The organism is uncultured Tateyamaria sp., from assembly GCF_947488715.1.
Taxonomy (GTDB): domain Bacteria; phylum Pseudomonadota; class Alphaproteobacteria; order Rhodobacterales; family Rhodobacteraceae; genus Tateyamaria.
In genome coordinates this window covers 455,204-510,025 of the sequence record NZ_CANLAG010000003.1, presented here as the reverse complement: position 1 = coordinate 510,025, position 54,822 = coordinate 455,204, and the positions used below count along the sequence as shown (strand labels likewise).

The 54,822-nt window shown below is 60.7% G+C and carries 59 protein-coding genes and 1 tRNA gene (2 of these 60 only partly in view); 22 read left to right on the top strand and 38 right to left on the bottom strand.

Annotated elements, in window-relative coordinates; genetic code table 11:
* The 3 genes from Q0936_RS10375 to Q0936_RS10365 form a co-directional block, all read right to left on the bottom strand.
* Positions 1-673, bottom strand: partial view of a DUF2235 domain-containing protein gene (locus tag Q0936_RS10375; protein WP_299298617.1) — the 5' portion only. It extends 425 nt beyond the left edge of the window; only the first 673 of its 1,098 coding nucleotides appear in the window; it begins with the start codon at positions 671-673; its stop codon lies off the left edge, out of view.
* On the bottom strand, positions 651-2,948 hold the full coding sequence (locus tag Q0936_RS10370) for a xanthine dehydrogenase family protein molybdopterin-binding subunit (RefSeq protein WP_299298614.1): 2,298 nt from the start codon (positions 2,946-2,948) through the stop codon (positions 651-653). Before Q0936_RS10370 ends, Q0936_RS10375 begins: the two co-directional genes overlap by 23 nt.
* A gap of 75 nt (positions 2,949-3,023) precedes the next feature.
* Positions 3,024-3,800, bottom strand: a complete 777-nt coding sequence (locus Q0936_RS10365) for a DUF3592 domain-containing protein (protein ID WP_299378084.1) — start codon at positions 3,798-3,800, stop codon at positions 3,024-3,026.
* Positions 3,801-3,900: 100 nt separating this feature from the next.
* Between Q0936_RS10365 and Q0936_RS10360 the strand changes: the two genes are divergently transcribed.
* Positions 3,901-7,038 (top strand): valine--tRNA ligase, encoded by a 3,138-nt coding sequence (locus Q0936_RS10360; protein ID WP_299378081.1) that lies wholly within the window; start codon positions 3,901-3,903, stop codon positions 7,036-7,038.
* Positions 7,039-7,163: 125 nt separating this feature from the next.
* On the opposite strand, the gene Q0936_RS10355 is transcribed toward Q0936_RS10360, so the two are convergent.
* Both Q0936_RS10355 and Q0936_RS10350 read right to left on the bottom strand, forming a co-directional pair.
* The gene (locus tag Q0936_RS10355) at positions 7,164-7,961 is read right to left on the bottom strand and encodes a crotonase/enoyl-CoA hydratase family protein (protein WP_299297589.1); all 798 of its coding nucleotides are present in this window, start codon (positions 7,959-7,961) and stop codon (positions 7,164-7,166) included.
* A 60-nt stretch (positions 7,962-8,021) separates the two neighbouring features.
* The gene (locus tag Q0936_RS10350) at positions 8,022-8,189 is read right to left on the bottom strand and encodes a Tat pathway signal protein (protein ID WP_299297590.1); all 168 of its coding nucleotides are present in this window, start codon (positions 8,187-8,189) and stop codon (positions 8,022-8,024) included.
* Positions 8,190-8,288: 99 nt separating this feature from the next.
* Here Q0936_RS10350 and Q0936_RS10345 point away from each other — a divergent pair, with 99 nt between their 5' ends.
* The gene (locus Q0936_RS10345; RefSeq protein ID WP_299297591.1) at positions 8,289-9,392 is read left to right on the top strand and encodes a pyridoxal phosphate-dependent aminotransferase; all 1,104 of its coding nucleotides are present in this window, start codon (positions 8,289-8,291) and stop codon (positions 9,390-9,392) included.
* A gap of 55 nt (positions 9,393-9,447) precedes the next feature.
* Positions 9,448-9,666, top strand: a complete 219-nt coding sequence (locus tag Q0936_RS10340) for a hypothetical protein (protein ID WP_299146543.1) — start codon at positions 9,448-9,450, stop codon at positions 9,664-9,666.
* A gap of 14 nt (positions 9,667-9,680) precedes the next feature.
* On the opposite strand, the gene Q0936_RS10335 is transcribed toward Q0936_RS10340, so the two are convergent.
* A complete protein-coding gene (locus Q0936_RS10335; protein WP_299297592.1) occupies positions 9,681-10,889 on the bottom strand; it encodes an aminotransferase class V-fold PLP-dependent enzyme in 1,209 nt (402 codons plus the stop codon).
* 187 nt (positions 10,890-11,076) lie between these two features.
* Here Q0936_RS10335 and Q0936_RS10330 point away from each other — a divergent pair, with 187 nt between their 5' ends.
* Complete coding sequence (locus tag Q0936_RS10330) at positions 11,077-12,915, top strand: ABC transporter ATP-binding protein (protein ID WP_299146553.1); 1,839 nt, start codon at positions 11,077-11,079, stop codon at positions 12,913-12,915.
* A 3-nt stretch (positions 12,916-12,918) separates the two neighbouring features.
* Here Q0936_RS10330 and Q0936_RS10325 read toward each other — a convergent pair whose 3' ends face one another.
* Entirely contained in the window at positions 12,919-13,590 is a 672-nt protein-coding gene (locus Q0936_RS10325; RefSeq protein WP_299297593.1) for a TIGR04283 family arsenosugar biosynthesis glycosyltransferase, read from the bottom strand.
* Between the two features lie 67 nt (positions 13,591-13,657).
* On the opposite strand from Q0936_RS10325, the gene Q0936_RS10320 reads away from it, so the two are divergent.
* Positions 13,658-14,404: a folate-binding protein gene (locus Q0936_RS10320; RefSeq protein ID WP_299297594.1), complete on the top strand. Its 747-nt coding sequence runs from the start codon at positions 13,658-13,660 to the stop codon at positions 14,402-14,404.
* A 6-nt stretch (positions 14,405-14,410) separates the two neighbouring features.
* Here the strand turns inward: Q0936_RS10320 and efp are convergent, their stop codons facing one another.
* On the bottom strand, positions 14,411-14,974 hold the full coding sequence (efp, locus tag Q0936_RS10315) for an elongation factor P (protein ID WP_299297595.1): 564 nt from the start codon (positions 14,972-14,974) through the stop codon (positions 14,411-14,413).
* 219 nt (positions 14,975-15,193) lie between these two features.
* Here efp and Q0936_RS10310 point away from each other — a divergent pair, with 219 nt between their 5' ends.
* Positions 15,194-15,514 carry a DUF6280 family protein gene (locus Q0936_RS10310; protein WP_039684470.1) on the top strand — a complete coding sequence of 107 codons (321 nt, stop codon included), beginning with the start codon at positions 15,194-15,196 and terminating at the stop codon, positions 15,512-15,514.
* Positions 15,515-15,579: 65 nt separating this feature from the next.
* Here the strand turns inward: Q0936_RS10310 and Q0936_RS10305 are convergent, their stop codons facing one another.
* The 4 genes from Q0936_RS10305 to Q0936_RS10290 form a co-directional block, all read right to left on the bottom strand.
* The gene (locus tag Q0936_RS10305; RefSeq protein WP_299297596.1) at positions 15,580-16,158 is read right to left on the bottom strand and encodes a cobalamin biosynthesis protein CobQ; all 579 of its coding nucleotides are present in this window, start codon (positions 16,156-16,158) and stop codon (positions 15,580-15,582) included.
* A 34-nt stretch (positions 16,159-16,192) separates the two neighbouring features.
* A complete protein-coding gene (locus tag Q0936_RS10300; RefSeq protein ID WP_299297597.1) occupies positions 16,193-17,173 on the bottom strand; it encodes a hypothetical protein in 981 nt (326 codons plus the stop codon).
* A gap of 74 nt (positions 17,174-17,247) precedes the next feature.
* Entirely contained in the window at positions 17,248-18,672 is a 1,425-nt protein-coding gene (locus Q0936_RS10295; RefSeq protein WP_299297598.1) for a TolC family outer membrane protein, read from the bottom strand.
* A 51-nt stretch (positions 18,673-18,723) separates the two neighbouring features.
* The gene (locus tag Q0936_RS10290; RefSeq protein ID WP_299297599.1) at positions 18,724-19,377 is read right to left on the bottom strand and encodes a protein-L-isoaspartate O-methyltransferase; all 654 of its coding nucleotides are present in this window, start codon (positions 19,375-19,377) and stop codon (positions 18,724-18,726) included.
* 363 nt (positions 19,378-19,740) lie between these two features.
* On the opposite strand from Q0936_RS10290, the gene Q0936_RS10285 reads away from it, so the two are divergent.
* Together Q0936_RS10285 and Q0936_RS10280 are read left to right on the top strand one after the other, a co-directional pair.
* Positions 19,741-19,814, top strand: a tRNA-Cys gene (locus tag Q0936_RS10285).
* Between the two features lie 637 nt (positions 19,815-20,451).
* Entirely contained in the window at positions 20,452-20,763 is a 312-nt protein-coding gene (locus Q0936_RS10280; RefSeq protein ID WP_299297600.1) for a hypothetical protein, read from the top strand.
* A 226-nt stretch (positions 20,764-20,989) separates the two neighbouring features.
* Here the strand turns inward: Q0936_RS10280 and Q0936_RS10275 are convergent, their stop codons facing one another.
* Genes Q0936_RS10275 through Q0936_RS10265 form a run of 3 tightly spaced genes read right to left on the bottom strand, consistent with a single transcriptional unit; the run spans position 20,990 to position 23,452 of the window.
* Positions 20,990-22,732, bottom strand: coding sequence for a sensor histidine kinase (locus Q0936_RS10275; protein ID WP_299297601.1), 1,743 nt, complete (start codon positions 22,730-22,732; stop codon positions 20,990-20,992).
* Positions 22,732-23,283, bottom strand: coding sequence for an RNA polymerase sigma factor (locus Q0936_RS10270; protein ID WP_299141265.1), 552 nt, complete (start codon positions 23,281-23,283; stop codon positions 22,732-22,734). Before Q0936_RS10270 ends, Q0936_RS10275 begins: the two co-directional genes overlap by 1 nt.
* Positions 23,273-23,452, bottom strand: a complete 180-nt coding sequence (locus tag Q0936_RS10265; protein ID WP_299141267.1) for a NepR family anti-sigma factor — start codon at positions 23,450-23,452, stop codon at positions 23,273-23,275. The genes Q0936_RS10270 and Q0936_RS10265 overlap by 11 nt, the downstream gene beginning before the upstream one ends.
* Before the next feature lie 90 nt (positions 23,453-23,542).
* On the opposite strand from Q0936_RS10265, the gene Q0936_RS10260 reads away from it, so the two are divergent.
* Entirely contained in the window at positions 23,543-24,352 is an 810-nt protein-coding gene (locus Q0936_RS10260; protein ID WP_299141269.1) for a response regulator, read from the top strand.
* A gap of 60 nt (positions 24,353-24,412) precedes the next feature.
* Here the strand turns inward: Q0936_RS10260 and Q0936_RS10255 are convergent, their stop codons facing one another.
* Entirely contained in the window at positions 24,413-24,913 is a 501-nt protein-coding gene (locus Q0936_RS10255; protein WP_299297602.1) for a DNA starvation/stationary phase protection protein, read from the bottom strand.
* Positions 24,914-25,134: 221 nt separating this feature from the next.
* On the bottom strand, positions 25,135-25,302 hold the full coding sequence (locus Q0936_RS10250) for a DUF1328 domain-containing protein (RefSeq protein WP_299297603.1): 168 nt from the start codon (positions 25,300-25,302) through the stop codon (positions 25,135-25,137).
* 128 nt (positions 25,303-25,430) lie between these two features.
* Between Q0936_RS10250 and Q0936_RS10245 the strand changes: the two genes are divergently transcribed.
* Entirely contained in the window at positions 25,431-25,736 is a 306-nt protein-coding gene (locus Q0936_RS10245) for a hypothetical protein (RefSeq protein WP_299297604.1), read from the top strand.
* Here Q0936_RS10245 and Q0936_RS10240 read toward each other — a convergent pair.
* Positions 25,733-26,104, bottom strand: a complete 372-nt coding sequence (locus Q0936_RS10240) for a hypothetical protein (protein WP_299297605.1) — start codon at positions 26,102-26,104, stop codon at positions 25,733-25,735. The two genes, Q0936_RS10245 and Q0936_RS10240, sit on opposite strands and share 4 nt — an antisense overlap.
* A gap of 83 nt (positions 26,105-26,187) precedes the next feature.
* Here Q0936_RS10240 and Q0936_RS10235 point away from each other — a divergent pair, with 83 nt between their 5' ends.
* The gene (locus Q0936_RS10235) at positions 26,188-26,916 is read left to right on the top strand and encodes a Crp/Fnr family transcriptional regulator (RefSeq protein WP_299297606.1); all 729 of its coding nucleotides are present in this window, start codon (positions 26,188-26,190) and stop codon (positions 26,914-26,916) included.
* A 103-nt stretch (positions 26,917-27,019) separates the two neighbouring features.
* Here the strand turns inward: Q0936_RS10235 and Q0936_RS10230 are convergent, their stop codons facing one another.
* Together Q0936_RS10230 and Q0936_RS10225 are read right to left on the bottom strand one after the other, a co-directional pair.
* Positions 27,020-27,217: a PLDc N-terminal domain-containing protein gene (locus tag Q0936_RS10230; protein WP_299297607.1), complete on the bottom strand. Its 198-nt coding sequence runs from the start codon at positions 27,215-27,217 to the stop codon at positions 27,020-27,022.
* Positions 27,218-27,238: 21 nt separating this feature from the next.
* Positions 27,239-27,448, bottom strand: a complete 210-nt coding sequence (locus tag Q0936_RS10225; protein WP_299297608.1) for a DUF2945 domain-containing protein — start codon at positions 27,446-27,448, stop codon at positions 27,239-27,241.
* Between the two features lie 205 nt (positions 27,449-27,653).
* On the opposite strand from Q0936_RS10225, the gene Q0936_RS10220 reads away from it, so the two are divergent.
* Positions 27,654-28,493, top strand: coding sequence for a formate/nitrite transporter family protein (locus tag Q0936_RS10220; protein ID WP_299297609.1), 840 nt, complete (start codon positions 27,654-27,656; stop codon positions 28,491-28,493).
* A 62-nt stretch (positions 28,494-28,555) separates the two neighbouring features.
* On the opposite strand, the gene Q0936_RS10215 is transcribed toward Q0936_RS10220, so the two are convergent.
* Both Q0936_RS10215 and Q0936_RS10210 read right to left on the bottom strand, forming a co-directional pair.
* Positions 28,556-28,705 (bottom strand): hypothetical protein, encoded by a 150-nt coding sequence (locus Q0936_RS10215; RefSeq protein ID WP_299297610.1) that lies wholly within the window; start codon positions 28,703-28,705, stop codon positions 28,556-28,558.
* An 11-nt stretch (positions 28,706-28,716) separates the two neighbouring features.
* On the bottom strand, positions 28,717-28,884 hold the full coding sequence (locus tag Q0936_RS10210) for a hypothetical protein (protein WP_299297611.1): 168 nt from the start codon (positions 28,882-28,884) through the stop codon (positions 28,717-28,719).
* Between the two features lie 177 nt (positions 28,885-29,061).
* On the opposite strand from Q0936_RS10210, the gene Q0936_RS10205 reads away from it, so the two are divergent.
* From Q0936_RS10205 to Q0936_RS10180, 6 genes are all read left to right on the top strand, one after another.
* The gene (locus Q0936_RS10205; protein ID WP_299297612.1) at positions 29,062-29,532 is read left to right on the top strand and encodes a PRC-barrel domain-containing protein; all 471 of its coding nucleotides are present in this window, start codon (positions 29,062-29,064) and stop codon (positions 29,530-29,532) included.
* Between the two features lie 267 nt (positions 29,533-29,799).
* Positions 29,800-30,231, top strand: a complete 432-nt coding sequence (locus Q0936_RS10200) for a hypothetical protein (RefSeq protein WP_299297613.1) — start codon at positions 29,800-29,802, stop codon at positions 30,229-30,231.
* Positions 30,231-30,623 (top strand): phage holin family protein, encoded by a 393-nt coding sequence (locus Q0936_RS10195; protein ID WP_299297614.1) that lies wholly within the window; start codon positions 30,231-30,233, stop codon positions 30,621-30,623. The genes Q0936_RS10200 and Q0936_RS10195 overlap by 1 nt, the downstream gene beginning before the upstream one ends.
* Positions 30,613-31,398: a hypothetical protein gene (locus tag Q0936_RS10190; protein ID WP_299297615.1), complete on the top strand. Its 786-nt coding sequence runs from the start codon at positions 30,613-30,615 to the stop codon at positions 31,396-31,398. Before Q0936_RS10195 ends, Q0936_RS10190 begins: the two co-directional genes overlap by 11 nt.
* On the top strand, positions 31,391-32,401 hold the full coding sequence (locus tag Q0936_RS10185; protein WP_299297616.1) for an AI-2E family transporter: 1,011 nt from the start codon (positions 31,391-31,393) through the stop codon (positions 32,399-32,401). The genes Q0936_RS10190 and Q0936_RS10185 overlap by 8 nt, the downstream gene beginning before the upstream one ends.
* 265 nt (positions 32,402-32,666) lie before the next feature.
* Positions 32,667-33,800: a Gfo/Idh/MocA family oxidoreductase gene (locus tag Q0936_RS10180; protein ID WP_299378077.1), complete on the top strand. Its 1,134-nt coding sequence runs from the start codon at positions 32,667-32,669 to the stop codon at positions 33,798-33,800.
* A 75-nt stretch (positions 33,801-33,875) separates the two neighbouring features.
* Here Q0936_RS10180 and Q0936_RS10175 read toward each other — a convergent pair whose 3' ends face one another.
* From Q0936_RS10175 to Q0936_RS10165, 3 genes are all read right to left on the bottom strand, one after another.
* Complete coding sequence (locus Q0936_RS10175; protein ID WP_299141302.1) at positions 33,876-34,652, bottom strand: ATP-binding cassette domain-containing protein; 777 nt, start codon at positions 34,650-34,652, stop codon at positions 33,876-33,878.
* Positions 34,653-34,666: 14 nt separating this feature from the next.
* Complete coding sequence (locus tag Q0936_RS10170) at positions 34,667-35,749, bottom strand: ABC transporter permease (RefSeq protein ID WP_299141304.1); 1,083 nt, start codon at positions 35,747-35,749, stop codon at positions 34,667-34,669.
* Positions 35,750-35,850: 101 nt separating this feature from the next.
* The gene (locus Q0936_RS10165) at positions 35,851-36,789 is read right to left on the bottom strand and encodes a sugar ABC transporter substrate-binding protein (protein ID WP_299141306.1); all 939 of its coding nucleotides are present in this window, start codon (positions 36,787-36,789) and stop codon (positions 35,851-35,853) included.
* Between the two features lie 644 nt (positions 36,790-37,433).
* On the opposite strand from Q0936_RS10165, the gene ltnD reads away from it, so the two are divergent.
* On the top strand, positions 37,434-38,333 hold the full coding sequence (gene ltnD / locus Q0936_RS10160; RefSeq protein ID WP_299297618.1) for an L-threonate dehydrogenase: 900 nt from the start codon (positions 37,434-37,436) through the stop codon (positions 38,331-38,333).
* Positions 38,330-39,076, top strand: a complete 747-nt coding sequence (locus tag Q0936_RS10155) for a TIM barrel protein (RefSeq protein ID WP_299297619.1) — start codon at positions 38,330-38,332, stop codon at positions 39,074-39,076. Before ltnD ends, Q0936_RS10155 begins: the two co-directional genes overlap by 4 nt.
* Here the strand turns inward: Q0936_RS10155 and arsJ are convergent.
* From arsJ to Q0936_RS10090, 13 genes are all read right to left on the bottom strand, one after another.
* Positions 39,045-40,313 carry an organoarsenical effux MFS transporter ArsJ gene (gene arsJ / locus Q0936_RS10150; protein WP_299297620.1) on the bottom strand — a complete coding sequence of 423 codons (1,269 nt, stop codon included), beginning with the start codon at positions 40,311-40,313 and terminating at the stop codon, positions 39,045-39,047. The genes Q0936_RS10155 and arsJ overlap by 32 nt on opposite strands.
* 24 nt (positions 40,314-40,337) lie before the next feature.
* The gene (locus tag Q0936_RS10145) at positions 40,338-41,003 is read right to left on the bottom strand and encodes a hypothetical protein (RefSeq protein ID WP_299297621.1); all 666 of its coding nucleotides are present in this window, start codon (positions 41,001-41,003) and stop codon (positions 40,338-40,340) included.
* A gap of 53 nt (positions 41,004-41,056) precedes the next feature.
* Positions 41,057-42,049: an ArsJ-associated glyceraldehyde-3-phosphate dehydrogenase gene (locus Q0936_RS10140; RefSeq protein ID WP_299297622.1), complete on the bottom strand. Its 993-nt coding sequence runs from the start codon at positions 42,047-42,049 to the stop codon at positions 41,057-41,059.
* Positions 42,046-42,876, bottom strand: a complete 831-nt coding sequence (locus Q0936_RS10135; protein ID WP_299297623.1) for a helix-turn-helix domain-containing protein — start codon at positions 42,874-42,876, stop codon at positions 42,046-42,048. Before Q0936_RS10135 ends, Q0936_RS10140 begins: the two co-directional genes overlap by 4 nt.
* Before the next feature lie 53 nt (positions 42,877-42,929).
* Entirely contained in the window at positions 42,930-44,849 is a 1,920-nt protein-coding gene (locus Q0936_RS10130) for a beta-galactosidase (RefSeq protein WP_299297624.1), read from the bottom strand.
* The gene (locus tag Q0936_RS10125) at positions 44,846-45,685 is read right to left on the bottom strand and encodes an SMP-30/gluconolactonase/LRE family protein (RefSeq protein WP_299297625.1); all 840 of its coding nucleotides are present in this window, start codon (positions 45,683-45,685) and stop codon (positions 44,846-44,848) included. Before Q0936_RS10125 ends, Q0936_RS10130 begins: the two co-directional genes overlap by 4 nt.
* Positions 45,682-46,284, bottom strand: coding sequence for a 2-dehydro-3-deoxy-6-phosphogalactonate aldolase (locus Q0936_RS10120; protein WP_299297626.1), 603 nt, complete (start codon positions 46,282-46,284; stop codon positions 45,682-45,684). The genes Q0936_RS10125 and Q0936_RS10120 overlap by 4 nt, the downstream gene beginning before the upstream one ends.
* The gene (locus Q0936_RS10115) at positions 46,281-47,171 is read right to left on the bottom strand and encodes a 2-dehydro-3-deoxygalactonokinase (RefSeq protein ID WP_299297627.1); all 891 of its coding nucleotides are present in this window, start codon (positions 47,169-47,171) and stop codon (positions 46,281-46,283) included. The genes Q0936_RS10120 and Q0936_RS10115 overlap by 4 nt, the downstream gene beginning before the upstream one ends.
* The gene (locus tag Q0936_RS10110) at positions 47,171-47,941 is read right to left on the bottom strand and encodes an SDR family oxidoreductase (protein WP_299297628.1); all 771 of its coding nucleotides are present in this window, start codon (positions 47,939-47,941) and stop codon (positions 47,171-47,173) included. Before Q0936_RS10110 ends, Q0936_RS10115 begins: the two co-directional genes overlap by 1 nt.
* Before the next feature lie 33 nt (positions 47,942-47,974).
* The gene (locus tag Q0936_RS10105; protein ID WP_299141329.1) at positions 47,975-50,059 is read right to left on the bottom strand and encodes an alpha-galactosidase; all 2,085 of its coding nucleotides are present in this window, start codon (positions 50,057-50,059) and stop codon (positions 47,975-47,977) included.
* On the bottom strand, positions 50,056-50,904 hold the full coding sequence (locus Q0936_RS10100) for a carbohydrate ABC transporter permease (RefSeq protein WP_299141331.1): 849 nt from the start codon (positions 50,902-50,904) through the stop codon (positions 50,056-50,058). The genes Q0936_RS10105 and Q0936_RS10100 overlap by 4 nt, the downstream gene beginning before the upstream one ends.
* A gap of 1 nt (position 50,905) precedes the next feature.
* Positions 50,906-51,901, bottom strand: coding sequence for a sugar ABC transporter permease (locus Q0936_RS10095; protein ID WP_299293480.1), 996 nt, complete (start codon positions 51,899-51,901; stop codon positions 50,906-50,908).
* A gap of 146 nt (positions 51,902-52,047) precedes the next feature.
* Positions 52,048-53,280: an extracellular solute-binding protein gene (locus Q0936_RS10090; protein ID WP_299293483.1), complete on the bottom strand. Its 1,233-nt coding sequence runs from the start codon at positions 53,278-53,280 to the stop codon at positions 52,048-52,050.
* A gap of 200 nt (positions 53,281-53,480) precedes the next feature.
* Here Q0936_RS10090 and Q0936_RS10085 point away from each other — a divergent pair, with 200 nt between their 5' ends.
* Together Q0936_RS10085 and ugpC are read left to right on the top strand one after the other, a co-directional pair.
* Positions 53,481-54,269, top strand: a complete 789-nt coding sequence (locus tag Q0936_RS10085) for an IclR family transcriptional regulator (protein WP_299293486.1) — start codon at positions 53,481-53,483, stop codon at positions 54,267-54,269.
* Between the two features lie 14 nt (positions 54,270-54,283).
* Positions 54,284-54,822 carry the 5' portion of a sn-glycerol-3-phosphate ABC transporter ATP-binding protein UgpC gene (gene ugpC / locus Q0936_RS10080; RefSeq protein WP_299293488.1) on the top strand. It continues 523 nt past the right edge of the window, so 539 of the gene's 1,062 nt are visible here — the first part of the coding sequence; the start codon lies at positions 54,284-54,286; the stop codon falls past the right edge of the window.

The window sequence follows — 54,822 nt, the reverse complement described above, 5'->3', positions numbered from 1 at the left end:
CCAGCGCATGAAACCCGCGCTTCACGCTTTTGCCAAGGTGGTGGTTGTGAAACGCATGACGCGGCGCACTCAGCCGCCACAAATAGGGCATGTTCAGGCCCAACGACTTCACCGTATCCCACGCTCCGATCATCTCGATCTCGACGGTGCTGTGACAGTTGTTGCGGGCAAAAATCACCGCTGCGTCACTGTCCGGCGTACACTCGTAATGACGGTAAACGTCGCGGATGTTGCGCTCGGTTGCGGCGTCGGCGCGCAAAAGCCCAACCCGGTCGATAATACCGGCGAGCGAGCGCACCGCATAAGCGCCCCGCGAATACCCAAACAGAAACACCCGGTCGCCAGGGCGATAGCGCGAAGCCAGATAACCATAGGCACGCCTGATCTGGCGATTGATGCCGCGACCAAAGATGACATCCCCGCCCCGCCGCCATTGCGACCACTGCAAGCCGGGCTCGTAGTACAGCGACACCTCGCTGGCCACGTCACCCAACAGCTTTGCTGTCAGCCCGGCATTTGTCTCGTCACCCGGCTCAAGCGTGGACATGGTGCCGTCGATGATGATCACGTGCGTTGTGCGCCCACGCCGCGGCGGGGCGACGTCGGCCAACCCTTTTCCGAACCGGCCCTGAAGCCAGCCCGCAATGGTTCTATTCAGCCGCGACAGCATCATCCTTCAACAATTCCCAAACCTTCAGCGGTGTAAATGGCATATCCGCTTGGCGCACACCACGTTCCCACATGGCATCTTGCACCGCATTGGCCACCGCCGCCAATGCTCCGACTGTCCCTGCCTCGCCACAACCCTTCATCCCCATGATGTTAGCCGTCGATGGCACAGGCTCGGAGGTAAACCCGATGTAGGGAACGTCGTCGGCTCGCGGCAAGGCGTAATCCATGAACGTTGCCGTGAGCAATTGACCGTCTTCGTCGAACTGCACATGTTCCGTCAGCGCCTGGCCGATCCCTTGCACAACGCCACCATGCACCTGCCCTTCGGCCAATACTGGGTTGATAAGATTTCCAAAATCGTCAACCACCACGTAACGGTCAACGCGGGTCACGCCCGTGTCAGGATCAATCACAACCTCCGTGATGTGGCAGCCATTGGGGAAACTGCGCGCGTCCAGCGTGGTGCGCCGTTCATGCACCAACAGGTCCTCGCGCCCCTTGTCGCGCGCCATCTCCGCCACTTCCAGCATGGTCGGCGTCATATTGGACCCTTCAATGCGGAACTGCTCATCGTCAAAGCTGATCTCTGAGGCGGCCACCCCCTCTTCCTCGCTGAGGAAGGCAACAAAAGCCTCGGTCATGGCGTCAACCGTGGCAAGCGTGGCCGTGTTCTGCGTCGTCACCGAGCGTGAGCCGCCGGTGCCACCGCCCTGTTTGATCCGGTCGCTGTCGCCCTGCACCACGTCAATCAGATCCACGGGGATGCCCGTCTGATCCGACAGGAACTGAGCATATACGGTCTCGTGACCCTGCCCGTTCGACTGCGTGCCGACATAGATGTTCACACGGCCCTCATCGGTAAATTCAACCTTCGCACTTTCCGAAGGATCGCCCAAAATGCTTTCGATATAGTAACACAGGCCAATCCCGCGCAGCCGGCCCGCCGCAGCATCTGCCGCTTTGCGCGCTGCAAACCCGGCCACGTCAGCTTCAGCCTCGGCACGGCGCAGCACCTTGTCAAAGTCGCCCACGTCATAGGTTTCATCCACCAGCGTATCGTAGGGGAATTGATCCGGTTTGATAAAGTTGATGCGGCGCAACTCCATCGGGTCCACGCCCAACTCGCGCGCCGCCCGGTCCATCGCACGCTCCAGGATATAGATCGCCTCGGGCCGCCCGGCACCGCGATAGGCATCCACTTGCGTCATGTTGGTATAGTAACCCACCGACCGTAAAAAGGCCGCAGGCATATCGTACACGCCCGTCAGTACCCGCGAAAACAGTTGGGTTTGAATGAACTGGGCAAATTGCGAGTTATACGCCCCCATGTTCGCCTCGGTCAGCACGCGGTAGCCAATGATCCGGTGGTTTTCGTCAAAGGCCAGCTCGGTCAGTGACGTCAGATCACGCCCCGCATTGTCCGACAGCATCGCCTCCGTGCGTTCCGACATCCAGCGCACCGGACGCTGCAACGCCTGCGCTGCATGGGCCACCACAAAGTACTCGGGGTACATGAACGCTTTCATCCCGAACCCGCCGCCGGTGTCAGGGTTGGTCACACGAATGGCGTCCTCAGGCATGTTCAGCGCCTTGGCCAAAACGCTCTTTGGTCCCCAAACGCCCTGCCCGTTTATCGCAACATGCAACCGCTCGCCCTCGGGCTCGGCATAACATCCGCGCGGTTCCATCGAATTCACGATGACCCGGTTGTCCGCCACGTCCAGCGACACCACACGCGCCGCCGCCTCAAATGCCGCATTGGTTGCGTCCTCGTCCCCAATCGCCCAGTCATAGACAACGTTGTCCGGCGCTTCGGCGTGGATCGGCTCGCCCCCTTTGGCGGTGTCCATCTTGGCGGGCAGGTCGTCGTAGTCGAGCATGATCAACTCGCCCGCATCGCGCGCTTGCGCTAGCGTATCCGCGACAACAACGGCCACAGGCTCGCCCACGAAACGCAACCGGTCGCGCGCCAACACGGGGCGCTCGGGATTGGCACCATCGCTGCCATCGCGGTTCTTGATAATGGACGCAGGCATGCTGACGTCCACACCCGCCGCTTCCAGATCGGCAAGCGTGTACACCGCATGGACCCCATCGGCCTCTCGCGCGTCACTGACATCCAGCGAGGTGATCGTGCCATGCGCCACGGGCGAACGGAACACGAAAGTCTGCAACGCACCCTCTGGCGCAATGTCATCCACATACCGCCCCTCCCCGGTCAGGAAACGGATATCTTCACGGCGGGTGACGGGTTGGCTCTTGCCGAACTTTTCCATGGGAAAGCTCCTGTCGCTGGAGGGGGACTGGTTGATAGCGAACCTAGCGACAACGTCACCAGTGTCCAGAGCCAGTTACGACGAAGACTTGCCAACATCCGGCACTGTTGGGGCTGAGGCGCGCGGACCGACGTCTCCGACCCACCAGGTCTTGCCACGGCTGTCGCGGAACACTTCAATTTTCGACGTTGGCCCATATTGAAAATACCGGTTCCTGGACCCCGACGGCAGGCTTTCACCCTTCGCGCCCTGGGCATCGCGCCATACCAGCACATATGTCTTCGATTCCGAATTCTTGGATCTACTGATGCGCTCATCTATGGACCAGACCGTCGCCCACTCGGCCCGACCGTATTTGCGCGCTCGGATCGCTTCGATAGCGGCACGCGCCGTCCACCAAAAGACCCCCAAAGCCGCCAGCCCAAAGGCAAGGGATAGCCAACGCATGACCTGCCCATCGCGCCATGTCTTGCCAATCGTATGCTCCATCTGACGTGGCCGACCAGCAAGATATCGAACGTCACGGAGCTGACCAGGTGTAAGTGCCTCATAGAGGTTGCGATCGACCTTCTTCTCGACACTGATTTCGCCACTCTCTGTCGCATACCGAAAGGTCACGAGGTAATCTGTTTCATTCCGATCGTTACGTCGCACACGTTTCGTGCGTCGATCCACAGACATCGCCTCAACGACCACCCCCTCGGCATCAAACGCCAGCCCACGTTTCAGTGAGTGATAGCTGCCAACGGTCGTAAAAACCGAAAACATGGCAATGCAGATGGCAAAAATAGCGCCCTTGCCCCACCACAGCCTCAAAAAACCGGGCGCAGGCCCGTTCGTGTAATCCTTCATGCGCCTGACCCTACCCAACCCCTGCCGCCACCAAAACCCCCTTCCCTTCACACCCTCACCCGGCTATCCCACGCGCCAAGCAAACAAGGGGGCCACCACCATGGCACTGGGCAAATTCAACGCAAAAGAAGCCGAAGCCCGCATCTATGCGGACTGGGAAAAGGCGGGCTGTTTCAACGCGGGCGCCAATGCACGCACCGATGCGGCAACTTACTGCGTCATGATCCCGCCCCCCAACGTCACCGGCGTCCTGCACATGGGTCACGCCTTCAACAACACCCTTCAGGATGTGCTGGTGCGCTGGCACCGCATGCGCGGCTTTGACACGCTCTGGCAGCCGGGCACGGACCACGCGGGCATCGCGACCCAAATGGTGGTCGAGCGGCGTCTGGCCGAACAGCAACAACCCAGCCGCACCGAACTGGGCCGCGAGGCGTTCACCCAGAAAATCTGGGAATGGAAGGCTGAAAGCGGCGGCACAATCGTGTCCCAACTCAAGCGCCTTGGCGCAAGCTGTGATTGGTCGCGCGAGGCCTTCACCATGTCTGGCGCGCCCGGTGCACCCGCGGGGAACGAGGGCAACTTCCACGACGCCGTGATCAAGGTGTTCGTCGAGATGTACAACAAGGGCCTGATTTACCGCGGCAAGCGGCTGGTCAACTGGGACCCGCATTTCGAGACGGCGATCTCAGACCTCGAGGTCGAGAACATCGAAGTGCCCGGCCACATGTGGCACTTCAAATACCCGCTCGCGGGCGGCGAAACCTACACCTATGTGGAAAAGGACGCCGATGGCAACGTCACCTTGACCGAGGAACGCGACTACATCTCCATCGCCACGACCCGCCCCGAAACCATGCTGGGCGACGGCGCGGTCGCGGTTCATCCGTCCGATGATCGTTACGCGCCAATCATTGGAAAACTCTGCGAAATCCCGGTGGGGCCAAAAGAGCACCGCCGCCTGATCCCGATCATCACCGACGAATACCCCGATCCCGACTTCGGCTCGGGCGCGGTCAAGATCACGGGTGCACACGACTTCAACGACTATCAGGTCGCCAAACGCGGCGGCATCCCGATGTACAACCTGATGGACACAAAGGCGAACATGCGCGCCGACGGCAAACCCTATGCCGACGAAGCCGCCGTGGCCCAAGCCATCGCCAACGGAGAGCAAGAGTTCGACGAGGCGATGATCGCCGCCATGAACCTCGTGCCGGATGAATACCGTGGCCTGACCCGCGAAGAGGCCCGCGCGCAGGTGGTTGCCGCCATCACCGCCGAAGGCAACGCGGTCATGATCCCCAACCCGGATTACGACGCCGAGGCCGAGGCGGACCCCGACCGTCGGGTGGGCAATCTGCCCACCATCCCCATGGTCGAAAACAAACCCATCATGCAACCCTTCGGCGACCGTTCCAAAGTCGTGATTGAGCCCCTGCTCACCGACCAATGGTTCGTCGACACCGACAAGATCGTCGGCCCCGCCCTCGATGCGGTGCGCAACGGCGACGTCAAAATCCTGCCCGAAAGCGGGGAGAAGGTCTATTACCACTGGCTCGAAAACATCGAACCCTGGTGCATCTCGCGCCAGCTGTGGTGGGGGCATCAGATCCCGGTTTGGTATGGGCCCAGCGTGATTACGAAGGGCGTTCGGCAAGACTCGGTTGCTCATCTCCATGAAAGTGACGCGGCAATTGAGCGCCTGCGCACTTCACACTTCGACGCATCGACACCTGTGGCGTTCTGCGCCTCCAATGCAGACGAGGCAATGGCGCTTGCTTGGGAATACTACGGACCACTTGGCTACGAATGGCAGGATGGTCTCCAACGCAGCACAGAGAAGTTCAACGTTCTAATTGCCTCCAGCAAAGAAAACGCGACACAGGACCTAGAAACGAACTTTGGGGCCATGGAAGTCGAACTCTGGCAGGATCCCGACGTCCTCGATACCTGGTTCTCCTCCGGCCTCTGGCCCATCGGCACCCTCGGCTGGCCCGAAGACACGGACGAACTCGCAAAGTATTTCCCGACGAGTGACCTCATCACCGGCCAGGACATCCTGTTCTTCTGGGTCGCCCGCATGATGATGATGCAACTCGCTGTTACCGATACCATCCCCTTCGACACCGTCTACCTCCACGGCCTCGTCCGCGACGCCAAGGGCAAGAAGATGTCGAAATCCACCGGCAACGTCGTGGACCCGCTCGACCTGATCGACGAATACGGCGCCGACGCGCTGCGCTTCGCCTCTGCTGCGATGGCAAGCCTCGGCGGCACGCTCAAACTCGACACCCAACGCATCGCAGGCTACCGCAACTTCGGCACAAAACTCTGGAACGCCGCCAGCTACGGCGAGATGCGCGGCACCTTTGACGTGCCCCATTCCGACACTGTCCCCGCGGGGACAGCCCACCCGCTCAACCGCTGGATTATTGGCGAACTGGCAAAAACCCGCGAAACCGTGGATCAGGCGCTCACCGACTACCGCTTCAAAGATGCGGCAAGCGCGCTCTATGCCTTCACCTGGAACACGTTCTGCGACTGGTATCTCGAGTTCACCAAGCCAATTTTCGACGAAGGCACCGCCGAAGAGATCGAAGAAACCAAGGCGACCTACGCCTGGGCGCTGGACCAATGCCTGATCCTGCTGCACCCCATCATGCCCTTCATCACAGAAGAGCTCTGGGGCCAAAAGGCGCGGCCCAAGAAACTGATCCACGCCGATTGGCCCACCTACTCCACTGATCTCGTGGACCCGGACGCGGATACCGAACTCAACTGGGTGATCAAACTGATCGAAGCCATCCGCTCTGCCCGCGCCCAGATGCACGTCCCAGCGGGCGCCTACGTGCCTTGCGTCGTCAAAGGGTTCGAGCCTCAGGCACGCGCCGCCTATGAACGGAACAAAGCGCTCATCCACCGCTTTGCCCGGTTGGAAAGCGTGTCTGACGTCGACGACTTCCCCAAAGGGACGGTCGCGCTGGCCATCACCGGCGGCACCTTCGGGCTGCCTCTGGCGGATGTGATTGACGTCGCCGAAGAGATTGCGCGCCTCGAAAAGACGTTGGGCAAGCTGGCCAAGGAACTGGGCGGCCTGCGTGGGCGGCTCAAGAACCCAAAATTCGCACAGAGCGCGCCGCCAGAGGTGGTTGAGGAAACCAAAGCCAACCTCGCCCTGCGCGAGGACGAAGAGGCCAAGCTGAACGAGGCATTGAGCCGCCTGAAAGAGCTTTGAAGTAACGCCGCTAGACGCACGGCCCCAAACGGCCGTGCGACATCTCCACCTGCCCTACAGGGGCCATGTGGGGCTCAGGTCGCAGCCGCCGCCCATCATGTCGTCGCCGCAAGGCGGCATTTGGATCACTTGAAGACAGGCGCGCGTTTCTGGATGGTGGCGGCGACCATCTCCATCTGGTCCGGCTTGCCGATCAGGCTGGCCTGAACCCGGCTTTCCTCCATCAGCACATCGTCGGCGCCGTGCGTCTCGGCATAGCCGATCAATGCCTTGGCTGCGCGCAATGCGGATGGCGATTTTTGCGCCAACTCACCGGCCAATGCCAATGCTGCGGCCTGTGGATCTGCGGCCACTTCCGTCACTAGACCCCAGGCCTCGGCCTGTTCAGCGGAAACCGGTGTTGCGGTATAGGTCAGCCTGCGCAGCACGTCGCTGCGCACAAGGCGGGGCAACAGCACCATGCCGCCCATATCCGGCACGATGCCCCACTTCATTTCCATCACGGCAAAGCGTGCATCGGGCGCGGCGATGCGTATATCCGCGCCCAGCGCCAACTGCATGCCAGCGCCATAGCACACGCCGTGGACAGCGGCGATTACGGGTTGCGGCACCCGTGTCCAGACCATCGCAACTTCTTGCCATTGGTTGGTTGTGCCTGCGCCGTGCGTGCGGGGCATCAACAAATCATTGGGGTCTTTGCCAATCATGGCGCCCAAACCGCCGATGTCGATGCCCGCACAAAACCCCTTGCCCTCACCAGAGATCACACAGACCCGCGCATCCGATGCCGCAACTTCGTCACCTGCGGCAATCACCGCGTCGATCATCGCCTGATCCACGGCGTTTATCTTGTCGGCACGGTTCAGCCGGACATGCGCGATATGGTTATCATAGGTGATGGTCACACGGGGGGCATCAGACATTGGTTCGGTCTCCTGTTTGTCCCACCCAAACCCATCCGGCAGGCGCGCGCCAGAAAAACGTCAGGGCACAACACGCTCAACGGCGCGCATCATACCGAGCCCCTTGTCGTACACGAGGGTCAGAATGCGCCGACCGCCACCAGTCTTTGCGGCCACGCCCGGTACAACCCGCACCGCACTAGCGGCGACGGCCGTTGCCAGAAATCCACGTCGCGTCATCTTTGCCATTTCGACACACCTCCAGTTGCGAACGGTTCTCAATATAGGCGCTGACGCGCCAAACCCCAAATCCTTGCCCCGCGCGCGCCGTCGCGTTACCCCTCTGTCATGACAGATTTTCGCCTCACACCGCTTGCCGTCAGCCTGCCCTCAACCGTGCCATTTGTCGGCCCCGAAGCACAGGAACGCGCCCGCGGCACCGCATTTGAGGCGCGCCTTGGCGCCAATGAAAACGTCTTTGGCCCGTCGCCGCGCGCGCAAGTGGCCATGGCGCAGGCTGATCAGTGGATGTATGGCGACCCCGAAAACCATGACCTGCGGCACGCTCTGGCGGCGCACCATGGCATCCCGGCTGGTCAGTTTATGGTGGGCGAAGGGATCGACGGGTTGCTCGGCTACCTTGCCCGCCTGTTTGTGGGACCAGGCGATCACGTGGTCACATCTTTGGGCGCGTACCCGACATTCAACTACCACGCGGCGGGCTTTGGCGGCACCTTGCACACCGTTCCCTATGTGGACGACCACGAAGACCCCGCATCCCTGTTTGCCAAGGCGGCAGAGGTCGATGCGAAGCTGGTCTATCTGGCCAACCCCGACAACCCGATGGGCACAGTACATGAGGGTGCGACGCTGACCCGCGCCCTGGACATGCTGCCGTCCGGCACTCTGTTGATCCTCGACGAGGCCTATGTCGAATGCGCCCCCGAAGGCACCGCACCCGACATTGATCCAAATGACCCACGGGTCGTGCGGATGCGCACGTTTTCAAAGGCTTACGGCATGGCTGGCGCACGCGTCGGCTATGCGATCGGCGCAGTTTCGTTGATCGAAGCCTTTAACAAGGTGCGCAACCATTTCGGCATGAACCGCGCCGCTCAGGCCGGTGCATTGGCCGCGTTGGAGGATCAGGCACACCTGGACAAAACCGTGCGTGACATCGCCCTCGCGCGCGACCAAATAGGCGAGATTGCCAAGGCCAATGGGCTTGTACCCTTGCCCTCCGCCACCAACTTTGTCGCCCTTGATTGCGGGCGCGACGGGGCCTTTGCCAAGGCGGTGTTGAACGGATTGATCGCGCGCGGGATTTTTGTGCGTATGCCCTTTGCCGCGCCGCAAAACCGCTGCATCCGCGTCAGTTGCGGCACTGACGCAGACCTCGCGGCCTTTGCCCGCGCCCTGCCCGGTGCGCTGGAAGACGCGCAAAGGGGCTGACAGGACAGGATGTCGCACTATAGTTGAGCGCGTTACATCTGCCTGCGAGGTCACCATGGACGATCACAACATGGGTCGCGCGCCGAACTACACCAGCGCATGTCTTGTGATGTTTGGCGTTAACATTACCTGGATACTGGTTGCGATCTGGGCAATCTGGGGCTTGATTGCAGCCGTTTTTTTGGGCCTGGGCGTCAACCACCTGATCGATCGCAGCAGGGTGTGGGCGGCGCGGCGACAGGCCGCCTCTATCCGGCGCGGCAAGAGCGTCTGAGCCCCGGCCGGGTATCACCCTTTTGCAATCACCCCTGCGGCCGCATCCAGACCACCCGGTGCATGGGGGATGTCCAGTGCGGTCAGCCCGGCCTGAATACCGCCCAGCAACCCCATGATCATGTGTCCGTTGACATGGCCCATGTGGCCCAGCCGGAAAAACCCGTGCCATGCCGGATCGCCCGGTGGTGCCATGCCCAGCCCAATGCCAAGTGTCAGTCCGAGGTTGTGTTCGACCCAGTCGCGCAGTGCCGTGCCGTGCGGCGCGCCAATGCGCAGCGCTGTTACTGCTGTGCTGCGGTGCGCGGTATCGCTCACGTTCAATTCGAGCGGCCCCTGCCCTGCCCACGTGTCGCAGGCCGCCCAAATGGCGCGGGCCAACAGGGCGTGGCGCGCCCAGACGTTTTCCAGACCCTCGGCGTGGATCATGTCGAGTGCCGCGCGCAAACCATAGAGATGATGTGTCGGCGCGGTGCCGTTCCAGTACATGAAAAACTCTTCGGGATTGGCACGGGGCTCCCAATCCCAATAGCGACTGACCCGCGGCAGAGCGGCGCGGGCGGCCTGCGCCTTGTCATTGAAAAACACGAAACACATGCCCGGCGGCACCATCAGTCCCTTTTGACAGCCCGCCACCATGACATCGACACCCCAGGCGTCCATCTCGAAGGGGTCGCAACCCAGCGATGCGATGCAATCGACCATGAGCAACGCGGGGTGTCCCACAGCGTCCAGCAGTGTGCGCAGTGCTGCGACGTCGTTGCGCACGGATGTCGATGTGTCCACGTGTACCGCCAGCACGGCTTTGATCCGGTGGTCTGCGTCTGCACGCAAGGCGTCCGCGATCTGATCCATGTCCCAGGGCGCTCGTTTGCCGAAGTCGAGGATATGCGTGTCGATCCCCAGCCCGTCGGCCATGTCGGCCCAGCCATGCCCAAAGCGCCCGGTCGCAGGCACCAGCACAGCGTCACCGGGGGCAAGCGTGTTGGCCAGTGCGGCCTCCCATGCGGCGTGGCCGTTGCCGATGTACATGGCCACGTGTCCGTCCGTGCGCGCCACCCGCTTGAGATCCGGCACCAGGCTGGCAGCAAGATCAATGAGCGCGCCCGCGTAGATATTGGGCGCGGCACGGTGCATCGCTTGCAACACCGCATCGGGCATCACCGAGGGTCCCGGAATGGCGAGATATTCGCGACCGTGGCGCGCAAGGGGCAAGGATGGCATGGCAATCTCCGAAGGGATGTTTGCCCGGCACCCTAGCGCGGCGCGGCGCGGCGTCAATCGGTGCATGCGCTTGCCCTGCCCTGAACCGCGCGGTACACCTTTGCTTCAACGGAACTCATCGGGGCGCGGCACATGTGGCCGCTTGGATCCAAGCGTGACCTCACCCAATACGCCAGACACTCCCAGCATGCCGTCAGGCCCGCTTTTGCGATGGCTTTGGACGTACTACCTGAAAAAACACTGGCGCCTGATGCTGGTCGCTGTGTTCTTTATGCTCGTCGAGGGATCGATGCTGGGCGCGCTGGCCAAACTGATGGAGCCGATGTTCGATCAAGTGTTTGTTGCTGGCAACGGCAATATGCTGATCTGGGTCGGTGCGTTTGTGGTTGGCATCTTTATCGTCCGCGCCACCTCGTCCGTTATCCAAAAGCTGATCCTGACCCGCGTTGCCCTCAAGACCAGTGCGGCGCTGCGCATGGATCTGCTAGACCGCATCATGTTGCAGGACGGCGCATTTCACCAAATCCACCCGCCGGGGTTTCTGATCCAGCGGGTGCAGGCGGATGTTGGGGCCGTGGGCGACGTGTGGCGGGCCATCATCACAGGCGCGGGGCGCGACTTGCTGGGGCTAATAGTTCTGCTGGGCGTGGCCATCAGCGTGGACCCTGTGTGGGCCTTGTTGGCCTGTATCGGCATTCCGGTTCTCGTGCTGCCTGCGGCGATGGCACAGCGCTTTGTGCGGGCCTATGCGCGCAAGTCGCGCGACCTTGGCGCCAACCTGGCCACCCGCCTGGACGAGGTGTTTCACGGCATCGTTCAGGTCAAACTGAACGCGCTGGAGCGGTATCAGGCCGCACAATACCGCACGCTGACGGAACGGTTCATCAAGACCGAGGTCAAAACCGCCTTTGGCAGCGCGGCGATCCCTGCGATGATCGACATCATATCGGGCGTCGGGTTTATGGCTGTGATCCTATATGGCGGGTCCGAGATCATCTCGGGCGAAAAGACCATTGGTCAGTTCATGACGTTCTTCACCGCCATGGGGTTTGCCTTTGATCCAATGCGCAGGCTGGGCAACATCTCGGGCCTGTGGCAAGCAGCGGCCGCGTCGATCGAGCGGGTCAAAGAGCTGCTGGATGCGCCCCTTGCCTTGACCTCGCCGGACAATCCGGAAACCGCGCCTGACGGCGTGCCAGAGATCGCGATCGAAGACGTCGCGCTGGACTATGGTGACACGCGGGTTCTGGACGGCGTGTCGCTGGTTGCAAGTCCCGGCGAGACCACAGCGTTAGTTGGCGCGTCCGGCGCGGGCAAATCCAGTATCTTTAACCTGCTGACGCGGCTGGTCGACCCACAGCAAGGTGCCGTGCGCATCGGCGGCGTCAAGACCACTGACATGTCCCTTGAGGACCTGCGCGGCCTGTATTCTGTGGTGACGCAAGAGGCGCTGCTGTTTGACGAAACGCTGCGCGAGAATGTGCTGTTGGGTCGGACGGATGTCAGCGATGCGCAACTGCAGGCCGCACTGGACGCCGCCCATGTGACAGATTTCATCGACAAGCTGCCCAACGGCATCGACAGTCATGTTGGCCCGCGCGGGTCAGCCCTATCTGGCGGGCAGCGTCAACGGGTTGTGATTGCGCGCGCTCTTTTGCGCGACACGCCTGTCCTGCTGCTGGACGAAGCCACCTCTGCACTGGATGCGCAATCGGAGAAAGTCGTGCAGACCGCGCTTGACCGGTTGTCCAAGGGGCGCACCACGCTGGTCATCGCGCACCGGCTGTCCACCATTCGCGGTGCCAACAAAATCGTGGTGATGGACCGGGGCAAAGTCATGGATTCCGGCACCCATGAGGAATTGCTGGACCGGGGTGGCATCTATGCCGACCTGTACCGGTTGCAGTTCAAGGACGGCAAGACCGTCATCGACGCCAATGTCACCATAGCCGCAGACGGTCAGGCCGCCGAAGACACGCCTGCACCCGGCCTGCTGACCCGTTTGCGGTCGCGGTTTTGGGGCTAGGCTTCACTCACGACGGTATTGCCGGGCCAGCGTGTCCACATTTACCCCAGCCAGATACTGCACCAACGTCCAAAGGTTGCGCGCGCCGCGTCTGAGCCACCCTTGCTGGCGATATTTCTCGCCGCTGGTGATCGCGATGCCGTCCAGTTGGGTCAGGTGTCCACGCAGTGCCCGCGCCATGGCGACGTCCTCCATCAGCGGGATATCGGCATAACCACCCACCCGGTCATAGAGGCTGCGCCGGATCAAAAGGCCCTGATCCCCGTAGGGCAAACCAAAGAGCCTCGCACGCAGATTGGCCCAGGCCGCCACCGCGCGCCCGCCCCTGTCAAAGCGCAGCGCGAAATACCCCGCGTCGGCCTGGCCCAGATGGGCGTCCACAGCACTGGTCCAACCGGCATCCAGAACAGTGTCAGCATGCAGGATCAGCAGCCACGTCCCACGCGCAGCGTCACACCCGCGGCGCAATTGCCCACCACGCGACGGTGGGCCAGTGACGATCTCGGCACCCCATGCGTCGGCGACGGCGCGCGTTTCGTCATCTGATCCGCCGTCGGTCACAATCAGCTCAGCGATCAAGCCGGCCTCGATCCCCTCCATCAGCGCGGACAGGCAGGTGTGCAGCCCGGATCCGGAGTTCATCGTAGGAATGACAATAGACAGTGGTGCAGGCACATCGCCCCCCTTTTGCACGTGCGGATGGCTGTTATATGAAAAGGGTTCGCAGTGAAAGGAACGCCTTGTGTCTGACCGCCATATCTTTCGCCTGACCGGCCCCGATACCCGCAGCTTTTTGCAGGGTCTGGTGACCAATGACGTCAACGGCGTCGACGAAGGGCTGGTCTATGCCGCGCTTTTGACGCCGCAGGGCAAGTACCTGGCCGACTTCTTCCTGTTCGCGCAGGACGGTGCTGTGCATCTGGACGCGCACGCATCACAGGCGGACGCGCTGCGCCAGCGATTGACCATGTACAAACTGCGTGCGGATGTTGCGATAGAGGACGCGGACCTGCATCTGCACCGTGGGCTGGACAGCACACCGTCTGACGGCATGAACGACCCGCGCCACGGTGCGCTGGGATGGCGTGCCTACCGTGCGACGCCGCAAACGGATGACACGACCGACTGGACGGCGCTGCGTGTGGCGCACAGGGTGCCTGAGACGGGGATTGAGCTGCACCCCGACACTTATATCCTTGAGGCCGGGTTCGAGGCGCTGCACGGCGTCGATTTCCGCAAAGGGTGTTACGTGGGCCAAGAGGTCACCGCACGGATGAAGCACAAGACCAGGTTGCGCAAAGGCTTGGCGACGGTTGAGGTGCACGGCGATGCGGCCACGGGCAGCGATATCACCGCTGACGGCAAACCGGTCGGCACCTTGCACAGCCGCGCAGGGAACCGGGCGATTGCCTATCTGCGCTATGACCGCGCCGACGGCCCCATGCAGGCCGACAGCGCCGATGTGCGGCGGGTCACAGCAGAGACATAACGTGCCTTAGGCGCGTTCGGAATATTCCATGGTCTCGGTGTTCACGATGATGTCTTCGTCCTGCCCGACAAAGGGCGGCACCATCACCTTTATCCCATTGTCCAGCACCGCAGGCTTGAACGAGTTGGCAGCCGTCTGACCTTTGACCACCGGTTCGGTTTCAACGATCTTGCAGGTCACTTTCTGAGGCAACGTGGCGTTGAGTGCCTCGGCGTCATAAAATTCGACCACGATCGTCATACCGTCCTGCAGGAACGGGCGGCGGTCGCCCAGAATTTCCGCAGGCAGTTCGATCTGTTCGTAGGTGTCGGTGTCCATAAACACCAGCATACCGTCGTTCTCATAGAGGAACTGCTGGTCTTTCTGCTCGAGGCGCACACGCTCGACCTTGTCGGCGCTGCGGAACCGTTCGTTCAGCTTGGAACCGTTGCGCAGGTTGCGCATTTCGACCTGTGCAAAGGCGCCCCCCTTGCCCGGTTTGACGTGGTCCACTTTGACCGCAGCCCAAAGGCCGTCGTTATGCTCCAGCACGTTTCCGGGGCGTATCTCGTTTCCGTTGATTTTAGGCATGTGTCAAAACCATGGCAAAAGGTTGATGAAAAGTTGATGCCTCCTATATCTCGGTGATGAACAGGCGGCAAGACAACCAGATACTGTGCTGCAGCCGCAGCGAGCCATGCGCAGAATGCAAGGGTGCCATGCAAAAATGGGGTATTCGAATCGAAGCGGATAGGCCATAACCAACGTCACGCCGAAAAGACAAGAGCAAGAATAAAGGAAGGACGACGAATGAAAGATTTCGTTGACGGCACAGCCTTTAATAACGAACAAGGCAACCGTGCACGTAAACTGTTTGCAGCCGTTGTGTTGGCTGCGCTGGATGATGCCATCGCTGACGATAAGAAGTATGGCAATGGACCGGAGCAAATCGCCCGCTGGGCACGTTCGCGCGATGGCCGCGAAGTGTTGAGCTGTGCGGGTATCGACCCCAATGAGCGGGTTGTCGAAGGTCTGATGGAATTTGTCGGCAAAGGTGTCCGGACATCTGTCGCGCTGAGCCGCGAAGAATCCGAGCGTCGCAACGCCGCGCAACAGGCCGAAGCCGCCTGATCACGATCAAGAGACTGCTGCTAAAGAATACGCGCCCTCTGCTGGGCGCGTTTTTTTTTTGTGGGTCAGCTGTTGGCGAAAAAGAACAGCCACTGCCGGACGATCCAGATCTCGGCAGCCATCAAGACCAGCGTGAGCGGAACAGCCCAGATCGGCACCCGCCGCACCAACAGCACAACGCCGCAACCCAGGGCCATCACCAACTCGATCGGCGCGACCCAGTTGGCGCCCTGTGCGCTGTCCCAATAGCTGACCGGGCTTTCAAACACCCAGTTGGACATCGGCCAGAAATGCGGGCGCCCATCATCGTGGTGCAGTGGAAAATCCAGACACAGATGCAGCAACGCCGCCCCCGTGAGCGCCACGGCCCAGGGTCGACGCCACCAAATCGCGACCAGACACAGAATGCCCCACAGGATGAACGAATTGTCGATGGCAAACACCGTTTGCCACGCGTCCGAAAAGTACAGTTCGTTGAAAACCCGCTGCGGTGAGATGCCCAAGATCAGCAGAGACGTGCCCGCCATCACATAAAGTGACAGATCAGGCAGAACTGCGCCGAAAAACGCAGCAAGCAGGATTTTGGTCTGTGCCGGGCGGCCAAAAACCGCCGCCCCCATCAGCAAATGCGCTGGCGTGTTCATGCCCGATCAGATGTCGCACCCGGCAATACGGCCGTCACTCCAGCTCTTGCGCGGCAAGTGCGCGATGTATCTCGCGCCGGACCAATTTGCGCACGTTGCGCGTGATCCGCTCGCCCAGAGCGCCCTGAAGCTCTTCACGGACGATGTCGCTCACGAGATCGCGCAGTGCTTCCTCGTCCAGGACATCTTCGTCAGTGGAAAAGATCTGTGCTGCTGTTTCGGCGGTGTCGTCTTCGTCCTCAGGCGGGCGGGTCTCTGCGTAGGCGGCATAGGTCGGCGGCGTCTCTTCCGCGTCTTCCCACGCCATTGCAGGGGGTTCGGTGCCCGCATAGGCATCCGCACCGGCATCATCAGGTTCGAACTGGTCGTCCCGGCCACCGATCAAAGTTTCCAGCGCTGCGATCTTGTCGCTGAGCGTCGGCGATGGCACGTCCACAGGGTCATCGCCATCCGATGCGTCATCTGTGGTTTCTGCCGTATCCGTCTCCTCGACAGCATCATGTTCGTCGGCTTGTTCCTGAAACGGTGCCTCTGCTTCGGCTTCGCGATCAGACGTATCTTCTTCCTCGATGCCCTGAGCGAACGCCTCGTCAATAGACATCTGGGACAGGTCCACAGTTTCGGGCGTGTCGTCCTGTTCCACGACATCGAATACCTGCACGTCATCGAGATCCGATACTTCCGCCGTCTCCGGCGTTTCCTCAACGACATCCATGTCAGAGACCTCTACGGCCTCTGTCTCTACGTCGTGGTCCGTATCCTGTGCGGCGTGATCATCTTGATCCGTATCAACGGCCTCGGCCTCGTGTTCCGCCTCAAAGGGCTCGGCCTCAGGCTCCATCTCAGGTTCAGGCGCGGGCACATCATCCATCACACGCAGTGACGGCGTCAGCACCAAACGGTCTGTCGCGGGGGCCGCTTCGGCCTCTGTTTCCGGGCGTTTGTCGTCGGACACCAAACGGCGGATTGACGCCAAAACGTCCTCCACCTCGGTGTTGGTCATCGGATCAGACATTTTTTGTACCACTCTCAACCTCAGCACACAGTCTACCCTGCGTGTGAGAGTCGCACAATACTGTGCTGAAAACCTTAATCGATTTGCAGGGCGCGGATGACCTTGTCCAACTGCTTGCCCTGCTTGGACCGTTTCGCGGGGCCGTCCTTGACCAGGTTATAGTAGGCTGCGGGGTCGTAGATCTGCACAGGCAGCTTGAGCCGTTCGGCGGTCAACAACCCCTGCGCTTCGAGCACGGAATAGGCCGCAATATATTGATCGGCCTGCGCAGAAATCCGGTTGGTTTCCGCATCCAGCAGGTCCTGTTCGGCGTCCAGCACGTCCAATGTGGTCCGTGCGCCCAGTGTCGCCTCTTCGCGGACACCTTGGAAAGCAACGCGCGCGGCACGAATCTGACGCTCGGAGGCAACAAGGCTCGCACGGGCCGCGATGAGATTCGAAATGGCGTCGACCACGTCTTGTTGCACATCGTGGCGGACGTTGTGCAGGTTGCCACGTGACGCATCGCGCACGGCAAGCGCCCGACGCTCGCGGGCTGACAGTTCACCACCACGGTAGATTGGGCCGCTGACGCTGACCCCCACGCTGCCAATCTCAGAACTGGTTTGGCTGTTGAACGTCTCGCTCACCGACAACGAACCCTCGAGTGAAACAGTCGGCAACATGTCGGCACCGGCTGCTGTGACCAGCAATTCGTTTGCACTGATTTGGTGGCGCGCCTGATCCATTTCGGGGTGGTTTCGGACGGCCACGGCCTGTGCGTTTGGCACATCTGTCGTGCTTTGTGGCAAACGCGGCAAGCCGGACAGGCGGCCCGGCTGGCGCCCTGTGACGCTGGCGTATTCCGCCTGCGCCTGCGCCAGATCACGTTGGGATGCGGCCAGGTTGCTGCGCGCCTGCGCAACTGCGGCTTCGGCCAGTGCCACATCGGTGCGCGTCACCTCGCCCACTTCAAACCGGTCCCGCGCCGCGCGCAGTTCTTCTTGCAAAAGGCGCAGGTTGTTCTGGCGCAGGGCCACGAACTCTTGTTGCCGTCCCACGTTGAAAAACGCGGCCGCCGCACGCAGCAATACGTTTTGCTCAATGCCCAGCAAACCGGCGCGGGTTGCCAGAACGGTTTCCTTGTTCGCTTCGATACGGGCCGCGTCCGCACCACCGTCAAACAATTGGAGCGTGGCGCTCAGACCGATGGTTGCGCTGGTTGCACCGGCGTCATTGGAAAAGCCACCCGTCGAAGCTGAAGACGCGTTCCCGAATTGACGGCTGATTTCAGCAGACCATCCAACAATCGGCCGCAAGGTCGAAAGAGCAATGGCCACGTCTTCGTCCGCGGCGCGCAGCAGGGCGCGGTTTTGATCCAGCAAGCCGCTGTGCGTGTAAGCCCCGACCATTGCATCCGCGAGTGTATCGGCCTGCGCCGCAGGTGCGCCAAGCGCCGCAATCACGCCCGCGATCCCAGCCGCGCGCCGCCATGTCAGGTTGATCCCAGTCTTTTTCATTTGCTCTACCCCCACATTGGCGCCCTGGCCTGTCGCGCCTGTTTGTCGTCTCTAGAGTTGGAACGCGTCGTGTCTTTCAAACCCTTGCAGCACCGGCGCGCCAGCGTTGAAAGACCGGCGCCACGTCAAACGCCCATCCAGTTTGTACCCGATCCGCACTTCGCCCAATGCGCCATCCATAAAGACACAGGCAATGCGGCCTCCGTCCTTGAGCTGTGCCAACAGGGCGTCCGGCACGTGGGCCACGCCCCCTTGCACGATCACCACATCATAGGGTCCGTGCTCCGCCGCGCCTTCGTGCAATGCACCGGCTTGGGTGATTACGTTGTCGATGCCCGCACTCATCAGAGCGTCCTGCGCCTCGCCAACCATGGCCTCATCGCTTTCCAGTGCGACAACCGCCTCGGCCATGTGCGCAATCACTGCCGCCGAATATCCATAAGCCACGCCGACATCGAGAACCAGCTCGTCCTGCGCGACGTCCAGCGCATCCAGCATCTTGGCCAAGGTGCGCGGATCCAGCAGGACACGGCCTGCGCCCAGATCCAGGTTTTCCCCCATATAGGCCGCTTCGCGTTGCCCGCTGGGCACAAAGTCCTCACGCTGCACAGTCAGCATGGCGTCGATGATAGGAAATTTGGTGACATCCGAAGGTCGCACTTGCGTATCAACCATCATAGTACGTCGGGCGGCGAAGTCTGTCATTGCAGCTAAACTCGTTCGTTCAGAATCCTGTTTACAGATGTGCCACATCACACACGGCGGAGCAACGCGCTTGACGTCGCACACAGGGATATTGGGTCAAGGCAGCGTTTGTGTCCATCTGCGCGACGTCGTTTGTGAGGCCTGTGACGGAGGCAAGCCGCCTAGCACGCGTCGTTTGACCCGAGAACTGGTACAAGAATATGTGCCATTTCCGCGAATAACTGCTGGACACGCTTTGCCGCAAAAACTAGTAGATCACTGTCTTGGACCGTAGGATCGCCTGACACGCAAGGCCTGGAAAAGTACCCTGTGCGCTTTTTGGATTGTTTGTTGGGCAAGTGACGGGCGAGGCACACCACGGATGGCGAGTTGGCGGAGTGGTGACGCAGCGGATTGCAAATCCGTGTACACCGGTTCGATTCCGGTACTCGCCTCCATTTTTGTCACGACATCATTACAATTGAGCGCCGAGGGACTTCCGCGCGCCTGCCGACCCATTGTCTGTCGTCGGGCCCCGTAGCAAACTAAACAACCAAACTCGAAACGGCGTAAGATAACCGCAGCAGACAGATCACTCGGCGTCAAGTCTTCGGATACTTTCACCTCTACTTTCACTGCGGCACTAAAAAGGCCGTGCGTGTGCGGTGTTGGTTTGCTCACAAACGGCAGAAGCGCAATGGTCGAAGGCACAACTGCAAATTTTTTGATGCTTGCAATTTGCACCAGTTCCGTTTTTCGTGACGTTAGGTGCTTCAATCATTTCAGAGTTGAAAATTGGCGCTGCACAGGAAGAAGTAACTGCTTCAGTTCGTATCCCCAACATTCTTAAAGTGCCTGACTGGATATCGAACGCAAAGACACAAATAAACTCAGTGGCGCTGCCGCCGATATGCGGGTCGTAGTAAAATCCGAAGAAACTGCGGGCGGAACCAAGTCAGAAACAGTGTTGCTGGCATTCATCAAGAGACGCTAATAAAAGGCACCTTCAACTACCATCTCTGGTGCGCCTAACAACCTATATGACTTTCTCTGAGTTTTGGCGCGATGCTGTGACGACCAAATTGAAAGTGAACGATGAAAAATCTTCTATTTGCTGGTGCCGTGATCGGATCCCCCGCTTTTGCCGACGATCCAATATTTTCAATGCGTTGCCTGGACGGACTGCGCACCATCAACAGTGATTTTGAAGCTTTTGAGGCGTACACTACCTACCGCAGCGGCGCGCGGGAACCATTGGAACAGCTTTTTTCCATTACAGGACAAGAGCATGGTCAGACTTTTGCATCCGATTGGCTGCTGCTCGAAGTGGAGCGGCTTTGTGCATCCCAACCTGGATTAACCATTCACGAAATTGCCGTAGAGGCAATCCGGCGGCAATTTAACTAGATTTGTACCACATCAGTTTCGCTGTTACTTTCCTCATCTCGGCCAGAAGTATTGTGCCAACCCTGCTGGTACATTTCACGCAAAAACGACCATATTGGAATGCAGCATAGTACCACTCCAACAAATGCGCGTTGATAGGATATACAGACGGTCGGTTTTCTACACCTGAATGCCATACACTAACGCACGTGTTACCCAACATTGAATAGAAAACAAACGACGCGCCCTACCCGACGCGTGCAGCTTCGCGTTCTTCGCTCACCAAGTCTGCTGGTTCCGGGTCAAAGTCCTGCACAGCAAAACGCAACACGTGCACATAGAGATGATCCGTCTCTTCCGTCTCAACCTGACCGTCCAACTGCCGACAAAAGGCAAGCATCAGCTTTGCGCCCAACCCAGTGCTCTCGATCCCACTTGGGCTGGCCACCAACGGTGTTCCGAGCGTGTTGGCGATTTCCAACGCAACCTCACCGGGGACGTCCGTGCGCATGGTGACGGTTATGCTGGCGGTGCCGTCGGGTGGTCGCCCCACGTATTTGACCGCATTGGTCAGCGCCTCGGTCACCCACATGGACAACGGCACAGCTTGGTCCGGGTACAACAAAGCCGAACTGAGGTCCGTCTCAATGGCAAGCGCCTGATCCGGCAAAATGGCTGACGTGTCCGACACAACCGCCGAAACAAGATCGCGCGCGTCCACCTGGCTTGTCTCAGGCTGGGTGTAGAGCGAGCGGTGCAACATCGCGAGACCACGCACACGCCGTTGCAAACTCGCCAGAACATCGCGCACGTCATCAGTACGCGCCGCCCGCGCCTGAAGGTTCATGATCGACGCGATCATCTGGAGGTTGTTCTTGACCCTGTGGTGCACCTCGCGCAGCAGCACTTCCTTGTCGTGCAGGTCGGTCAAACGCGCCGCTTCGGCTTCGGTGATCAACAACGCCATCCGATTGAACGCACGTTCCGCATCCTTGAACTCATTCGGCGCATTGTTCAGGCTCAGGCCTTCGGAATTGCGTTCCCCCAACGCAAATTGGCGCATCGCAGAGCGTAAATCAGCCAAATGGCGCAACACCATCCGGTCCAGCCCAAAGGACGCGACGGACATGCTGGCCACCCACATCAGCACCGCAAACAGCACAGGCGTCAGGGCCTGTTTCCACTGTTCGTTCCCGAACACCACGGACCGGGGCCAACTGCCGACAATGAAGAAACTGTCAGCCACCGTCTCGGTTACTGAAAACGCGCGCCTTTCTCCGGCGCGGTCGGTTGCAAAGAAAATGCGCCCCGCCTTGTCGCGCAGATCCGAGGGCGACATGTCGCGTGGCAGGTACTGCGCGACATCTGTTGCCCCTTTTGACAATGAAAACACAGCGCCGGATGTCGCGACGCCAAACAGGGCGACATCTTCGCTTTCCTCAAATGGAGCCGCCGACGTCACGGCCGTCCGGGGCAATGACAGCGACACGAAACCCAGCATTTCACCCGCATCGCGTACTGGCACATTGACGATCACAACGGATTGCCCGCTGACCGTCCCATCGGCGTTCACTTCGACAAATGTGTCGGATCGATCGACGGCGGCCTGCCAGGATGGAAACTCCGAAAAGTCCATGACCAGATCGTCAGAGCTGCTGCATTCGAGGACGCCGTCAATTCCAATGAAACCAGCAAAGGCATAATTCGGGTTGCTGCTTAGCAATTGGGACATGGCGGCCCGGCACGTGTCCAGATCCACAACCGGTACAATCGCGGCCAGCCCCTCTCCGGCGCCGACCGCCTGTTTGATCTTGGCGCTCTGATCGACGGCAGCTACGTTAGTCGCGTCAATCAGCGACTGCTGTATCCGGTCGCGGTTGATGTCAGCGGACCGAACCGCCTGCCCCATAGCGATGACACCCAGCGGCAGCAACGCCAAGAGGGTCAGCAAAACCAGCCTGACGCGCAGCTTGCCGAAAAACGGCAACATCACGCGATGCTCTGGTTCATCGCAACGATGCCCTGTGTCACGGCTGCGGTCACTTCCATCGGTTCATCGTCAGAGACGCCCATCAGTTCAACCAACTTGGCGCGACCACGGTTGACACGGCTCTTGATTGTGCCAACGGCAACACCGCAGGTCTGCGCAGCTTCTTCGTATGAAAAGCCGCCTGCCCCCACCAGAACCAAAGCCTCGCGCTGATCTTCGGGCAACTCTTCGAACGCAGCGGCAAAGTCGCGCATTTGCAGACGGCCATCATGGTCCGGCTTTTGCGCCAGCTTTTCGGACAACGCGCCCTCGACGTCCTCCACTTCGCGCCGGCGCTTACGGTGATGCGAATAATAGGTGTTCCGCAGGATTGTGAACAACCAGGCCCGCATGTTTGTGCCCGCCTGAAAGCTGTCGATATTGCTCCACGCTTTGACCAGCGCATCCTGCACCATGTCATCGGCCAAAGACGCATTGCGGGTCAGGCTGATGGCAAAGGCGCGCATCGGGCCAATATGGGTGACAAGCTCGTCACGAGGATCATTTGTCATGCTTGCCCTCCGAACCGGCACCATCCTGCGCGCGAAGTTGATCAAGAAGGTCCGTAAAGCGTGACGGCAACGCCTGATTGGCCACGTCATCAAAGGCGCGTTTGATATTCTTGTCGATCTCATCGGCAACACTTGATGTCTTGCCCGCTCGGTTCATTTTCTGGGTCATAAGCACAAAAACCTGCAACTATTTGGGAACTAAATGCGCCGCAGCGGCATTTGTTCCATGAAAATTGCAAAAAAACGGGAGTGACATCAAATGTCGCAGTCTAGCACGCCGAGCCTGGCAGACAAAATTGGACCCAACCTGCCCTATCTGCGCAGATATGCGCGTGCGCTCACAGGCAGTCAGTCGCGCGGTGATGCCTATGCCGCGACAGCGCTTGAGGCGATCTTGTCGGATCCAGACCTGTTTTCCGATGACGTGGCGCCCAAAACCGCTCTGTTCGCCGTGTTTCACACCATCTGGGTGTCCAGTGGGGCGCAACTTGGCAGTGATGAGGACGGGCCAGCCGCCCGTGCACAACGCCACTTGGCGACCCTCACCGCCGGCACCCGTGAGGTGCTGTTGCTGCGCACGCTCGAGGAGTTCACACCAGAGCAATCGGCCTACATCATGCAGACGGATGCGGACGAAATCGGCGCGCTGCTCGACATTGCCTATAGCGAAATGGCCAAGTCGGTCAGTGGCAAGGTGATGATTATCGAGGACGAAGCGATCATTGCGGTCGATCTGGAAAACATCGCGGCGGATCTGGGCCACCAGATCACAGGCGTCGCACGCACCGAGACGCAGGCGATTGACCTTTTTGCACGCGAGCGCCCGGACCTCATCCTGTCGGATATCCAATTGGCGGACGGCTCCAGCGGGATCGACGCGGTCAACCGGATCACGGCAGATGCAGGCGATATTCCTGTGATTTTCATCACGGCCTACCCGGAACGCCTGCTGACCGGCGAGGGTCCTGAGCCCGCCTTCCTGATCTCCAAACCCTACACCGAGGAACAGGTGCGATCCGCCATCAGCCAGGCCATGTTCTTTGCGTCCTCTGCTATCCTCAAAGCATAAAAAAAGTCCCCCGCGGCGGATGCCGCGGGGGCCACTCTTCACCCACTCACTTGTTAACCCTTAGCTAGACTTGGCCAGCGCCCGCAGCATCCACGCGGCTTTCTCGTGGAACGCGCTGCGCTCCGTTGCCATGTCTTCGGTCACCGGGTCCTTGCGACCTTCCACCATCTCGATCAGCGCGTGCAGCCGGTGCGCCAGCCGTTCGTGGTCAGCGGCCAGATCCAAAACCATGTCTTCAGTGCTCGACGGCCCGTGTCGGTCGTCAATGCGCGACCGCCCCACGATGTCGGCCATCGACGTTGGTGCCAGGTGACCCAGCGCGCGGATACGCTCTGCCAGATCGTCGGCGGCGCCGAACATGTTGCCGTAGTGCTCTTCCGTCAGGTTGTGGACCGAGTAGAACAGCGGCCCCTCGACGTTCCAGTGATAGGCGTGCGACTTGAACACCAAGCGGTATGTGTCTGCCAAAACGTCGGCGAGACCTTCGGCAATTGCGGCGGTGTCACGCACACCTGTGCTGACTTCATCTTCGGATGGGACGACGTTCAATGCGTTTGACATGATGCCTCTCCTTTTGTGTCTCTCGGTTGTAAATCTAACGCCAAGCCCCGCCGCTGGGTTCCACACGCTGTGCAACGTTTCGCGGCGAGAATGTACGTTTTGAATGAAATGGTACGCGGGCTGAGACTTGCTGTGTTCGACCCCAGTCCGCACCAACGGCGTAGTAGAACTCGTGGCAATTCAGGAAGGGAGGAATGATCAGATCATGCGCCCTGCGCGCATCAGGGACGGCCACGCAGCAACCGCACCACCAGCGTGATTGCAAACAGAATGATGAACAGCACAAACAGAATTTGTGCGACACCCGTGGACGCCGCTGCGATACCACCAAATCCAAAGACAGCGGCCACAAGAGCGATGATTAAGAAGATAACAGACCAGTAAAGCATTGTGTTTCCTTTCGTCTCGGTTCGAAGGGTCAACGCCATCTGCCGTCATTTGGTTCCCCAAAAAGGCAATGGAACAATTTCGCCGCACCACTCGTTTAACGTCCGAAGCAACCGCGAAAGGACTTACAATGTCGAACGCTCGAACCACATCCATTCTGCCGACACCCAACGGATCTGACACCAGCATCAGCGCGACCGCCGCCGAATGGGCGGACAGTGCGCGCGCCCAAGCCGACACCCTGCGCGAAACGGTTGGTGCCGTCGCTCATGACGGACGCGAAGCACTGCAAACAGCGGCGCATAGTGTTGAAAAGACGGCAAAAAGCGCCCAGGACAGTGCGCTTGCAACCGTGCGCCGCAATCCGGGCATGGCCGTCGCAGGGGCCGTGGGCCTTGGTGTGCTGGTGGGCTTTGCGCTGGCGCGGCGCGACTAAACGACCGCTAGACCCAAAGCGTGCAACGCTTCATCAAGGTCGCGCTCAACAAATGGCCGGGTCAGCATGATGACTTGGCCATCCACGAGCTTCGTCCGCGCGCCGTTCATCACAATGAGGCCAATGCCAAGCGAGATGCAGGTGCGGATAATGGCGGCTGCGTCCGGGTGCCCTTGTGGCAGCAAAACGATCACGAGGTGAATGGCGCCATCCGCACGTTCCAGAATGCGCTCTGCCTCATCAAACGCTTGTGCTATGACGGGTGTGCTCCAGCCGGACAGTGTCAGATACTCTTCGATATCCATGATTTCGACCGCATTGGTGCCAACCACCAACGCGGATTGTCGGCTTAGATCGCGAGGAGTCATTTTTCATTCCCATGGCCACAGACACCCCTCTTGCCACAGCCAGAAACGTCGCGAATTAAACTGTGACATAGAAGACGGAAAAAATGTCGACCAATTGTTCAAACTGTCCACTGCGCAAAATTGATGCGTTCCTTCCCATGTCCACCTCGGAAATTGCCTTTATGGAAAGGTTCAAAACCGGAGAGCTGGAGGCCCAACCCGGCACTGAGATCATGGCGCAGGGCCAATCCTCGACACATCTGTTCACATGCCTTCGAGGGATGGGGGTGCGTTACAAGACATTGCAAAGCGGGCGACGCCAGGTGATCGGTTTTGTCCTGCCCGGCGATTTCATCGGCTTGCAGGCCGGGGTGATGTCCGAAATGGGCCACTCGGTCGAGGCGTCGACGCGAATGCAGCTGTGTACGTTCAACCGATCGGAACTGTGGACGCTTTTCACAACCCATCCGGACCGCGCCTATGACCTCACGCGCATCGCAGCGGTCGAGGAACAATTTTTGGGCGAGGCGCTTGCCGTTGTCGGGCAACTTGACGCGCGCGCCAAAGTGGCTTGGGCGATGCACCGCTTTTTCACGCGGCTCAGCGACGTAAAGCTGGGTGCGGGCAACTCCGTCCCGCTGCCCTACCGCCAACAGGATCTCGCCGATGCGCTGGGTCTGTCGCTGGTCCATACCAACAAGACGCTGGCCAGCCTGCGCGAAGAGCAGGTCGTCACGTGGTCCCACGATCAGTTGACGGTCCACAACCTCGAACGGCTGGGCGAAATCGCACAAATCGAAGAAGACAGGTTTGCAACGCGCCCCTTGATCTAGACGAACAGCCTGTGACCAAGCCGGAGAAACGAGAAAGGCCCGCCACACTGGATGTGGCGGGCCTGTTTCCGCACCGAGGGAATGGCGCGTCGTGTGTACGGCGTTAGATGCTGGCGCGACCGCGGCCGCGCGGCCCGGCGATAAGCCATACGATAAAGCCAATCACTGGCAAGACCAGCACCAGCAAGACCCACAACACCTTGCTCCCGGTGCTGGCGCCCGAACTGACGATGGACACGATGGCCCAGATGACGAGGATGAGAAGGATAAAACCGCCAATGCCGGCAACTTCGATACCCATGATATTTCTCCTTTTGGTCGATTACGCAGCCTCGATCTCCGAGCTGCTTTTGAGGACGCAATCCCCGTCTTTCTGTTCGATCAGATAGGCGGGATTGTCGTCAGTGGCGTTTCGCGTGACCTCGGTGCCTTTGATCGTCTTGGTCACCGTGTCGGTGAATACCTGTTTGACCTGTCCAGATCCGGTGCCGTTGCCCCAGTTCCATGTGACCCGGTCGCCGATTGCGGCCATTGTGATGTCTCCGTTTGGTCTTCACGGGGTCAACGTCGCAGATGCGGATTTGTTCCCTTCATTCCCCACGGAACCTTGAAACACGCGGCTGCCCGCAACTGTCCACGCGCCCTGTGCGTCAGGCAAAATTTCCGTTGGAACCCATCCCGCGTCCCATGCGTTTCTGTCTGAATGGTGCAATCCGCACTGCAACCCGGAGACATATATGTCCGTCCACTCAGACCCATCAGACCTCATCGACCACGCCGACGAGGCAGATGCCGTCGACGAAGTGGCACCGCTGTCGCCCAAACTGATCTTTGAAGCCATCCGCCGCAATGGCGAAGAAGAGTTGGAACGTCCCAACCGGTCTCTTTGGTTTTCGGGCATCGCCGCAGGCATCCTGATATCGTTTTCCGTGCTGGGCGAGGCCCTCTTGCGCGCACGGCTTCCAGACGCGGAATGGCGTTATATCATTGAAAACATGGGGTATACGTTCGGCTTCTTGCTCGTCATCCTCGGGCGGATGCAGTTGTTTACCGAAAACACCATCACCACGGTCGCCCCTGTTCTGGTCCAACGATCGCGTGCCTGTCTGATCCGCACCGTCGAATTATGGACTATCGTGATCGCCGCCAACGTGATTGGCGCCTTTGTGGTCGCGACGTTCCTCGCCTATGCCCCTGTCCTCGCCGAAGACGTGGCTGATGCCTTTCAACAGCTCAGCGCACACGCCACAAGCATGGCACCGGGCGAAGGGTTCATGCGCGGGATTCCCGCCGGCGTCCTGATCGCCGCGCTGGTGTGGATGTTGCCCAGCGCCAAGGGCAGTGAGGTGGCGTTGATCTTTCTGTTCACCTGGCTGATTGCCTTGGGTGATTTCACGCACATCGTCGCCGGGTCCGTCGAAATGGCTTACCTGTTGGTGCAGGGTGACCTGGGTCTGGCATCAGCGCTGTTCGAATTTTTTATACCCGTTCTGGCCGGCAATGTGGTGGGCGGCACAGTCATCTTTACGGTCTTGGTCTGGGCCCAGATCATGCCCGAGGTCAAATCAAACGCATGACCCTCACACGGCAAATATCCCGCGATACACATCGGTGTCGCGGGATCTTTGCAATCTTGCGGTCAGTGATCGGGCGCGTCCTTGGCGAGCGTCGATTTCGGCGCGTCAGGGTCATCCATCCGCTGTTCGGTCGCGCGCTTGCTCATCCATGCCCATACGATCACCGCAAAGGCGGTCAGCATAAACAGAATTGGGATAATAGGGGCTTCCATGTCGCTCTCCTTTACTCGGTTGCTGCAATCGGTGCTTCGGTCAGGGCGGCGTCATCATCGGGTGCGAGTTGCGCACCAAAGACAAAAACAAGCGCGCCGACGAGGACAACCGCCATGCCGATCAACGAGGGGCGGTGATACCAGGCTTGGGCCTTAATGTTCGTGTCGGGTGCAGACATTGGGTCTCTCCTTTTCTGACGTTCACAGGCACAACCCAAACCACGGCACAATCGTTCCATTGTCGGCAAAACACCAAATAATTTTCGACCGACCGGGAACCTTTCACAGCGTCGCCCGTTTCATTCCCAAGCAGCACGCCGCTGCGCTAACACCATGATTAAAATGGAGGAAACACTATGAAACGCATTTTTGCGTCCGTCCTTGCCCTGACTGTTGCAACACCGCTGATCGCTGGTGACACAGCCAAAGCAACCAAGAACGAGACCGCGTATGGCGACAGCCCCATCGTGATGGACGAGAACTGGAAATCCGACGACTTGGCCACGTTCGACGCGCCTCAGATTGAACGCGACGGGTGGGTTATTGCACCGGCGACAGAGCTGACAACCGAAGAGTTGACGGGCATGCGCGTCTACGATGCAAACGATGAATGGATCGGCGAAATCGACAGCGTGATCGTCTCGACCGACGGCACCATCCAGGGCGCTGTTCTGGGCGTCGGCGGTTTCCTCGCCATCGGTGAAAAAGACGTGTTGGTCAGCTTTGACAGCCTCACGATCAAGCAAGAAGCCGAAGGCGACGATATGCGCGTCTACGCCGCGATGACCGAATCCCAGTTGGAAGCTTTGCCCGCATACGAGTCATAAGGCGAAACCAGGGGGCTTGGCCCGTCCGCCATGCCCCTGAGAGTGACCGGGATATCCCCATCCGGTCCAACGCAGGCGCGCTGCCACTGTCCTGGCAGCGCGCCTTTTTGTTGCCTGAGCGGCGTCAGCGGGCGGCAGAGCGCGCCGAACGAATGACGGCCAAGGGGCACACCCGCCCAATCTATTTTGGAACAAACAGCGGCATCGTTCGTTGACTATCCAACTGGGCGACACGGTCGCACCACCCATATGCAAGAGGATAGTTTCATGAGCCGTAGCGAACCGCACCTTCAGGTACAGGACGACATTGCGCATGCCGGACACCAGATTGCCGACGGTATCAAGGACACCGCATCCCGCACTGCAGACAGCGTAAAATCTGACGCCGCCGCGCATGTGTCCAAGGTCGCTGACGCCACTGAGGCTGCGCGCGATGCACTGCCCGAGAACCATATCGCCGACCCGATGTTGGATCACGCGATCAGCGCGCTTGGGCACGTTGCCGATCACCTCAAGTCATCAGATATCGAGGCGTTGGCCCGTCAGGCTGGCGACTTTACACGCCGCAACCCCGCGCTTGTTTTGGGCGGCGCGGCGCTCTTGGGCTTTGCCGCGGCCCGCTTTCTCAAGGCCGGTGCGCGGCCTGACGACGTGGCGGGCGCACATGATCCGTGGGCAAATCATCTGGAGCAGTCGTAATGCAACCCCACCCTTCGCCCCTTGCGCAAATCGAAAACGTGGCGGCGCATCTGCGCGGCCTTTTGATCAGCGAATGGCGTTTGGCCCGTGGCGAGATGGCGCAGAACCTGCGGGCGGCGCGCACCGGCTTGATCCTCGCCGCGATCGGCTTTGCCGCCACGTTCAGCGCACTCTTTGCTCTGACAGCGGCTCTGTTTCTCGGGCTCACGGCACTCGGTCTCGCCGCTTGGCTCGCCGCGCTCGCAACGGGCACAGGCCTGTTGATTGTATCGGCACTTGCCCTGTGGCTGGGTCTGAACCGCCTGTCCCCAAAGGCCATCGCACCCACACGCACGGCGGCACATGCCGCTGAAACCATACGCCTCGTCACGGAGAAAACTCATGTCTCGTAATTCAATGGACACCGCCCGCGCCGACGCTGACGGGCACCGCGAAGGTTTGACACTGGCGCTTAACGCCTTGTTGTCAAACCGCGCACCCGAAGCGGCCGGGCATGCTGCCACAACGCAACTGGCTGATCTCGCGCGCCTCGTAACCCGGCGCGCCCGCGCCAACCCGCTGAGCGTGGCCGTTGTCGGTGCTGGCATTGCGATGTTCGCCCTGCCGCAACGCCCCGCCCCCTCGCCAGAACCACAGCCGACATCGTCTGCACCGTTGAGCGGTGAGGCCAACAAACGCATCGCGCGTGCCGCCGCCCGGCACAAACAACAGGCTCGTGTTCAAGCGGACAATGTCGATGTTGGTCCAGGCCGCGCGCAGGCCCTGCGGATCAAGCTGGACGCCGGACTGGACCGCCTCAGCCCCGATGCGCGCGCCAAGGTGCGCACCGCGCGCCTGAACGCCATCGCGGCACAGGAAAAGCTTGAACGCCACAGCGCCAAACTGGCCGCCGCAGCTCAGAAAACGCACCAGGAACGGCCCATCGTCACCACCCTCGTGGCCGCCGGGATCGGCGCGTTGATCGGGGCCGCCCTGCCCGGCACACGCCGCGAGGCCGAAGTGCTGGGGGCAAAGCGTGACCAGCTGCTGCGCGACGCCGAAGCCGTTCTGCGCGACGAAATCGCGACCCTTGAGGCCCGCAGTAAATCGGCCATCGACAGCGGCATGGCCGCAGCCCGCGACGCGCTCGACAATCAGGGCAACGGGCGCGGCGCAACACATGGATGACCGAAGTCCCTTTGGTCGGGCAGACCTGCAAACGGTCTGCCTGATAGCAATCGCATCCATCGCCTGCATCGGCGCGCTCAAATTTGGCCAGGCCGTGTCGGCGCCCATCGTCTTGGGGCTGACCCTCGCCACTGTACTGACGCCCGCGATGCGCCTCATGGCACGGTTGAACCTGCCGCATGTCGTCGGCGCACTTGGCGCGCTTGTTTTTGCGGTTGTCGCACTGGCACTCATCGCCCTGTGGGCCGGACCGATTATCATGGAACTCGTCAACGTCCTGCCACGCGTCTCTGATCACCTGCGCACATGGATGTCTGACCTGACGCTTGCCCTGCGCGGCCTCGAAGCACTCGAAGGGCAGCTCGCCGAACGTGGCGAGGAGGCGATGGAAGAGGCAATGCCAACGGTCATCGATGCCCTCTGGCTCGCGCCGAACCTGATGGCACAGGCGCTGATCGCCCTTGGCACGCTGTTTTTCTGTCTGCTCACGCGCAGCGACATCTACGACTGGCTTGGCCCCAGAGCCAGACGCCGGCTGACCACCGCCGACCGCGCCGTGTCCCACTACTTTGTGACGATTGCCGCCGTGAACGCCACGCTTGGGATGGCCGTCGCCGCGGCCCTGACCGTGATGGGAGTGCCTGATCCAATGGTCTGGGGCGCCGCCGCCTTCCTGCTGAACTTTGTACTCTACCTGGGGCCCGCCATCATGGTTGTGTCCCTCTTGATCGCAGGCATGACGCATTTTTCCGGCGGTATGGTGCTGTTGCCCCCCGCCGTCTTCCTGGTCCTGAACCTGATCGAGGCGCAATTCGTCACCCCGACATTCGTCGGACGCCGCCTGTCGCTCAACCCTCTGGCCGTGTTCCTCGCCATCGTCTTTGGCCTGTGGCTCTGGGGCCCTGTTGGCGGTATCGTCGCACTGCCCATTCTGGTGTGGGCCTATGTCCTGATCACCGAGGAAAACGAAGCCCGCCGCGCACTGGAACGCCGCGCCGCCTAAATCCCTCCACTGTCCGTCTAACGCTCCTGCTCAAAACTGCATTTGCAGCTTGAGAAAGAAACCGAGTGCCGTTATCCAATTGCAACCGGTTGCAACACTTGCATGTAGCCGCTGAAAAGACACTCTGTGTCGGGACAAGGTACAGCAATGGACGCCGGCAACCGCCAAAGACTTTTGCATCGCCCCGCGTCACCCGGCATAGACAGAACCATACGCAGGTCGACGGTGAGCGCCTGCACCCCATCGGCTCTTGAAAGGACAGCAGATGAAACGACTGAATTGGGGCATGATCGGCGGCGGAGAAGGCAGCCAGATTGGGCCCGCCCACCGTCTTGGCGCACAGGCCGACGGCAACTTTGTCCTGGCGGCAGGGGCGCTCGATCACGACGCTGAAAGGGGCAAAGCCTACGCCCAGCGCCTCGGCGTTGCAGCCGACCGCGCCTATGGCAATTGGCAAGACATGCTCGAGGGTGAAAAGGGCCGCGATGACAAGGTCGATCTGGTCACAGTCGCCACGCCCAATTCCACCCATTTTGAGATCACCAAGTCCTTTCTCGAGGCCGGGTTCAACGTCTTGTGCGAAAAGCCGATGACCATGACCGTCGAAGAGGGCGAAGAGATCGTCAAGATCGCCGCCAAAACCGGTCAGGTCTGTGCCGTGAACTACTGCTATTCCGCCTATCCGATGGTGCGCGAAATGCGCAATATTGTGGCACGGGGCGACATCGGCAAAGTGCGCGTGATCGTGGTCAATTTCAGCCACGGCCACCACGGGGATGCCGCCGACGCTGACAACCCGCGCGTGCGCTGGCGCTATGATCCGGCCATGGCAGGCGTGTCCGGGCAATTTGCTGATTGCGGCATTCACGCCATGCACCTTGCCAGCTTTATCGCCGGTGACGAGGTCAAGACGCTGTCCGCCGACTTTGCCTCAACCATCTCCAGCCGCGTGCTCGAAGATGACGCCATGGTCAACTTCCGCATGGAAGGCGGCACAATCGGTCGGCTTTGGACATCGTCGGTAGCCATCGGGCGTCAACACGGGTTCGAAATACAGGTCTTTGGCGAAACCGGCGGCATGAAGTGGTGGGCCGAACAACCCGGCCAAGTCATGTACACTCCGCTGGGTGGCCGCACGCAGATCATGGAAAAAGGCGAGGCCGGGCTGTCCGACGAGGCCGGACGCCTCAGCCGCGTGGCTATTGCCCACCCCGAAGGTTTCCCCATGGCGGTGACAAACATCTACGTCGATCTCGCGGCCGCCATTCGCGGCGAAACGCATGGCGCCTACCCCACGGCCATGGACGGACTGCGATCCATGTCTGCGGTGCACCAATGCGTCGCCTCAGCCAAGGCCGATGGCGCATGGGTCGATGCCCGCCCCGCATCACTGCGCTAACATCAAAAAGGCCGGTTCCTAAGAACCGGCCTTTCTCTTTGCTGCGAGACCCCATAACCCAACCGGCTATGATGCTCAGACGGCCTCGAGGTCGTATTCAGGCTGCGTTTTTGCGCCTGTGATGTAGGCCACGATGTCCTGACCGTCCGTGTCTTCCTTGTTCAGGTTCGCCACGATACGGCCCCTGCGGAACACGACAATGCGGTCCACCAGATCCATGACTTGCCGCATGTTGTGACTGATCAGGATCAACGGCTCGCCCGCCTCTTTCAGGGTGCGGACGATGTTTTCCACCTGCGCGGTTTCCTGAACACCCAGCGCCGCGGTGGGTTCGTCCATGATCGTCAGCTTGGAATGGAATGTGGCAGTACGGGCAATGGCCACACATTGCCGCTGTCCACCTGACATGTTGCGGATCGTATTGCGGATGTTGGGAATTTTCACTGCAGTCTTTTCCAACCCATCCAGCGTCGCCTGGCGCATCCCCTTGTAGTCAAGGATACGGAATGGCCCCAACCAGTTAAAGCGCGTCATCTCGCGACCCAGAAACAGGTTGTCTGGCACATCCAGATCATCCGCCAGTGCGAGCGTCTGAAACACGGTTTCAATCCCGGCCTCACGCGCATCCAGTGGCCCGCCGAAATGCACCGGCTTGCCGTCAAAAATGATCTCGCCGCGCGTGCGCTGCTCCACCCCGGTGATCTGACGGACAAAGGTCGACTTGCCCGCCCCGTTGTCCCCCATGATGGCCACGTGTTCGCCCTTTTTCAGAGAGAAATCCGCATCCGTCAGGGCGTGCACACCGCCATAGTGTTTGGTCAGACCTTTGGTCTCAAGAATAGTATCGCTCATGGCTTGGTCCTCCCTCAACTTCGCGCCGCCGCACGTTCCTGCCGGACCTTGTCCAGCACAACTGCACCAATGATGATCGCCCCCATCGCCATCAACTGATAGAACGCGTCCAGCTTGATGTAGGTGAACCCCGACTGAATCACGCCAAACACCATGGCACCCAGAACGGTCCCGATGATGGACCCGCGCCCGCCGGTAAGACTGACCCCGCCGATCACCGCCATGGCGATGGCATAGAGCTCGTAAAAGATGCCCATGCCCGATTGCGCCGTTAGGTTCTTGGAACTAAGCACAATCGCCGCAAAAGCCGCGAGCATAGACGCGATCATATACACCATGACCTTGTGCCGTTTGACGTTGATGCCCGACATACGCGCCGCATCTTCGTTCGATCCGATGGCATAGGTGTGCTTGCCGTAGATCGTGTATTTGAGGATCAGGTGAAACAGGACAGCCAGCGCCAGAAACAGATAGACCGGCATCATCCCCTTGCCGATCACAGCAAAGCTTTCCGTGGGAAAGGACACAGGCTGACCACGGGTCCAGGCCTGCGCAATACCGCGGCAGATCAGGAACATCCCCAGTGTCGCGATGAACGGCGGAATGCGGGTGTAGGCAATCAGACTGCCGTTTATGGCCCCGATAAACGCCCCAAACGTCAAACCCACCACAACCGGCACCAACACCGGCAGATCAAAGGCCCACGCCCCGAACACGGCCTTGGGGTTCGGCCCCCCATTGACCAGCTCGGTCTGCGCAAAGGACATCACGATCATCGCCGTGGCCCCAACCAGCGGACCGGAACTCAGGTCGATCCCCCCCGAAATGATCACCTGCGTGACCCCCAGCGCGATGATCCCGATAATAGCCACCTGCAGGATGATGATCTTGAGCCGGGCTTCGTTGAAAATGCTGTCGAACCGGTCGCGGGTGTCGAACAGAAAACTCTGCCCCTTCATGTACGGCAGGATCTGCCCCGCCGCCTCGAAGGCGAAAATGATCAGGATCAACGCGAAAAAGATATTCAGCTCGTTCGGCCAGGCCCGTTTTTTTGCGTCGAACGTCAGTCCGCCGGTGCCCTGAGTTGCGTCGGCCATAGGTGCCTCTCCATCCAGCGGCTTTTGCGCCGCGTCTATGCCTTGTCGTGCAGATTGGGCGGCACTGCTGCACCGCCCAATCCATCACGTGCGTGAGTGGGTTAGTTCAGAAAGTCGGACACGTTGTCGGGCGTGACCAGCTTGAAGGGGATGAATACCGTCTTGTCGACGTCTTCGCCCTTGGCCAGCTTGATGGCTGTGTCGATTGACCCGGCGCCCTGCCCGGCCAGATCCTGGAACACGGTCACATCCATGTCGCCCGCCTGCATCGCAACCAGCGCATCCGGCGTTGCATCAACACCGCCAACCTCGACGTCATCCATCGAAATGCCCGACGACTTCATCGCCTGGATGGCACCAATCGCCATTTCGTCATTGTTGGCAAACACCGCATCAAACGGCTCGCCCGACGAAATCCAGTTGCTCATCAAATCCTGCGCCTGGTCGCGCGACCAGTTCGCCGTCTGCTTGTCGATCAGCGTGATAAAGTTGCACATGTCCATGCCCAACACGTCCTCGACGTCCTTGGACCGCTGGACTGCCGCCTGGTTGGACAACTGCCCCATCAGCATGTACGCGGTCGCGCCGCCCGACTTGCCCGCAGCCCGCAGGTTCTTGCAGATCTCGAACGCTTTCAGCGTACCGGACTCGATCTCGTTCGACGCCACAAACGCCTGCCCTTCGGGCAATGTATCCATGTTGATCGGCTGGCGGTTCACATAGACCAGCGGCACACCGGCAGAGTCCGCGGCCTGGCTCATCGCGGCAGTCGCGTTGGTATCAACCGCGTTGACGATGATCGCATCCACGCCCGAAGCGATAAAGTTGTTGATCTGGTCCAACTGACGCGCCACGTCGTCCTGCGCGTCTTCCATGATCAGATCGACACCGTCCAGCGCGTCGGCATGCGTTGTCATGCCGTTGCGCATGATCGTCAGGCCGTTGTCGTCAAAACGTGCAACCGACACGCCAATGGTCTCTGCCATGGCGGTGGTCGACATGAGGGCAGCCATGCCCGCTGTGATAAGGAACTTTTTCATTTTCTCTCCCTTTTGCGTGCCCGACGCACGCGTGTTTTTCTGTCCGACCGGCACTGGATACAGGCCTTGGTCAACACTGGCTGGCGCGTCTCCTGAGCCGATCACCCCGCCGCCTTCTGTCCGTCATCTGGACGTCCGGGCCGGGACTGAAACGCTCCCCTTGCAAGCAGCCATGCACAAAGTCTACGCCGTCTGCCTCAATTTGCAACCGGTTGCAGAATATTTTTTAGAAACGTTTAGGTTGTTGTTTTTAATGCGATTTGTGCGACATCAACGCTTGAAACGCCAAGATCGATACTGTCGCCACCTTACCCGAATTGCAGGCATTTGATGGCGCACGGCAGTGAACCGAATCTCATTGAAACGGCCCCGAACATCCGAATTTCGTGGATGCGAAATCTCGAAACGTAGTCCCAAATGCCTCTTTCTTGAGCATGCCAAGCCAGCCATTTGTTCAGGCCAAACTGTTTGAAATCGGCACTTTTGCGGCAATGCAAATCCACCCGATCCAAACCGCCCAACACCAACGACGAACCCGTTGGCGACCCCGGTCAAAACCAACCGCGCACGCGCTTCCGTCTCACGCCTTGCCCTTTGCCGATCAATGGCCATGATAGCGCAATCTGACAAATCAGGAGACGACCATGCCCCACACAACCGCAGTTATCGGCCTTGGCTCCATGGGGTACGGCATCGCACAGTCCTGCTTGGCCGCAGGGCACATCACCCACGGGTTTGACATCAACGAAACCCAGGTCCAACGCTTCCAGTCCGAAGGGGGTGCGGCGGGCGCTCTTGCCGATGTGGCAGGCGACCTTGATGCGGTCATTGTCGTCGTTCTGAACGCGGCGCAGACTGAAAACGTACTGTTTGGCGATGCCGGGCTGGTACCCTCGTTGAAACCCGGCGCGGTTGTCATGGCATGCGCGACTGTGCCCCCGGATTTCGCCCGCGAGATGGAGGCGAAGTGTCAGGCACAAGGTGTTCACTATCTCGATGCGCCGATTTCGGGCGGCTCGATCAAGGCCGCCCAAGGCGCGCTGTCCATCATGGCCGCTGGCAAACCCGAAGCTTTTGCCGCCGCAGAGGCCATCCTCGATGCGACTGCTGAAACCGTGTTCCGGCTGGGCGATCAGGCGGGGCCGGGTTCCGCGATGAAGGCGGTCAATCAACTGCTGGCAGGTGTCCACATCGCCACCATGGCCGAAGCGTTGACCTTTGGCATGACTCAGGGCGTCGCCCCCGACCAGTTTGTCGAGGTGATCAGCAAATGCGCGGGATCCTCCTGGATGCTGGAGAACCGCGCGCCACACATTGTTGCGGGTGACTATACCCCGCACAGTTCGGTCAACATCTGGCCCAAGGACCTCGGCATCGTGCTCGACATCGCGAAATCCGCCAGCTTTTCCGCCCCGGTGACAGCCGCTGCCCTGCAGCAGTTCATTGCGGCGGCGGGCATGGGGCTGGGTGGCGAAGATGACGCCGCCGTGGCCAAGGTTTACGCCCGAAACGCAGGCTTGACCCTGCCCGGAGAAGACGCATGAAGTTCTCCGCAAATCTTGGTTTTCTCTGGGCGGATCGCCCTCTGCCCGACGCAATTCACGCCGCACATGCAGCAGGGTTCGATGCGGTCGAATGTCACTGGCCCTACGACACGCCCGCCGCAGACGTGGCGGCGGCGCTGGATGCAACCGGACTGCCCATGCTGGGTCTGAACACGTCACGCGGCGATGTGGCTGGGGGCGAAAATGGCCTTGCCGCCCTGCTGGGCCGCGACGACGACGCGCGCGCCGCGATCGATCAGGCAGTTGCCTATGCTGACGTGGTAAATGCTGGCGCCATCCATGTCATGTGTGGCTTTGCAAGCGGGTCCGAGGCCCATGCGACCTTTGTCAGCAACCTGCGCTATGCCTGCGCGGCCACGTCCCGTACCATCCTGATCGAGCCGCTGAACCGACACGATGCGCCCGGCTATTTTCTGCAGACCACCGATCAGGCTCGCGCAATCATTGCCGAGGTCGCCGCCCCCAATCTCAAGCTGATGTTCGACTGCTACCACGTGGGCCGGACCGAGGGCGACATCCTCACCCGCCTCACCGATCTGCATGACATCATCGGGCATATCCAGTTCGCCTCGGTCCCCGACCGTGGCGCCCCGGATCATGGTGAGTTGGACTATGCCACGATCTTTGGGCATCTCACGGGCTGGCCCGCTCCGCTGGGTGCGGAATACAAACCCGGTGGCGATACAGACGCTACGCTGGGCTGGTTGACGCGCCACCGCTGATGCGCCCAATGCTCACCCAACTGAGCGCGATCATCACCGCAGCCGTACCAAGGCACAAAGGCAGACCGCCCAACTGATAGGTCAGCCCCGACAGAACCGTCCCGATCAGACGTCCAGCCGCGTTCGCCATATAGTAAAACCCCACGTCCATCGTGACCCGTTCGGCACTGGTGAACGCAAGGATCAAATAGGAATGCAGCGCCGAGTTGAGCGCAAAGAGCACGCCAAATACAAGCAGCCCGACAACCACCAAGGTGGTCAGCCACCATGTCGGCTGCCCCACCAGCCAGACCGCCAGCGCCAGCACTGCCGGCACAAAGACCAGCGTACCAACCCAGAACCGCGCCGAACCCGCTAACTCCTGCGCCGACCGCGCATGGCTGCGTAACAGCGTTGGCGCGCGCGCCTGTACGGCGCCGTACAGGATCACCCAAATCGCCATAAAGACCCCGATCATGAAAAACGCCGCGCGTTGCCCTTCGGGACTGCCATCGCTGAGGACGGAATAGAAATAGATCGGTATGCCCACCACAAACCACACGTCCCGCGCCCCGAACAGGAACACGCGCGCGGAACTCAGCCAATTCACACGCGGATTGCTCGACAAAACATCCCGGAACTTTGCATCTTTGCGCCCCGCAGGCAGACCAGGCGGCATCCGCACCAACACCGCCACAAGGATCACACCCAGCACCACAGCCATCCCCAGAACGCTTGGCACAAAGCCAAACAGACCCAGCGCCGCCGCCCCCAGCAGGAACCCGAACCCCTTCACCGCGTTCTTTGACCCTGTCAGCAAAGCCACCCAGCGAAACAGCCCATCGCCCTCGGGCGCGAGCAGCTTGACTGCCGACTTCGACGACATCTTGGCCAGGTCCTTGGCCACGCCCGACACGCCCTGCACGGCCATCACAAACACAACCGATGCCGCAACTGACCACGCGGGGTCCAACTGCGCCAGCGCAACCAACGCCAGAACCTGCAATCCCAACCCGGCATATAGGGTCGTGGTCAATCCAAACCGCGCCGCGATCCAACCCGCGCTCAGGTTGGTCACAACCCCCGCGATCTCATATAAAACAAAGAGATACGCCAACTGAACCGGCGAAAACCCGAGGCTGTTGAAATGCAAAAGCACCAACATCCGCAACGCCCCATCGGTCAGCATGAACGCCCAATAGGCCGCTGTGACCGCCACATAGGCGGCAAACCCCGCAGGGCGTTCCGTGACAGGCATGTCGAACCTCTTGCGCCTCAGTCGTCAGTTCTTTTGACGCCGGTAAACCGCCGTCGTGCCACGCCCCGTGCGCGTCGCGAGCGTGCGCCGCGTCACCACAAGCGTGTCACCGGTGAACCCCTCGATGTCCCAACACTGCGGGCCACCATCGGCCTGTTTGAACTCCGCCACGATGTGATGCGCAACACGCGGATGCCCCGAGCAGTTGCCTGACCGTACGTCGATAGCCACAAAAAAGTTGACCATGCCGCCAAGGTCATAGCGAAAGCCCGCCGAATTTCGGTGGATGATAAACGCATCCGTGCTGTTGTCGCGATGCCACAAACCGGCCATCCCGGCGAGGGTTGGAACAACCTGCGCCTCCGGCTTGGGCCCCAGCCCGAGACGACCCAGCGTCGCGGTATTGGCCGGCGTATCCGCGACGGTGTAAGCCATGACATCGCTGAACGCGGGCGTCCCCACGTTCGCATTCCGCACAGTCAGGGTCATCTCCAGACCGGCAGGTTCCTGCACCAGCGCCGCCGCCGACGGTTCAACCACAACGAAACCGCTGGGTTTGGTGCCGTCACTGACGCTACACTCCGCCCTAGGCGCTTCGAAGAGATTGTTCGTCTTGCACCCCAGAAACACCACATCAATGGCTTTGACCCCATTCGTCTCATAGACGATGCCCATCGGTTGCTGACCCACGGCCGCAGTTCCCCAGGCGAGCGCGGCCAAAGCCGACAATATATTCCGTAACTTCAAAGACTTTCCCCAACCATTTGCGCCACATCCACAAGACGGTGCGCGTAACCCCATTCATTGTCGTACCAGGCATAGACCTTCACCTGTGTACCGTTGACGACCATAGTCGAAGGCGCATCAACAATCGAGGAACGTGCGTCATTCACATAGTCGGTCGACACAAGCGGGCGCGTTTCATAGCCCAAAATACCCTGCAACGGCCCTTCGGACGCCGCCTTGAACATCGCGTTCACCTCTTCGGCGGTGGTTTCGCGGGCCACCTCGAACACACAATCAGTCAGCGACGCATTCAACAGCGGCACTCGCACCGCATGGCCATTCAGCTTGCCCTTGAGGTCGGGGTAAATCAGCGTGATCGCAGTCGCCGATCCCGTGGTTGTCGGGATCAATGAGTTCAACGCCGAACGCGCGCGCCGCAGATCCTTGGCCGGACGGTCCACGATGGTCTGTGTGTTGGTCACGTCATGGATCGTGGTGATCGAGCCATGTTTGATTCCCAAACCTTCGTGGATGACCTTGACCACCGGTGCCAGACAGTTGGTTGTACAGGACGCCGCCGTGACGATGGGTTGGCCGGTATAGACCTCGTTGTTGACGCCATAAACGATGTTCGCCGTATCGCCGTCCTTGACCGGCGCAGACACCACAACCTTCTTCACCCCAGCGGCGAAATAGGGGGCCAACTTGGCCTCGGTCTTGAACACGCCGGTACAGTCGATCACCACATCGACACCGTCCAGCGGCAGTTCCTCAATCTTGCTCACGCCATAGGCCGGGATGCGTGTGCCATCGATGCTTATGCTTGTCGCATCCGCCTCAAATGCAGCGTCCCAGCGGCCATGCACCGTGTCAAATTCCAACAGATGCGCGTGCATCGCCGGATCGCCCACCGCATCGTTGACAAAAGCGATGTCACATCCCCGCTCCAACAAGGGTTTCAGAGCCAGCTTCCCAATGCGGCCCAGGCCGTTCAGCGCGTATGTCGTCATGTCTCGTCTTTCGTTTGGCCGATCGCATCGACCTCGTGTTGCAGTGAGGCGCGCGTCAGGGTTTCCATCGGCAGCGCGGCAAAGGCGACGATACGGTTGCGTATCGCGCCATAAGCAGATTGAAAGGCCAGCCGCTTTTCTGCATCCGTGCCAGTGGCCTTGACCGGATCAGGCAGGCCCCAATGACCTGAAATGGGTTGGCCGTGCCAGGGCGGGCATTCCTCATTCGCGGCGGCGTCGCAGACCGTGAACACGAAATCCATGACTGGCGCGTCGGCGGCCTGGAATTCCGACAGGTGTTTGGCCCGCAATGTGGCGGTGTCCAATCCCTTTTGCCGCAGCATCTCGACGGCCATGGGGTTCAGCCGTGGTTGCGGGTTTGTACCCGCCGAAAACACGTTGAACCGGTCGCCTGCCGCATCGCGCATAATCGCCTCGGCAAAGATCGAGCGGGCGGCGTTGCCCGTGCAAATAAAGAGGACGTTCTGTTTGCCATCCCTCGCGCCGTCGGCATCGCCGGACGGGGCAACCACGCCGGGCGGACACAGATCAGGCCGCCCGTTGCAGCAATCGGCAAAGAGGTCCCCAACCAGTGCCCGCACACCGGCAAGCCGCACCGCATAGTGCCGCGATGTGCCGTCGCGCTGTTGGCCGATCAGGCCTGCGCCGGACAGCGCCGACAGATAGGCCGAGGTAGTCGAGGGCTTCAGATCCAGCACCCGCGCGATCTCTCCCGCAGGCACGGCATCCGGACATCGCCGCATCAGCAGGCGAAACACGCGCATCCGCTCGGGATGGCTCAGGATAGACAATTGGTTCAACAACATGGTCGCTCTATTTCATGGTTTTGTGAAATAGATGTGACAGTGCGCGCCCCGCCTCAGAGGCTTGTGCGTTTGACCCCTGCCGGTGGCACGATTTCACCTTGGATTTCCACGTCATGTGCCGCGTAGTTGAACCAGAACTGCTCTGTCCCCGTCGCCCGACGCCGCACGCCTTCGGGCATCTCAACGGTGGTCAGCGTTGGGGCAAGGTCGCGAATCAAGCGCATGTGGGCCGTGTCATCTCCCCAGCCGCCGACATAGATCGTGCCCGCGCCGCAGCGCACCGCGACCGGTGCGCCGTCTTCGGTCGACATGACCACATCGCCACCACCTTCGAGCTGTTCGAGATAGCCAATGACCTGACCTCCGCCCGCCACATCGAGCGGCATGTCAGGCCGCATCGACTGCACCCGTGACACGGCCAGATCACTGGCGGGCCATGCAGGTGGCAGAGGTGTAGGGATGCAGAAATGCGCATCCCGCGCGCCCGACCGCGGCCCCACAATCACCTGACCATCCGCCGCTTCCAGCGCAGTTTTCAGGTCGTCCGTCATGTGCATCAGCCCCGGCGCCAGCACGAGGTCATACCAGTCAAAATCGCGGCACGTCACCGGCACGATATCCACCGACAACCCCAGCTTGCGGCACGCCCGGTACCAGTCGAACACCAGCCCGAAATAACTCAGCCCCGCCCCATGCGGCTGCACTGCCCAGGCCGCATCGGCATCGTAGTCAAAGAGGATCGCAACGGGCGCCTGCGCCACCTCCACATCCGGCGCCCCTGCCAGCTCGGCCATCACCTGCCGGGCCTCACCAAACGCCTCGGCCTCCGCGGAATCGGGGCGCAACAGGCCCGCATGCATCTGCTCTTGCGCAAAGGGCGCCTGCCGCCAGCGGAAATAGCACACCGCCTCCGCCCCATGGGCAAAGGCTTCCCACGTCCACAACCGCACCATGCCCGGCAAGGGGGCGGGATTGTACGGCGCCCAGTTCACCGGGCCGGGCTGCTGCTCCATCACCCACCAACGACCCTCGCGCCCCACGGCACGATAGAGATCATGGTGAAAGGCCTGAAAATCCGGATCGCCCTGCCGCGCATAGGCGCGCTGATGTGCGTCACCAGCCCCCGAACGGTCCTCCAGAAACCCCAGAGGATAGGAATCCCACGACGCGATATCCAGATCCGCCCCCACCTTGAAGTGGTCAAAATCCGTGATCCGCCCCATGTAGTTATGCGCAATCGGCGCATCCGAATGGGCCCGCAGAATATCCACCTGCGCCCGGTTGAACGCCACCACCTGATCGGACGCAAACCGCCGGAACGCATGGGCATGCGCCGGGTTCACCTCCGTTACGGTCAGGTTGGGCAGGCCAATCTGATCGAAGTCGTCGTAGTCCATCGACCAGAACACATTGCCCCAGGCCGCGTTCAGCGCCGCAATATCCCCGTCATTGCCCGCCCCCGGAAACTGCGCCCGCAGCCAGTCGCGGAACGCATCGCGCGCGGCATCGGAATAGCTCAGCACCGTGTCGTGACAGCTATACTCATTGTCCGTCTGCCACGCCGCCACGTGCCCGTTGCGCCCGTACCGCTTGGCCATCGCCGTCACGATCCGGCGACATTCCTCCAGATATCCCGCATGGGAAAAACAGTAATGCCGGCGCGACCCGTAACCACGCACGCGCCCCTCTGCATCCACAGGCAACATGCCCGGATGCTTGGCCACCACCCAAGCCGGCGGCGTGGCCGTGGGCGTGCCCAGCACAACCTTCAGCCCCGCGGCCCCCAATGTCTCGATCGCGCGGTCCAGCCAACCCCACTCATAAGTGCCCTCCACCGGCTCCATCCGCTTCCACGCGAACTCACCAATGCGCACCCATGTCAGGCCCAGATCGGCCATGCGCGCCGCATCCTCGGCCCACTGCGCCTCGGGCCAGTGTTCGGGGTAATAACAAACGCCCAAGGTCCGCTTCATAGGATCACCTGATGTTCCCGCTGGCCCATCACGCCAGCCTCGATTTCAAAGGTCATGCCGCCCTGTGGCTCGTCCACCCCCTGCGCGGCAGAGGTGACAAACATCCGCGTGCCATCAAAGGCCGGACAGGTCGTCTGGCTCGCGGGCAAGGCGATGCTGCGCAGGAACGCGCCATCCGCACCATAACAGGCCACGCGCCCCACGCCCCATTGCGCGTTCCACAGGTTTCCGCCCGCATCCACCACACAGCCATCCGGGTTCAACCCGTCGGCGCGCAGGTCAATGAACGCCTCCGGCGCGCCCACGGGCCAGCCGTCTGCATCCAGCGCAACCCGCTGAATACGCCGCGAAAACGTGTCGGTGAAATAGGCCGTCCGCCCGTCAGGGGCAAAACAGATCGCGTTGGATATCGTGATCCGGTCAAAGAGCTGCCGCAACTCTCCGCGATAAAACCGATAGATCGCCCCGGCGTGCGGCTCTGCGTCCACACCCATCGTCCCGATCCAGAAACCACCTTGCGGATCGGCGCGCCCGTCATTGGACCGCGTGACCGCATTGTCCGCCTCCAGCCCGACAACCAAATCGCGCGCGCCGGTGGGAATATCAAACCGCCACAGCCCCGTGGCCGACGCCATCAACAGCGTGTCATGGTCGACCCATCCGGCGGCAGAGACATATTCGTCAAACTGCCACGCCTGCCGCGTCTCGCCCTTGGCAAAGAGCGTCTTTCCCAGAATATCGAACCAGAACAAGGCTTTGCGTTCAGGGTGCCAGATCGGCCCCTCGCCCAGCGCACAGCGCTGGTCGTCGAACACCGCCACCTGCGCGCCGGTCATTGGCCCGCGTCGTAGGCCGCGACCATGTCGGCGGCACGGCTCGCCACATCCGCCACGGACATCCCCGGCTTGAACAGCGCCGATCCGATGCCAAACCCGGTGATACCGGCGGCAAACCACTCCGCGAAATTTGCAGGCCCTACACCGCCCACGGCATAGGTCTTGGTGCCCTTGGGCAGGACCGCGCCAATGGCCTTCAGACCCTCGACACCCAAGAGGGATGCAGGAAACAGCTTCAGCCCATCCGCCCCCGCATGCAGCGCGGCAAAGCATTCGGTGGGCGTCATCACCCCCGGAAAGGACAGCATCCCCGCCTGTTTCGTGGCCACGATCACGCTGGCATTGGCATCGGGTGACACCACCATATGCGCGCCCATCTCGTGCAGGCGTTCGACGTCGCGCACATCCAGAACCGTGCCCGCGCCGATCATCGCGGCATCGCCATGGGCGTCCAGCATTTTGCCAATGCTGTCAAAGGGGTCGGGCGAGTTCAGCGGCACTTCGATCCGCATGATCCCGGCATCGACCAGCGCGTCTGCGACCGGGGCGGCCTCATCCGGGGTGATGCCCCGCAGGATGGCAATAATCTCTCGGCTCATGCGGCCTCTCCGTAAATCTGGGTGTAGGCGGCGGTCAGGCCTGCCAATGTCATTTCCTCGACGCCCGCCATGTGGGTCGGCACGCCCTGCGCCTCCAGCGCGGTGATATAGGCGCGGCTCAGCGCCTCGGCCCCGATCATCGCAACCTGCTGGCCCAGCCAATAGGGTCGCATCGCGGCCAGTTCGGCCCCGATCAGAAGGCCCGACAGACGCGCGCGCGCGGCATCGGGGTTGAGACCGGCCAGCAACCCTTCGGCCCGCAGTGAAAAGAGCGACGCGGCCAGCGCCTCTGGCCGCGACAGCGCCTGATCAACGCCCGCGTCAAAGCTCGCCTTGTCCCAGCCGCCGCCCACCGAATGGCGCAGCACCGATTGCGTGGAGAGGAGCGAGAACATCTCGCCCGTCATGGCCGTCCGAAAGCTGACGATTTCGCCCGCGCTCACATGCACCCACTTGGTATGGGTGCCCGGCAGGCAGATGACGCCGTCGAATTGCGGATAGGTGGCCAGATAGCCCGCGATCTGGGTCTCCTCGCCGCGCATGACGTCGGCGGGTCTGTCCTGTTTGACACCCGGCAGGATGCGCACGTTCAGATCGGTGTCAGGTACCTGCACGGCCTCTGCGGCACCCGGCGGGGTGCAAGGGGTGGTGGCATAAGGGGCCTCTTGCCAGCCCTGCCGCGATCCGACCATGCCGCAGGCCAGCACGGGCGCGGGCAGCACGTCACCGATCAGCGCCAGCAGCGCAGGCTGAAACCCGTCGCTGTCCAGCCCGCCCATGCCGCGCCCTGATTGCCGACGGTCCAGCACGACGCCATCACGGCCCATCAGCCACGCGCGCAGCTGCGTCGTGCCCCAGTCCACCGCGATCCACGCCACATCCGCCATCAGCCCGTCACCACCACGCCGCCGTCAATCACCATGGCCTGCCCGGTCATCATCCGGCTGGCCTCGGACGCCATGAACAACGTGGCCCCCACGATATCGCGCGGCTCAAGATGCTCCTTCAGGCACTGCCGTTCCATATGTGCCTCCAAACCCTCGGGCGTGGCCCACATGTCCAACTGCTTCTGCGTCAGTACCCAGCCCGGCGCCAGCGCGTTCACCCGGATCTTGTCAGGCCCGAACTCGCGCGCAAGGCTGCGGGTCATGCCATTGATGCCACTGTTGGCCCCGGTGTAGATCGGATAGCCCGCATTCCCCATCATATAGCTCACAGACGAGAAATTGATGATCGACCCGCCGCCCGCGGCCTGCATCCCCGGAATGACCGCCTGACAGGCAAAGAAGTACGCCTTGAAGTTCACAGCGATCATCCAATCCCAGAACGCACTGTCCACATCCAGCGTTGCATGCCGCTTGTCATTGGCCGCGTTGTTGACCAGCACCGTCACGGGCCCATGCGCCTCGGCCGCCTGATCGATGCACGCCTTCAACAGGTCGGTATCGGTGATGTCGCACTGCATGAACAACGGCCGCACGCCGTGCTTGGCCTCCATCTCGTCACAGAACGCTGTCGCATCCGACCGGCCCACAATGGCCACCTTGGCCCCCTGCTCGATGAACCCTTCGCTCAGGGCCGCACCAATTCCGGCACCGCCCCCGGTGATGAACACCGAAGCCCCCGCAAGGTCGTGGAATGTGGCAATGTCTTTCATGGCTCAACTCTCATATCGGGTCTCATATCGGGGTCAGGCAAGGTCGCCCTTGATCACCCACATCCGTTCCGGAAAACTCCACGGCAATGTCAGCCCATGGTACATCAAATACGCCCCGCTCACCACGAACGGCCCGGTCTTGAGCGCATTTTGACCGCGTGACAACTCGCCCACTTCGTCGCGGTTGATCAACTCCACCCGGTACTTGGCCTCCGGGCTCAACCGCGTCAGCCGCAAGGGGCGCGGCGCGATCTGATCGCTGGTCGCGGATTTACCCGCAAATACAACGAACTGCCCGCCGCCCTCTTCGAGATGCTGTTCCGCGTAAATCGCAGGGTCCGCACTGTCGAGCCGCAGAATATCCGCGCCATACATCCAGTCGCGGTTGCCCTTCCACCACGCAGTCACGTCCGTCAGAACCTGCGCTTCCTCGTCAGTCAACTCACGCGGGTCCATCTCGAAGCCCATGTGCCGCTGGGCTGCAACCCAGGCCCGGAACCGGATGTCCAGCGTACGGCCCGAGGTATGGCACGTGCGCGGACCCACATGGGACCCCGTCACCGCCATCGGCAGGAAGATCGACGCGTTGTGCTGAATGCGCAGCCGCTCGACCGCGTCATTGCTGTCGCTCAACCACACGCGCTGCGTCCGCTCCATGATGCCGAAATCAATCCGACCACCACCCGACGCACAGCTTTCAATCTCCACATGCGGGAACTCGCGGCGCAACCGGTCCAGCAACGCATAAGACCCCCGCGTCTGCGCCGCATCCGGCATGGGCAACACGCGGTTGTGGTCCCATTTCACATATTCAATGTCGTGCCGCCGCAGGATGTCACCGATACGGGCCACCAGAAACGACTGCACCGCAGGCAAGGCCATGTTCAGCGCCATCTGCTGACGGCCCATGATCTGATCCTCGCCCCCCAGCGCCCAATCGGGATGCGCCCGGAAGATATCCGAGTTCGGATTGATCATCTCCGGCTCGAACCAGATGCCAAAGGTCATGCCCAGCGATTTGACGTGATCGATCAGCGGCGTCAGACCATCAGGATATTTGCGCGGATCAACCTCCCAATCCGACAGGGCCTGCGTGTCATCATCCCGGTTGCCAAACCATCCGTCGTCCAGAACAAACCGCTCCGCGCCCAGCTTGGCGGCGCGCTCTGCGATGTCTTTCAACTCGTCCAGATTGTGATCGAAATAGACCGCTTCCCAACAGTTGTAATGCACCGGGCGCGGCGCATCGGGCCGGGGGAAAGTGACAATCCGGTCGCGCAAATGGCGCTGGAACGCCACCGCACAGCCGTTCAGACCGTCATCCGAGAACACAGCATAAAGCTTGCCCGTGGCAAATTTGGTCTGCGCCGTTGCTTCGACCCGCGCGGCATGGCCGAACTGAATCTGGCGACGGCCATCGGGCAATTCCTCGGCGACCATGCGGTGCCCGCCGGACCAGCCATAGTGGAATGCAAACGCCTGTCCCGAGGCATTTGACGCACCGCGCACCGGCACAATCAGACCGGGGAAATGTTCGTGTCCCGTGCGGCCTGTGCGGTTTTCGCGATAGCGTATGCCCGGCGACCAAGGGGTGCGGTTCATCTGGAATTCGCCACACCAGCGCCCTGCGAAATCAATCATCTCATCGGCCAGTTGCGGCGCCGGGAACACCGGGGCCGACAACCAATGCAGGTGCATAGGCCGGTCGGCCTCGACCTCGGCGCTGGCCTCGATGATATGCGTCGCGGGATCAATAGCGAACCGCGCGCGATAGGTCAGTGCGCGATCCTGATCCAGATAGGTCAGCACCAGAACACCATCCGCCAGGTCCGCCTGCTCCAGGCAGAACTTGGGCAGATACGGTGTGCCGTCCCCATCACGGATGATCAGACCGGGCTGACCGGGAAAGGACCGCGTCGCCTCCGGGCAAATGCTGAGTTCAGGATTCGCATCCAGCATTCCGCCCGTCACATCAAGGATATAAGCCTCATAGAGAGTCGTCAGATCTTCTTCGTCCGGCAGACGTGGTCCCCAATAGACCACCTCCGCCAGCCGCCCCCGGTCGGAACCGAGAACCAAAGTCTGACGCCCGTCATCCAGGCGCCAACATCTTATCACTTAACAGCCCCCAGGGTCAGACCGGCAATGAAGTGCCGCTGCATAAGGAAGAAACAGGCCACCGGCGGGATCGCAGCCAGCAGCGAAGCTGCGGAGACGAGGTGCCAGTTGTTAACGAACTGTCCATTCAGCGCCCGCACACCAGCCGTGATCGGCTTGGCGCTTTCGCCTTGGGTCAGCACGTTGGCCCAGAAGAAGTCGTTCCACACAAAGGTGAAGATCAGAACCGCCAAGGCGGCAATCGCAGGGCGCACCAGCGGCAGCACCACGTACCAGAAGATCTTCCACTCCGCGATGCCTTCGATCCGCGCACTTTCGATCAGGTCGAACGGCAAGGCCTTGATAAAGTTACGCATAAACAGGGTACAGAACCCGGTCTGGAACGCCGCGTGGAACAGGAACTGCCCCGCGATTGTGTCATAGAGGCCAGTTTGCACGGACATATCGCGCACCGGCACCATGAGGATCTGGAACGGGATAAAGTTGCCCGCCACGAACAGGAAGAACAGCGGCAGCGCGACCCGGAACTTGTAGATCGCCAGCGCGTATCCGGCGAGGCATGCAAGTGCTACGGAAATCATAACGGTGGGTACGGTGATCAGGACCGAGTTCCACATGTATTGCGCCGCAGCCGATTGGGTAAAGACGGCCGTGTAGTTCTCGATGATCGCGAACTCCGACGGCCAGCCGAACACGTTGCCCGAGTTGATGTCCTTGGCCGACCGGATAGAGGTCAGCAGGATGGCGAGCAGCGGCAGCAGCCAGATGATCAGCGCCACAGGCAGGAACGCTTGGTAGGCTGCGCGCGCGGTGGGCGTGGATTTTTCAATAGGACGTGGAAACATCTTACCGGCCCCCCTTCTCGTCTTGATACATGCGCCACAGGAAGTAGCTGATGAAGAACAGCATGATGCCGAACAGAACCGTCGCCACAGACGACCCGTAGCCGTAACGCTCACCGTATTCGGAGATCGCAACCTCGAACATGTAGTGCGACAGCACGTTGGTAGACCCGAACGGTCCCCCTTGGGTCATGATGGCGATCATGTCGAACGACCGCAGCGCGCCGATCACTGTCACAACCACGGCGATGAATGTCGCGGGCTTCAGCTGGGGCACAACCACGTACCACAGCATCTTCCACCCCTTCGCGCCATCCAGGCGCGCCGCTTCGATCTGGTCGGCGGCCACGTTGTTCAGACCGGTGAGGTACAGGATCATGCAATACGCAATCTGCGGCCACAGACCCGCGGCGATGATACCGTAGGTCGCCCATTCCGGGCTCGACAGGATGTCCGGCGCCGGGCGCGAGCAGGTGAAGGTCACGTTGCCAAGGATGTTCGTCGTCTCTTCGCAGAACACGGCCTTCCAGACGGTGCCGACAACGCCGAAGTCCGGGTTGTAGAACCAGCCAAAGATCAGACCCACGACAACCTGGGAGATGACGAAGGGAAAGAAGAACATCGACTTGTAGAACCGCATCCCCGTTACCGTCTGGTTCAGGAACAGCGCGATGAAGAGACCCAGAGGCACGGCCAACATATAGAGCACCAGCCAGGCGATGTTGTTGCGCAGGGACGTCCAGAAGTTCGGGTCATCCCACAGCTTGGCGTAGTTGGCAAAACCCACCCATGTCGCAGTCGAGTTGCCCTCGGCATCATACAAACCGTTCCACTCGTAGAGGCTGAGCCAGAGCGATTCAAAGATTGGGATCACAACGTAGATGGCAAAGAAGATCAGGGCGGGGATCAGAAAGATCCACGGCGCGATCGCCAGCTTGTTACGCTTCATCCAACTGGGTTGGGGTCGGGCGTCTGATTGGGGCGAAACCGCATGGGTCATGAGCGCACTCCTGATATGAGGATCGGGCTGTCCCCGCGGGGACAGAATTCAACCTTTTGAAAAGACAGAAACTTTTGTGTTTACAAAAGGTTAACGCGAGAAAGAGCGGTGGGAGTGGGCACGGATGCCCACCCCCCCGAAAAGCCTTACTTGTAGACTTCTTCCTGAACGGTATCGAGGCGCTCAAGAACGGCCATCTTCTTGGAGGGGTCCAGCATGAATTCCTGGAAGCCTTCCATGCCCGCTTTGGCCATCGCCGCGGGGGCGTCACGGTCAAAGAACTGGGCCAGACCTGTGGCGCTGTTCAGCAGAGCGAAACCTTCTTGGATGAACTTGTCGTCCGAGATGTCCGCCTTGGAGTTGATCGGCAGCTGACCAATGGTCTTGTTCCACTGGGTCTGCACGTCAGGGCGCGCAACGAAGGCCAGCCACTTCTTGGCGTTTTCGACGTTCTTGGCGTTGGTCGGGATAAAGAACGCGTCCGCGGGCGCTTCTTCGGCCGGAGCAACTGCCGGATCGATTGTCGGGAACGGCATGAAGTCGATCTGGTCTTCGGTCAGGCCGGCGTTCTTGTAGCCGTCGACCGAGAAGTTGCCCATCACGTACATCGCGGCGTCACCGTTGGCGAAAGGCGCGATTGCGTCCTGCCAGGACATCGAGGCGTGGTTGTCAACAAAGCCACACTCGCTGATGAGCGTTTCCCAGTTGTCGAATGTCGCGACGATGCGGGGATCGGTGTACTTGATCTCGCCGGCGGTCAGTGCGTTGTGCACGTCGTAACCGTTTGTACGCAGGTTGATGTAGTCAAACACGCCAGCCGCAGTCCACAGGAACTTGGTCCCGATGGTGAACGGTGTCACGCCATTGGCTTTCATCTTGCCACAAGCGGCGAGCAGCTCATCCCATGTCTGGGGCTCTTCCAGCTCCAGCAGGTCAAAGATGTCTTTGCGGTAGTAGATGCCCCACTGGTAGTACGAATAAGGCACGCCCCAGATTTTGCCGTCACGGCTCATGGTTGCCTTGATCGCGGCCAGGTCTTCGTTGAAGCCGTTGTCGGCCCAGACGTCATCGACGGGCTGGAACAGACCTGCATCGACGAAGGGTGCCATGCGGTTGCCGGGGTACCAGCTGGTGATGTCAGGCGCGTCAGCGGTCAGGAAGTTACGAATCGCTGTCTTGTGCGCTTCGCGGTCGTTGATGTTGACGACGACGTTGATGTCGGGGTTCTCAGACTTGAACAACTCCACAGCATCTTCGAAGCCCTTTTTGGGGCCTGGGTTGAGGTCGTCGAAGTTGATGACCAGATCGTTGGCCATCGCCGCACCGGCCATAGCCGTCAGGGCAATTGCCGCTGTTGCGGTTTTCAGTTTCAGGAACATGGTTTCCTCCCTTAGTTCCGTTTTCTCCCGTGTCCGGAGCTTGTCTCATTGCCCCGAAAACGAAAAGTCAGATTTCTTTTGACTTACAGTCTCGCTTTGTGGATGTTCCACATAGTGAAACCGTATTCCAACTATTGGAACTATGCGGTGGAGCTGGCGGCAGGTCAACAGTTTCCTGCATCAAGGTTTGGGAGGACCACATGAACACGGCAGCCCCCCGTTCGGGGGACGGAACCATTGGTAAGGCACTGGAGGTGCTGGACCTTGTCGCGCAAGCCGAACGGCCTGTGCGCTTTTCCGAATTGCTGACCATGTCCCCTCACCCCAAGGCCACGCTGTACCGTTTGGTGCAGACGCTGACGAACCTTGGGATGCTGCGATACGACACGGATCGACAGACCTATGCACCGGGTTTGCGCCTTGTCAGTTTGGCCCATGCGGCCTGGCGGCAGAGTTCACTGGCCCCAATTGCGCGGGCGCACATCGATGCGCTGAGCGAGACCGTTGGCGAGACCGTGCATCTGGCGCAACTGGACGGCGGGCAGGTCTTGTACGTCGACAAACGCAACGCCGCCGAGCCGCTGGAGATGTTCAGCCAAGCGGGCAAGGTTGGTCCGGGGTATTGCACTGGGGTGGGCAAGGCGATGCTGGCGTTTCTGGCCGACGAAGCGCTGGAAGTTGCGCTGTCCCAACAGGCCTGGTTTGCGCACACCGCCCATACACATACGAGCCGCGAATCGCTGAGCCGCGAACTGGCGGCGATTCGGTCCGAAGGCGTTGCCTATGACCGCGAAGAACATGAACCCGGCATCATTTGTATTGCCGCCCCCATCCTGTCGGATGTCGGGCGATCCATCGGTGCGCTGAGCGTGACCACGTCCACATCGCGCAGGTCGCTGGACGATTTGGCCTCGCTTGCGCCGCACCTTCAATCCACAGCCCGCGACATCGCGGGCGCTGCTGCCAACTGGCAGTTTCCGAGCCAATAAAGAGGGGGAGACCTATGACTGGCGTCACTTTGCAGAAAGCCATCAAGCGGTATGGGGCCACACAGGTCATCCATGGCGTCGATCTGACCATTGATGACGGTGAGTTCTGTGTGTTTGTTGGCCCGTCGGGCTGTGGCAAGTCCACGCTGTTGCGGATGATCGCTGGGCTGGAAGAGACCAGTGATGGACAGATCAACATCGGCACGCGTGACGTGACCCACATGGACCCGGCCGAGCGCGGTGTGGCGATGGTGTTCCAGACCTATGCTCTGTACCCGCACATGACGGTCGAGGAGAACATGGGCTTTGGCCTGAAGATGAACGGCGTGCCCAAGGACGAGATCAAGCGCAAGGTTGATGGCGCCTCAAAGATCTTGAAGCTGGATGATTACCTGAGCCGCAAGCCCGCCGCATTGTCCGGTGGTCAGCGTCAGCGGGTGGCCATTGGCCGGTCGATTGTGCGGGGGCCGGATGTGTTCCTGTTCGACGAGCCGCTGTCGAACCTGGATGCCGAGCTGCGTGTCGACATGCGGGTCGAGATCGCGCGCCTGCA

What these genes read in the sequence shown, in the direction of transcription:
- Q0936_RS10090 (WP_299293483.1), bottom strand. Translation starts at nt 53,280, where the DNA reads ATGTTCCTGAAACTGAAAACCGCAACAGCGGCAATTGCCCTGACGGCT.
- Q0936_RS10290 (WP_299297599.1), bottom strand. Translation starts at nt 19,377, where the DNA reads ATGACAGACTTCGCCGCCCGACGTACTATGATGGTTGATACGCAAGTG.
- Q0936_RS10355 (WP_299297589.1), bottom strand. Translation starts at nt 7,961, where the DNA reads ATGTCTGATGCCCCCCGTGTGACCATCACCTATGATAACCATATCGCG.
- Q0936_RS10175 (WP_299141302.1), bottom strand. Translation starts at nt 34,652, where the DNA reads ATGAGCGATACTATTCTTGAGACCAAAGGTCTGACCAAACACTATGGC.
- Q0936_RS10225 (WP_299297608.1), bottom strand. Translation starts at nt 27,448, where the DNA reads ATGGCCGCAATCGGCGACCGGGTCACATGGAACTGGGGCAACGGCACC.
- Q0936_RS10130 (WP_299297624.1), bottom strand. Translation starts at nt 44,849, where the DNA reads ATGAAGCGGACCTTGGGCGTTTGTTATTACCCCGAACACTGGCCCGAG.
- Q0936_RS10155 (WP_299297619.1), top strand. Translation starts at nt 38,330, where the DNA reads ATGAAGTTCTCCGCAAATCTTGGTTTTCTCTGGGCGGATCGCCCTCTG.
- Q0936_RS10115 (WP_299297627.1), bottom strand. Translation starts at nt 47,171, where the DNA reads ATGGCGGATGTGGCGTGGATCGCGGTGGACTGGGGCACGACGCAGCTG.
- Q0936_RS10100 (WP_299141331.1), bottom strand. Translation starts at nt 50,904, where the DNA reads ATGTTTCCACGTCCTATTGAAAAATCCACGCCCACCGCGCGCGCAGCC.
- Q0936_RS10165 (WP_299141306.1), bottom strand. Translation starts at nt 36,789, where the DNA reads ATGAAAAAGTTCCTTATCACAGCGGGCATGGCTGCCCTCATGTCGACC.
- Q0936_RS10240 (WP_299297605.1), bottom strand. Translation starts at nt 26,104, where the DNA reads ATGACTCCTCGCGATCTAAGCCGACAATCCGCGTTGGTGGTTGGCACC.
- Q0936_RS10295 (WP_299297598.1), bottom strand. Translation starts at nt 18,672, where the DNA reads ATGAAAAAGACTGGGATCAACCTGACATGGCGGCGCGCGGCTGGGATC.
- Q0936_RS10215 (WP_299297610.1), bottom strand. Translation starts at nt 28,705, where the DNA reads ATGGAAGCCCCTATTATCCCAATTCTGTTTATGCTGACCGCCTTTGCG.
- Q0936_RS10185 (WP_299297616.1), top strand. Translation starts at nt 31,391, where the DNA reads ATGGATGACCGAAGTCCCTTTGGTCGGGCAGACCTGCAAACGGTCTGC.
- Q0936_RS10235 (WP_299297606.1), top strand. Translation starts at nt 26,188, where the DNA reads ATGTCGACCAATTGTTCAAACTGTCCACTGCGCAAAATTGATGCGTTC.
- Q0936_RS10270 (WP_299141265.1), bottom strand. Translation starts at nt 23,283, where the DNA reads ATGACAAATGATCCTCGTGACGAGCTTGTCACCCATATTGGCCCGATG.
- Q0936_RS10275 (WP_299297601.1), bottom strand. Translation starts at nt 22,732, where the DNA reads ATGTTGCCGTTTTTCGGCAAGCTGCGCGTCAGGCTGGTTTTGCTGACC.
- Q0936_RS10095 (WP_299293480.1), bottom strand. Translation starts at nt 51,901, where the DNA reads ATGACCCATGCGGTTTCGCCCCAATCAGACGCCCGACCCCAACCCAGT.
- Q0936_RS10110 (WP_299297628.1), bottom strand. Translation starts at nt 47,941, where the DNA reads ATGAAAGACATTGCCACATTCCACGACCTTGCGGGGGCTTCGGTGTTC.
- Q0936_RS10330 (WP_299146553.1), top strand. Translation starts at nt 11,077, where the DNA reads ATGCCGTCAGGCCCGCTTTTGCGATGGCTTTGGACGTACTACCTGAAA.
- Q0936_RS10120 (WP_299297626.1), bottom strand. Translation starts at nt 46,284, where the DNA reads ATGAGCCGAGAGATTATTGCCATCCTGCGGGGCATCACCCCGGATGAG.
- Q0936_RS10085 (WP_299293486.1), top strand. Translation starts at nt 53,481, where the DNA reads ATGAACACGGCAGCCCCCCGTTCGGGGGACGGAACCATTGGTAAGGCA.
- Q0936_RS10140 (WP_299297622.1), bottom strand. Translation starts at nt 42,049, where the DNA reads ATGACGACATACGCGCTGAACGGCCTGGGCCGCATTGGGAAGCTGGCT.
- Q0936_RS10300 (WP_299297597.1), bottom strand. Translation starts at nt 17,173, where the DNA reads ATGTCTGATCCGATGACCAACACCGAGGTGGAGGACGTTTTGGCGTCA.
- Q0936_RS10345 (WP_299297591.1), top strand. Translation starts at nt 8,289, where the DNA reads ATGACAGATTTTCGCCTCACACCGCTTGCCGTCAGCCTGCCCTCAACC.
- ltnD (WP_299297618.1), top strand. Translation starts at nt 37,434, where the DNA reads ATGCCCCACACAACCGCAGTTATCGGCCTTGGCTCCATGGGGTACGGC.
- Q0936_RS10210 (WP_299297611.1), bottom strand. Translation starts at nt 28,884, where the DNA reads ATGTCTGCACCCGACACGAACATTAAGGCCCAAGCCTGGTATCACCGC.
- Q0936_RS10245 (WP_299297604.1), top strand. Translation starts at nt 25,431, where the DNA reads ATGTCGAACGCTCGAACCACATCCATTCTGCCGACACCCAACGGATCT.
- Q0936_RS10180 (WP_299378077.1), top strand. Translation starts at nt 32,667, where the DNA reads ATGAAACGACTGAATTGGGGCATGATCGGCGGCGGAGAAGGCAGCCAG.
- Q0936_RS10170 (WP_299141304.1), bottom strand. Translation starts at nt 35,749, where the DNA reads ATGGCCGACGCAACTCAGGGCACCGGCGGACTGACGTTCGACGCAAAA.
- Q0936_RS10195 (WP_299297614.1), top strand. Translation starts at nt 30,231, where the DNA reads ATGCAACCCCACCCTTCGCCCCTTGCGCAAATCGAAAACGTGGCGGCG.
- Q0936_RS10340 (WP_299146543.1), top strand. Translation starts at nt 9,448, where the DNA reads ATGGACGATCACAACATGGGTCGCGCGCCGAACTACACCAGCGCATGT.
- Q0936_RS10200 (WP_299297613.1), top strand. Translation starts at nt 29,800, where the DNA reads ATGAGCCGTAGCGAACCGCACCTTCAGGTACAGGACGACATTGCGCAT.
- Q0936_RS10250 (WP_299297603.1), bottom strand. Translation starts at nt 25,302, where the DNA reads ATGCTTTACTGGTCTGTTATCTTCTTAATCATCGCTCTTGTGGCCGCT.
- efp (WP_299297595.1), bottom strand. Translation starts at nt 14,974, where the DNA reads ATGCCTAAAATCAACGGAAACGAGATACGCCCCGGAAACGTGCTGGAG.
- Q0936_RS10305 (WP_299297596.1), bottom strand. Translation starts at nt 16,158, where the DNA reads ATGAACACGCCAGCGCATTTGCTGATGGGGGCGGCGGTTTTTGGCCGC.
- Q0936_RS10310 (WP_039684470.1), top strand. Translation starts at nt 15,194, where the DNA reads ATGAAAGATTTCGTTGACGGCACAGCCTTTAATAACGAACAAGGCAAC.
- Q0936_RS10280 (WP_299297600.1), top strand. Translation starts at nt 20,452, where the DNA reads ATGAAAAATCTTCTATTTGCTGGTGCCGTGATCGGATCCCCCGCTTTT.
- Q0936_RS10360 (WP_299378081.1), top strand. Translation starts at nt 3,901, where the DNA reads ATGGCACTGGGCAAATTCAACGCAAAAGAAGCCGAAGCCCGCATCTAT.
- Q0936_RS10260 (WP_299141269.1), top strand. Translation starts at nt 23,543, where the DNA reads ATGTCGCAGTCTAGCACGCCGAGCCTGGCAGACAAAATTGGACCCAAC.
- Q0936_RS10365 (WP_299378084.1), bottom strand. Translation starts at nt 3,800, where the DNA reads ATGAAGGATTACACGAACGGGCCTGCGCCCGGTTTTTTGAGGCTGTGG.
- Q0936_RS10190 (WP_299297615.1), top strand. Translation starts at nt 30,613, where the DNA reads ATGTCTCGTAATTCAATGGACACCGCCCGCGCCGACGCTGACGGGCAC.
- Q0936_RS10230 (WP_299297607.1), bottom strand. Translation starts at nt 27,217, where the DNA reads ATGGGTATCGAAGTTGCCGGCATTGGCGGTTTTATCCTTCTCATCCTC.
- Q0936_RS10265 (WP_299141267.1), bottom strand. Translation starts at nt 23,452, where the DNA reads ATGACCCAGAAAATGAACCGAGCGGGCAAGACATCAAGTGTTGCCGAT.
- arsJ (WP_299297620.1), bottom strand. Translation starts at nt 40,313, where the DNA reads ATGCCTGTCACGGAACGCCCTGCGGGGTTTGCCGCCTATGTGGCGGTC.
- Q0936_RS10205 (WP_299297612.1), top strand. Translation starts at nt 29,062, where the DNA reads ATGAAACGCATTTTTGCGTCCGTCCTTGCCCTGACTGTTGCAACACCG.
- Q0936_RS10335 (WP_299297592.1), bottom strand. Translation starts at nt 10,889, where the DNA reads ATGCCATCCTTGCCCCTTGCGCGCCACGGTCGCGAATATCTCGCCATT.
- Q0936_RS10220 (WP_299297609.1), top strand. Translation starts at nt 27,654, where the DNA reads ATGTCCGTCCACTCAGACCCATCAGACCTCATCGACCACGCCGACGAG.
- Q0936_RS10350 (WP_299297590.1), bottom strand. Translation starts at nt 8,189, where the DNA reads ATGGCAAAGATGACGCGACGTGGATTTCTGGCAACGGCCGTCGCCGCT.
- Q0936_RS10125 (WP_299297625.1), bottom strand. Translation starts at nt 45,685, where the DNA reads ATGACCGGCGCGCAGGTGGCGGTGTTCGACGACCAGCGCTGTGCGCTG.
- Q0936_RS10255 (WP_299297602.1), bottom strand. Translation starts at nt 24,913, where the DNA reads ATGTCAAACGCATTGAACGTCGTCCCATCCGAAGATGAAGTCAGCACA.
- Q0936_RS10135 (WP_299297623.1), bottom strand. Translation starts at nt 42,876, where the DNA reads ATGTTGTTGAACCAATTGTCTATCCTGAGCCATCCCGAGCGGATGCGC.
- Q0936_RS10370 (WP_299298614.1), bottom strand. Translation starts at nt 2,948, where the DNA reads ATGGAAAAGTTCGGCAAGAGCCAACCCGTCACCCGCCGTGAAGATATC.